General features: G+C 64.2%; 52 protein-coding genes and 4 pseudogenes (1 of these 56 cut by a window edge). 19 read left to right on the top strand and 37 right to left on the bottom strand.

Translation table 11 applies throughout. The annotated features are described in order from the left end of the window. The first annotated feature begins 55 nt into the window (after window positions 1–55). The 9 genes from NW75_RS02255 (at window position 56) to NW75_RS02215 (ending at window position 6,389) form a co-directional block, all read left to right on the top strand. Complete coding sequence (locus tag NW75_RS02255; RefSeq protein WP_033963455.1) at window positions 56–304, top strand: DUF1348 family protein; 249 nt, start codon at window positions 56–58, stop codon at window positions 302–304. Continuing rightward, window positions 279–827 carry an NADPH-dependent FMN reductase gene (locus NW75_RS02250; protein ID WP_269430251.1) on the top strand — a complete coding sequence of 183 codons (549 nt, stop codon included), beginning with the start codon at window positions 279–281 and terminating at the stop codon, window positions 825–827. The genes NW75_RS02255 and NW75_RS02250 overlap by 26 nt, the downstream gene beginning before the upstream one ends. A gap of 62 nt (window positions 828–889) precedes the next feature. After that, window positions 890–1,441, top strand: a complete 552-nt coding sequence (locus NW75_RS02245) for a cytochrome P460 family protein (RefSeq protein ID WP_033963503.1) — start codon at window positions 890–892, stop codon at window positions 1,439–1,441. 163 nt (window positions 1,442–1,604) lie between these two features. After that, the gene (locus NW75_RS02240; RefSeq protein WP_137902398.1) at window positions 1,605–2,309 is read left to right on the top strand and encodes a 3-oxoacyl-ACP synthase; all 705 of its coding nucleotides are present in this window, start codon (window positions 1,605–1,607) and stop codon (window positions 2,307–2,309) included. A gap of 50 nt (window positions 2,310–2,359) precedes the next feature. Continuing rightward, complete coding sequence (locus NW75_RS02235) at window positions 2,360–3,364, top strand: 3-oxoacyl-ACP synthase III family protein (protein ID WP_231564893.1); 1,005 nt, start codon at window positions 2,360–2,362, stop codon at window positions 3,362–3,364. Next, on the top strand, window positions 3,357–4,307 hold the full coding sequence (locus NW75_RS24885; protein ID WP_231564892.1) for an ABC transporter ATP-binding protein: 951 nt from the start codon (window positions 3,357–3,359) through the stop codon (window positions 4,305–4,307). The genes NW75_RS02235 and NW75_RS24885 overlap by 8 nt, the downstream gene beginning before the upstream one ends. Beyond that, window positions 4,190–5,185 carry an ABC transporter permease gene (locus tag NW75_RS02225; RefSeq protein WP_231564896.1) on the top strand — a complete coding sequence of 332 codons (996 nt, stop codon included), beginning with the start codon at window positions 4,190–4,192 and terminating at the stop codon, window positions 5,183–5,185. The genes NW75_RS24885 and NW75_RS02225 overlap by 118 nt, the downstream gene beginning before the upstream one ends. A gap of 76 nt (window positions 5,186–5,261) precedes the next feature. Next, window positions 5,262–5,660: a thioredoxin family protein gene (locus tag NW75_RS02220; protein WP_033963451.1), complete on the top strand. Its 399-nt coding sequence runs from the start codon at window positions 5,262–5,264 to the stop codon at window positions 5,658–5,660. A 3-nt stretch (window positions 5,661–5,663) separates the two neighbouring features. Beyond that, window positions 5,664–6,389 (top strand): cytochrome c biogenesis CcdA family protein, encoded by a 726-nt coding sequence (locus NW75_RS02215; RefSeq protein ID WP_033963449.1) that lies wholly within the window; start codon window positions 5,664–5,666, stop codon window positions 6,387–6,389. Window positions 6,390–6,674: 285 nt separating this feature from the next. Here NW75_RS02215 and NW75_RS02210 read toward each other — a convergent pair whose 3' ends face one another. From NW75_RS02210 to NW75_RS02195, 4 genes are all read right to left on the bottom strand, one after another. Then, entirely contained in the window at window positions 6,675–7,451 is a 777-nt protein-coding gene (locus NW75_RS02210) for a haloacid dehalogenase type II (RefSeq protein ID WP_033963497.1), read from the bottom strand. Between the two features lie 17 nt (window positions 7,452–7,468). Beyond that, entirely contained in the window at window positions 7,469–8,242 is a 774-nt protein-coding gene (locus NW75_RS02205; protein ID WP_033963447.1) for an SDR family oxidoreductase, read from the bottom strand. After that, on the bottom strand, window positions 8,242–8,631 hold the full coding sequence (locus NW75_RS02200) for a nuclear transport factor 2 family protein (RefSeq protein ID WP_033963446.1): 390 nt from the start codon (window positions 8,629–8,631) through the stop codon (window positions 8,242–8,244). Before NW75_RS02200 ends, NW75_RS02205 begins: the two co-directional genes overlap by 1 nt. 147 nt (window positions 8,632–8,778) lie before the next feature. Next, the gene (locus NW75_RS02195) at window positions 8,779–9,747 is read right to left on the bottom strand and encodes an alpha/beta fold hydrolase (RefSeq protein WP_033963445.1); all 969 of its coding nucleotides are present in this window, start codon (window positions 9,745–9,747) and stop codon (window positions 8,779–8,781) included. A gap of 129 nt (window positions 9,748–9,876) precedes the next feature. Between NW75_RS02195 and NW75_RS22625 the strand changes: the two genes are divergently transcribed. Beyond that, a complete protein-coding gene (locus NW75_RS22625) occupies window positions 9,877–10,473 on the top strand; it encodes a CGNR zinc finger domain-containing protein (protein ID WP_081988592.1) in 597 nt (198 codons plus the stop codon). A gap of 6 nt (window positions 10,474–10,479) precedes the next feature. On the opposite strand, the gene NW75_RS02185 is transcribed toward NW75_RS22625, so the two are convergent. Continuing rightward, window positions 10,480–11,376, bottom strand: a complete 897-nt coding sequence (locus tag NW75_RS02185) for a LysR family transcriptional regulator (protein ID WP_033963494.1) — start codon at window positions 11,374–11,376, stop codon at window positions 10,480–10,482. A gap of 120 nt (window positions 11,377–11,496) precedes the next feature. Here NW75_RS02185 and NW75_RS02180 point away from each other — a divergent pair, with 120 nt between their 5' ends. The 3 genes from NW75_RS02180 (at window position 11,497) to NW75_RS24205 (ending at window position 12,737) form a co-directional block, all read left to right on the top strand. Continuing rightward, on the top strand, window positions 11,497–12,198 hold the full coding sequence (locus NW75_RS02180) for an alpha/beta fold hydrolase (protein ID WP_231564891.1): 702 nt from the start codon (window positions 11,497–11,499) through the stop codon (window positions 12,196–12,198). Then, complete coding sequence (locus NW75_RS25725; RefSeq protein ID WP_231564890.1) at window positions 12,180–12,485, top strand: alpha/beta fold hydrolase; 306 nt, start codon at window positions 12,180–12,182, stop codon at window positions 12,483–12,485. The genes NW75_RS02180 and NW75_RS25725 overlap by 19 nt, the downstream gene beginning before the upstream one ends. A 111-nt stretch (window positions 12,486–12,596) precedes the next feature. Further along, entirely contained in the window at window positions 12,597–12,737 is a 141-nt protein-coding gene (locus tag NW75_RS24205; protein ID WP_197057689.1) for a hypothetical protein, read from the top strand. A 156-nt stretch (window positions 12,738–12,893) separates the two neighbouring features. Here the strand turns inward: NW75_RS24205 and NW75_RS02175 are convergent. The 3 genes and pseudogenes from NW75_RS02175 to NW75_RS25720 all read right to left on the bottom strand — a co-directional run. Then, window positions 12,894–13,592: pseudogene (locus tag NW75_RS02175) on the bottom strand (IS3 family transposase); the annotation flags it as partial. Beyond that, window positions 13,496–13,753, bottom strand: coding sequence for an IS3 family transposase (locus tag NW75_RS27625; protein WP_331385957.1), 258 nt, complete (start codon window positions 13,751–13,753; stop codon window positions 13,496–13,498). The gene NW75_RS27625 and the pseudogene NW75_RS02175, both read right to left, overlap by 97 nt. Beyond that, window positions 13,750–14,040 carry an IS3 family transposase gene (locus tag NW75_RS25720; RefSeq protein WP_002578487.1) on the bottom strand — a complete coding sequence of 97 codons (291 nt, stop codon included), beginning with the start codon at window positions 14,038–14,040 and terminating at the stop codon, window positions 13,750–13,752. The genes NW75_RS27625 and NW75_RS25720 overlap by 4 nt, the downstream gene beginning before the upstream one ends. Here NW75_RS25720 and ssuD point away from each other — a divergent pair. Then, window positions 14,035–15,267 carry an FMNH2-dependent alkanesulfonate monooxygenase gene (gene ssuD / locus NW75_RS02165; RefSeq protein ID WP_197057688.1) on the top strand — a complete coding sequence of 411 codons (1,233 nt, stop codon included), beginning with the start codon at window positions 14,035–14,037 and terminating at the stop codon, window positions 15,265–15,267. The two genes, NW75_RS25720 and ssuD, sit on opposite strands and share 6 nt — an antisense overlap. A gap of 21 nt (window positions 15,268–15,288) precedes the next feature. Here the strand turns inward: ssuD and NW75_RS02160 are convergent, their stop codons facing one another. From NW75_RS02160 to NW75_RS02135, 6 genes are read right to left on the bottom strand one after another with little or no spacing between them, the layout of a single operon-like run. Next, a complete protein-coding gene (locus NW75_RS02160; protein ID WP_033963441.1) occupies window positions 15,289–16,044 on the bottom strand; it encodes an ABC transporter ATP-binding protein in 756 nt (251 codons plus the stop codon). A gap of 3 nt (window positions 16,045–16,047) precedes the next feature. Then, a complete protein-coding gene (locus NW75_RS02155) occupies window positions 16,048–16,833 on the bottom strand; it encodes an ABC transporter permease subunit (protein ID WP_052192045.1) in 786 nt (261 codons plus the stop codon). After that, window positions 16,830–17,807 (bottom strand): aliphatic sulfonate ABC transporter substrate-binding protein, encoded by a 978-nt coding sequence (locus NW75_RS02150; RefSeq protein ID WP_052192036.1) that lies wholly within the window; start codon window positions 17,805–17,807, stop codon window positions 16,830–16,832. The genes NW75_RS02155 and NW75_RS02150 overlap by 4 nt, the downstream gene beginning before the upstream one ends. Then, the gene (locus NW75_RS02145; RefSeq protein WP_033963439.1) at window positions 17,804–18,742 is read right to left on the bottom strand and encodes a TauD/TfdA dioxygenase family protein; all 939 of its coding nucleotides are present in this window, start codon (window positions 18,740–18,742) and stop codon (window positions 17,804–17,806) included. Before NW75_RS02145 ends, NW75_RS02150 begins: the two co-directional genes overlap by 4 nt. A 25-nt stretch (window positions 18,743–18,767) precedes the next feature. After that, complete coding sequence (locus tag NW75_RS02140; protein WP_231564888.1) at window positions 18,768–20,090, bottom strand: LLM class flavin-dependent oxidoreductase; 1,323 nt, start codon at window positions 20,088–20,090, stop codon at window positions 18,768–18,770. A gap of 2 nt (window positions 20,091–20,092) precedes the next feature. After that, window positions 20,093–22,324 (bottom strand): TonB-dependent receptor, encoded by a 2,232-nt coding sequence (locus NW75_RS02135; protein WP_197057687.1) that lies wholly within the window; start codon window positions 22,322–22,324, stop codon window positions 20,093–20,095. Window positions 22,325–22,526: 202 nt separating this feature from the next. Between NW75_RS02135 and NW75_RS24880 the strand changes: the two genes are divergently transcribed. From NW75_RS24880 to NW75_RS02120, 4 genes are all read left to right on the top strand, one after another. After that, complete coding sequence (locus tag NW75_RS24880; protein WP_033963430.1) at window positions 22,527–22,715, top strand: hypothetical protein; 189 nt, start codon at window positions 22,527–22,529, stop codon at window positions 22,713–22,715. A 208-nt stretch (window positions 22,716–22,923) separates the two neighbouring features. Next, window positions 22,924–23,571, top strand: coding sequence for a serine O-acetyltransferase (locus tag NW75_RS25715; protein ID WP_231564887.1), 648 nt, complete (start codon window positions 22,924–22,926; stop codon window positions 23,569–23,571). Further along, complete coding sequence (locus tag NW75_RS25710; protein ID WP_231564886.1) at window positions 23,568–23,867, top strand: serine O-acetyltransferase; 300 nt, start codon at window positions 23,568–23,570, stop codon at window positions 23,865–23,867. Before NW75_RS25715 ends, NW75_RS25710 begins: the two co-directional genes overlap by 4 nt. Before the next feature lie 56 nt (window positions 23,868–23,923). Continuing rightward, on the top strand, window positions 23,924–24,433 hold the full coding sequence (locus NW75_RS02120) for a thioredoxin family protein (protein ID WP_033963487.1): 510 nt from the start codon (window positions 23,924–23,926) through the stop codon (window positions 24,431–24,433). Window positions 24,434–24,497: 64 nt separating this feature from the next. On the opposite strand, the pseudogene NW75_RS02115 reads toward NW75_RS02120, so the two are convergent. From NW75_RS02115 to NW75_RS02020, 23 genes and pseudogenes are all read right to left on the bottom strand, one after another. Next, window positions 24,498–25,754 (bottom strand): annotated as a pseudogene (locus tag NW75_RS02115) (dipeptidase). 68 nt (window positions 25,755–25,822) lie between these two features. After that, window positions 25,823–26,725: a hypothetical protein gene (locus NW75_RS02110; protein ID WP_033963428.1), complete on the bottom strand. Its 903-nt coding sequence runs from the start codon at window positions 26,723–26,725 to the stop codon at window positions 25,823–25,825. A gap of 37 nt (window positions 26,726–26,762) precedes the next feature. Beyond that, window positions 26,763–27,176, bottom strand: coding sequence for a DUF6644 family protein (locus NW75_RS02105; protein ID WP_052192033.1), 414 nt, complete (start codon window positions 27,174–27,176; stop codon window positions 26,763–26,765). 68 nt (window positions 27,177–27,244) lie between these two features. After that, the gene (locus NW75_RS02100; RefSeq protein WP_033963485.1) at window positions 27,245–27,739 is read right to left on the bottom strand and encodes a DUF6644 family protein; all 495 of its coding nucleotides are present in this window, start codon (window positions 27,737–27,739) and stop codon (window positions 27,245–27,247) included. Between the two features lie 4 nt (window positions 27,740–27,743). Further along, window positions 27,744–28,166, bottom strand: coding sequence for a DUF6152 family protein (locus tag NW75_RS02095; protein WP_052192029.1), 423 nt, complete (start codon window positions 28,164–28,166; stop codon window positions 27,744–27,746). Between the two features lie 37 nt (window positions 28,167–28,203). Continuing rightward, window positions 28,204–28,365 carry a hypothetical protein gene (locus NW75_RS24200; RefSeq protein WP_156142949.1) on the bottom strand — a complete coding sequence of 54 codons (162 nt, stop codon included), beginning with the start codon at window positions 28,363–28,365 and terminating at the stop codon, window positions 28,204–28,206. After that, on the bottom strand, window positions 28,329–28,844 hold the full coding sequence (locus NW75_RS02090; protein ID WP_033963426.1) for a hypothetical protein: 516 nt from the start codon (window positions 28,842–28,844) through the stop codon (window positions 28,329–28,331). Before NW75_RS02090 ends, NW75_RS24200 begins: the two co-directional genes overlap by 37 nt. Window positions 28,845–29,203: 359 nt before the next feature. After that, window positions 29,204–30,673 (bottom strand): TonB-dependent receptor domain-containing protein, encoded by a 1,470-nt coding sequence (locus NW75_RS24875; protein WP_197057686.1) that lies wholly within the window; start codon window positions 30,671–30,673, stop codon window positions 29,204–29,206. Next, a complete protein-coding gene (locus NW75_RS24870; protein ID WP_197057685.1) occupies window positions 30,670–30,912 on the bottom strand; it encodes a hypothetical protein in 243 nt (80 codons plus the stop codon). The genes NW75_RS24875 and NW75_RS24870 overlap by 4 nt, the downstream gene beginning before the upstream one ends. Further along, window positions 30,876–31,664: a TonB-dependent receptor plug domain-containing protein gene (locus NW75_RS24865; RefSeq protein ID WP_197057684.1), complete on the bottom strand. Its 789-nt coding sequence runs from the start codon at window positions 31,662–31,664 to the stop codon at window positions 30,876–30,878. The genes NW75_RS24870 and NW75_RS24865 overlap by 37 nt, the downstream gene beginning before the upstream one ends. Window positions 31,665–32,234: 570 nt before the next feature. After that, window positions 32,235–32,708 (bottom strand): c-type cytochrome, encoded by a 474-nt coding sequence (locus tag NW75_RS02080; protein WP_052192027.1) that lies wholly within the window; start codon window positions 32,706–32,708, stop codon window positions 32,235–32,237. Between the two features lie 73 nt (window positions 32,709–32,781). Continuing rightward, window positions 32,782–33,465, bottom strand: a complete 684-nt coding sequence (locus tag NW75_RS02075) for a cytochrome b/b6 domain-containing protein (RefSeq protein ID WP_052192024.1) — start codon at window positions 33,463–33,465, stop codon at window positions 32,782–32,784. Window positions 33,466–33,508: 43 nt separating this feature from the next. Beyond that, window positions 33,509–33,889: a c-type cytochrome gene (locus tag NW75_RS02070; protein ID WP_033963478.1), complete on the bottom strand. Its 381-nt coding sequence runs from the start codon at window positions 33,887–33,889 to the stop codon at window positions 33,509–33,511. 126 nt (window positions 33,890–34,015) lie between these two features. Then, window positions 34,016–35,374, bottom strand: coding sequence for a peroxiredoxin family protein (locus NW75_RS02065; protein ID WP_081988588.1), 1,359 nt, complete (start codon window positions 35,372–35,374; stop codon window positions 34,016–34,018). A gap of 32 nt (window positions 35,375–35,406) precedes the next feature. Then, window positions 35,407–36,786, bottom strand: a complete 1,380-nt coding sequence (locus NW75_RS02060) for a peroxiredoxin family protein (RefSeq protein ID WP_033963422.1) — start codon at window positions 36,784–36,786, stop codon at window positions 35,407–35,409. Between the two features lie 41 nt (window positions 36,787–36,827). After that, window positions 36,828–38,243 (bottom strand): hypothetical protein, encoded by a 1,416-nt coding sequence (locus NW75_RS02055; RefSeq protein ID WP_137902385.1) that lies wholly within the window; start codon window positions 38,241–38,243, stop codon window positions 36,828–36,830. A 62-nt stretch (window positions 38,244–38,305) separates the two neighbouring features. Beyond that, window positions 38,306–38,815 (bottom strand): protein-disulfide reductase DsbD domain-containing protein, encoded by a 510-nt coding sequence (locus NW75_RS23400; RefSeq protein ID WP_197057683.1) that lies wholly within the window; start codon window positions 38,813–38,815, stop codon window positions 38,306–38,308. Window positions 38,816–39,326: 511 nt separating this feature from the next. After that, window positions 39,327–41,534 (bottom strand): annotated as a pseudogene (locus NW75_RS02045) (glycosyl hydrolase 115 family protein). Window positions 41,535–42,015: 481 nt separating this feature from the next. Beyond that, window positions 42,016–42,351 carry a hypothetical protein gene (locus NW75_RS02040; protein ID WP_033963419.1) on the bottom strand — a complete coding sequence of 112 codons (336 nt, stop codon included), beginning with the start codon at window positions 42,349–42,351 and terminating at the stop codon, window positions 42,016–42,018. 67 nt (window positions 42,352–42,418) lie between these two features. Next, window positions 42,419–43,639, bottom strand: a complete 1,221-nt coding sequence (locus tag NW75_RS02035) for an SGNH/GDSL hydrolase family protein (protein ID WP_033963418.1) — start codon at window positions 43,637–43,639, stop codon at window positions 42,419–42,421. A gap of 35 nt (window positions 43,640–43,674) precedes the next feature. Continuing rightward, window positions 43,675–44,944 (bottom strand): annotated as a pseudogene (locus NW75_RS02030) (MFS transporter). Further along, window positions 44,941–46,152: a D-mannonate dehydratase ManD gene (gene manD, locus NW75_RS02025; RefSeq protein WP_033963416.1), complete on the bottom strand. Its 1,212-nt coding sequence runs from the start codon at window positions 46,150–46,152 to the stop codon at window positions 44,941–44,943. Before manD ends, NW75_RS02030 begins: the two are co-directional and overlap by 4 nt. A gap of 283 nt (window positions 46,153–46,435) precedes the next feature. Beyond that, entirely contained in the window at window positions 46,436–47,182 is a 747-nt protein-coding gene (locus NW75_RS02020) for a FadR/GntR family transcriptional regulator (protein WP_231564885.1), read from the bottom strand. Window positions 47,183–47,404: 222 nt separating this feature from the next. On the opposite strand from NW75_RS02020, the gene NW75_RS02015 reads away from it, so the two are divergent. After that, window positions 47,405–48,675, top strand: the 5' end (the start) of a protein-coding gene (locus NW75_RS02015) for a TonB-dependent receptor (RefSeq protein ID WP_033963414.1). 1,879 nt of this gene lie beyond the right edge of the window; 1,271 of the gene's 3,150 nt are visible here — the first part of the coding sequence; the start codon lies at window positions 47,405–47,407; its stop codon lies beyond the right edge, outside the window.

The following is a 48,675-nucleotide window of genomic DNA, read 5'->3' as shown; positions in this document are numbered from 1 at the left end:
GCCCGCCGACGCATCCGGTGCTGCGCGACGCGCCCGCTGCCCGTGGAGATTCTCTATGACCGTCGAGCTTCCCCGCGCGCCGCTGCCACCCTTCACCCGAGAGCCCGCGCGGCTCAAGGTTCGCGCGACGGAATATCGCCTGGTCAAGGACCGCTGGACCTTCACCGGCAAATATGATGGCCTGATGCGCCGCCGCGAGACATCTGTGAACGACATGCCGATCGCAGCGAGCGACCGCCGCTTCCTGTGGATCGCCCCGCTCCCACGGCCAGAGGGACATCCCCGCCTGGTCGGCGCGGGCTGATGGTCCGGCCAATACGCATTGTCGCCTTGTCGGGCAGCCTTCGCAGGCAGTCGGTCAACGCAGCGCTCCTTCGAGAGATCGCGGCACGCGCGCCCGTCGCGTCGCCGTCGAAATCGTGTCGCTGGAAACACTGCCGCTGTTCAATCCCGATCTGGAGTCGCCCCCACCACAGGCAGTCACGGCGTTCCGGGGCCGGGTCGCGGCAGCCGATGCGCTGATCATCGCCAGCCCCGAATATGCCCATGGGGTCAGCGGCGTCATGAAAAATGCGCTCGACTGGCTGGTTTCGTGCGAGGCTTTCGCGGCTATGCCAGTCGCGGTGTTGAACGCCGCACCGCGCGCGCACCATGCCGATGCCGCACTGCGCGAAATCCTGTCGACCATGTCGGCGCAGGTCGTCGAGAAGGCGTCGGTCACGATCCCGCTGCCGAACGCAGCGCCATGCCGCCCGACCATCAAGGAAATGCTGACAGATGCCTTGGCGGCGCTCATTGCGGCCACACGCCGGACGAACTCTCCATGACAACGCAACCGAACAGGAATCCCGCCAACCGCTCCAGCCAACGATAGAACAGGACCATGACCATGATACGCGCACTCAAGCTGCTGACACCACTGCTGCTCATTGGTGCCGCGAACGCAAGCGACGTGCCCCGCTATAACGGTGCTGGCGAGCTTGTGGTCCCGGCCGACTATCGCGACTGGATCTTCCTGACATCGGGGTTGAACATGAACTATGGTGACGAGCCGATCGCCGGGCACGATACGTTCGACAATGTCTTTGTCGACCCGGCCTCCTGGCGTGTGTTCAAGGCGACCGGACACTGGCCGCAGGGCACCATCTTCGTGAAGGAAGGCCGCCGCGGCGCGACCAACGGCTCGATCAACCGGACGGGGCAGTTCCAGACCGAACAGCGCGCCTATCTCGAGTTTCACATCCGCGACGCGAAACGTTTTCCAACCGGTTGGGGGTTCTTCGAAGCGGAGGGCGACAAGCCCGCGAAAGTGCTCCCCACCTCGGCGAGCTGCTATGTCTGTCACCAGCAGCACGCCGCAGTCGAGACGACGTTCGTCCAGTTCTACCCGACGGCCAAACCTATCGCGGTAAAAGCGGGCACCTTCGATGCCAGCAAATAGCCCTCCGCCAGTCTGACCGTCCCTGACGTCGCGCCAAGCCCGATCCCCCCGGACGGACCGCCGAGCTACCGTGACGCGGCCCTTTTCGGTTCCTGTAACCGATCAGCCGCAACGGGCGAACTAGACGGCGAGACCCAAGGTAGGTCGGGCGAAGGACCGCGATGTGAACGATACTCCGGGGAGTGGCGGCGCAAGCCGGCCGCGCTGCTTCAACGTCGCGCGTCGTCTCGAGCAACCCGCTTCTCCATCTCTGCGGGTCGCGCTCGACGCCCGCTCGGCCGCAGCCCTCGCGGCACTGCTTCCACTCCTTGGATGCGGCGAAGAAGCGGCCGGTATGGCCTTTGACGGCCTTGCCACATGCCACGCCGGGGATGATCGCGCCGCGCCCGCCCTTCGTGCCATCGCCGAGGAGGAACGCCTGCATGACATGCTGATCCGACACCTGGAGCGCGGCCTGCCCGAGGCAAGGCAGGATGCGTTCCAGATCGAAGCGGCTCGTCGATTTCATATCGGGCTGGTCCGCGGCGGCACCGCACTGCATCTCGCCCGGATCGCGGCGCTCGACGCCGCCGTCTGTACGATGTTCGGCCGACTGCTGCGAACCGGCGGGCCGATCGCTGCCGACCCCCAGGTCGCTTCGGTCCTGCGGCGCATCCACCGCGACGAAGCGCGCCATGTGCGCGTGGCGCGCAGGCTCGCGCTCGAAACGGGATCGGCTCGGGCGCTGCGAAACGCCGCCGCGGCGGCGCGCGACGGGCTGGCCGATATCCTGCTGCTCGCCCGCGACGCCTTTGCGGATATGCAAGTCGATCCCGTGTCGCTCGACCGCGACATCAGACGGCTGCCGGATGGCCTGCTCGTGGCATGACCGCGCCGACACCCCAGGATCGAACTTGGCTGTCGCGCGGAAGAGTCGCGGTGCTTGGCACAGGCCATGCCTTGCCCGACCAGGCGGTATCGACCGATCAGCTGCTCGACCGGATCGCAGCGCGGTTCGACCTTCCGCGCCGCCGCGAGGCGCTGGCGGTAGCGCGGCGCATGGGCATCAACACTCGTCATGTCTGCCGCGATTTCACTGCCGCGACCGAGGCCGCCCGCCCCGGCCAGGCCAATCCCGACCTCGCGGCTGCTGCGATCGCCCGGGCGCTGTCGGAGGCAAACCTAGCGATCGATGATATCGGGTATCTGATCGGTCATACCGCGACCCCCGTCCAGCCGCTGCCGGGCAACATCGCCTTTGTCGCGGATCGGCTGAACTATCGCGGTCCGCATCTCGAATTGCGCCAGGCCTGTACGGGCTTTGCCAACGCCCTGATGATCGCATTCGGTCTGCTGGCGGCACCAGAGGCCCGGCCGGTGGCGATCGTCGGATCGGAGACCGGCTCGCTGTTCTTCGACCCCGGCCGGGTCGCGAAAGATTCGGGGCAATTGGTCAACATGGTGCAGATGGGCGACGGTGCCGGCGCGATCATCCTTGGGCCGGCGACGAGCACCGGCGACAGCGTCGCGGCCGCATGGTTCGGCGCGCTTGGGCTCGGCCGTGCGCCGGGCCTGCAGATGCGCAGCGCGGGCGGCCGCGAGTTCGATCATGATTTCGCCGCGATCCTTTCGTCGGGCGCGCTGCTGTTCGATGCTGGCCGGGACGCTGCGGCCGCGCACGGCGTCGCGCTCGACGCCGTCGACACGATCATTCCACATCAGGTGAGCGGCCGGATTGGCGCACACAGCGCCACGCATTTCGGACTGCCCGTCGAGCGCTTCTTCGTGAACGCCGACCGGCTGGGCAATACCGGTTCGGCGGCGATCTGGCTTGCGCTCGCCGAGCTTCGCGAGGCTCGCCCTGCCAGCGGCACGCGCGCGCTGATCCTTGGGGCCGAGGCGACCAAATATATGCATGGCGGCTTTGTCTATGAGCATGGCTGAACCGCTGATCCACGTCGCCGGCCTCGCAAAAAGCTACGGGTCACGCACGGTGGTGCGCGATGTGACGCTGCGCCTGATGCCGGGCGCGATCGTCGGTCTGGTCGGTGCCAATGGCGGCGGCAAGACGACGACGCTGCGGATGTTCGCCGGACTGCTCCGGCCGGACCTTGGCAGCGGCACCATCGTCGGCGACGACATCCGGCACCCTGGCACCGCGCGCCGCGCGCGGATCGGCTATATGCCGCAACGGCTTTCGCTCTACCCCGAGCTGTCCGTCGCCGAGAACCTGCGGTTTCGGGCCGATGTCCATGGGCTGCTCGATGCGAAAGGGCACGTCGAAACGGCGGCGGCGCGCTGGGGCCTCGCCCCTGTCCTCGCAACGCGGTTCGAGCGCCTTTCCGGCGGCTGGGGCCGGCGCGTGCAATTCGCCGCGACGATGCTTCACGCACCACCGCTGTTGCTGCTCGACGAGCCAACCGCCGGTCTCGATGTCGTCACCCGCACCGATATCTGGCGCTGGCTGATCGAACTGGCCGGACGCGGCCACGGCGTCGTCATCGCGACGCACGACCTGGCCGAGGCCGAGCGCTGCCCCATGATCCTGCACTACCGGGACGGCCAGGTGGAGGGCCCGATCGCGCCGTCGGAGTTGATCGAAAAAAAGTGGAGCCGCAACGCTGGAGGCAGCGGTCGCCGCGCTCGCCCCCGGAGACGATCAGTGATCGCGCTCGGACGGATCGCGGCGGTCGCCCGTGTCGAGGTGTTGCGCTGGTGCGCTCGCGTACGACCTTCACCTTGCTGGTCCTGGTGCCGGCGCTGCAGGTGCTGCTGTTCGGCTATGCGATCCGCCCGACCGCGACGAGCGTCAGCGTCGCGATCGCTGCGCCAACGCCCGCCAATGCCGCTGACGCGGCCCGCGCGCTGCACCGCCTGCCGGGGCTGACCGTCATCACCGGGTCGTCCAGTCCCGGCTCCGCCGAAGCGGCAGTGCGCGCCGGACGGGCGCTGATCGGCATCGAAGTGCCCGCGCTCCGCTCGTTCGCCAACCCCACCCAGATCCAGCGGCCGTTGCGCATTGTCGTCGACGGAACGAATGCCGCGTTGACCAATGCTGCGGTCGCGCGGATCGAGGGCGGCTATTGGCGCGGGCTGGCCGAGCGCGCTGAGGCCGCCGATAGCGGCCCCGGTATCGCCGTCGAGCGGCTCTACAACCCCGGCGGGCGCGCCGACTGGACCTTCCTGCCCGCGCTGATTGGCGTGACGGTGATGATCGCGATGGTCATGCTCGGCAGCCTGAGCCTCGCACGCGACCGCGAATCCGGCAGCTGGGAGGGGCTGCTCGGCCTGCCGATAGGCCCCGCCCAGACCTTTCTCGGCAAGCTCCTGCCCTATGCAGCAATCGGCACGGTACAGGGCCTGCTGGTCCTGGCAGCGGGTGTCATGTTGTTCGACCTGCCGACGCGCGGCAGCGTCGCGGCGCTGGTCGTGTTGCTGCCGCTGTTCGCAGCGGCGCACGTCGCGCTCGGCTATGCGATCTCGGTCAGGGCGAGAACCCAGCTCGCGGCATTACAGGGTGCCGTCGCCTTCTATTTGCCCGCAATGCTCCTGTCGGGCTTTCTCTATCCATTCGAGACCTTGCCGCCCTGGGCACGCTGGATCGGCAATGCCTTCCCGCTCACCCATTTCATTTGCGCCGCGCGCGCGGCGTTGCTGCGCGGAGCGGGAGCGGCCGAGGTGCTGGCGCAGGGCGGGCCCATGATCCTGTTCCTGCTCGCCGCGACCGTCACCGCACTGCTCGCGCAGGCACGCCAGCTCGACTGACCTGCGCTGTAACCGGGCCGCCAGTCAAACCGAATGGGAGGTGAAGACCCTGCTGGGTCGATCCGGGAGATTCACTATGTCGTTCCTTCGCACTGCCACCATTGCCCTCGCCGCACCCGTTGCACTTTTCGCTGCCATGCCGGTCCAGGCCGCCGAGTTCGCGGATTTCGACCGTGCGGCCTTTGAAGCGGCGCAGGCGCAGGGCCGCCCAATCCTGCTGGACGTCCATGCCTGGTGGTGCCCGGTTTGCGGATCGCAGGCGCGCACGATCAAGCGCCTCGCGACGCCGGAAGCCTATCCCAAGCTGATCGTCTTTCGCATCAACTATGACACGCAGAAGGACGTCTGGCGCAGTTTCGGGGTCACCAAACAGGCGACGCTGATCGCGTTCCACGGCCGCCGCGAAACCGGTCGAATCGCCTTCATGACCGACAAGGCAAAGATCGCCGACCTCCTCGCTGCGACCGGCCGCTGACCCATGGCAAATGGCCTCAGCCCCCTGCTCGCCTTCGCAGCCGGAACACTTACGATCCTGTCACCCTGCGTGCTGCCGCTGGTGCCGATCGTGATCGGCAGCGCCGCGCAGCGCCATAAATGGGGCCCGTTCGCGCTCGCGCTCGGGCTGGTTGCCTCGTTCACGCTGGTCGGCTTCACGGTCGCGGTGCTTGGTGCCTCCTCCGGTTTCGACGGTGAGATCGTGCGCCAGGCAGGCGCTATCCTCCTGCTCCTGATCGGTGTCCTGTTGCTGGTGCCGCAGGCGCAGGACCTGCTTGCGCGTGTCGCGGCACCGCTCGCCGATTGGGCGGGGCGGCGGCAGTCAGGGCTCGAGCGCTTCGGCCTGGCCGGACAGGCCGGTATCGGCGTCTTGCTCGGGCTGGTGTGGAGCCCCTGCGTCGGGCCAACCCTGGGTGCCGCGACGGTGCTCGCCGCGCAAGGCCAGAATCTGACGGAGGTCGCGCTGGTAATGGCCGCCTTCGGGTCCGGGATTGCGACAATGCTGCTGCTGATCGCGACCGCAACGCGCGGTTTCCTGTCGCGCTGGCGCGGCCGGTTGATGAGCACCGGACAAGGCGGCAAGCGCGTGCTCGGCGGCCTGCTCGTCCTGGTCGGCCTGCTGATTTTGACTGGTGGCGACCGGATGTTCGAAGGGCTGGTGGTCAGCATCTCTCCGGATTGGCTGACCGATCTGACGACCTCCGTCTAGCCACCGGTCCAGACCTCCCTCCTCCGAACGCTTCGGAGCATGCCGATCACCTATCGCGGCACGATGGCGAGAACGCATTTCAGCAAGCGGGACTGCGCCATATCGAGCGGCGTCACCCGCCCAAGATCTGGACAGTCGGCCGCTACGATCACGACTTCGCCGCGTCCCTTTCGACGCCTTATCGCGGCGATCGCGAAGGCGCGACGCTGGCCGGGTCGGCCCGGTATGAGCCAACAGGATCGGAACCCGCAGCCAAGCTCTTTCAGCTCGATCGCGCGATTGTGGTCAGGCAATACCGGCAAGGGCCAGCACCGCTTCCATCCCGGGCGCGACGATCGCCGGGCCCGGCTCGATCGGTTCGCGCGGGACGCCGAGCCGGTTGACCCAGGCGGTCCGATAGCCGAACCAGGCGGCACCGGCAGCATCCCAGCCGCCAAAGGCAGCAAAGCCGATCCGCGACTTGGGCAGGCCGAACGCGTCAAGCGCCATGGCGTAGGCCGCCCTGGCGGGCTTGAACTGGCGGACACGGTCGGTGCTCAGCACCTGTTCGAACAGCGCGGATATGCCACCGCGCGCCATGTTGGCGCGCAGCGTCTCCTCGCTGAGGTTCGACAGAAACGCGAGCCGAACACCGGCAGCGCGCAGCTTCATCAGAGCCGGACGAACATCCGGCCAGAGATCGAGCTCGGCATAAGCGGCGACCAGTGCGCTGCGATCACGGTCGCTGAGCGTGAGGTGCAGCGCCTCCGCAGTATAGCGCAGGGACGCATCCGCGAGCGCATCGAACCCGGCATATTGCCCGGCGGAGGTGTAGAGCCAGGCATAACCGAACAGCTTGGCGTTCCATTGCTGTGCAAGCGCCTCGCCGCGATCGGGAAACAGCCGTTTCGCCAGCGCCCCCACCGGGCGCGGGTCGAAGATCGGGAAGCCATCGAAGGCGATCGCATCGACGAACGTCGTCGGTGCGGCCCGCGCGGCGGAGGGCAGAATCGCCGCGCCTAACGCCAGCGCGCCGATAGCGTCGCGGCGCGAGAGCGAAGGTGACGTCGGGCGGTCGGGCATGATTGGCTTTCTGCTGGTCACAGGGATTTGGTTTCGCCGCCGTCCATCCGCAGGCTCGATCCGGTCATCCAGCGGGCCGGCGGCGACAGCGCAAAGGCGATGAGCGCGGCAATGTCCTCGGGCTGGCCGAACCGCGATATGTTGGCTTCGCGGGCATAGACCTGCAGCGCGTCCTTGAACGCTAGGTTACGGCTTGCGGCAAAATGCTCGATCATCGCCAGGCGCCGACCGGTCATGACCGCTCCGGGCAGGATGGTGTTGACCTGCACATCGTCTGCGATGCCGCGGTCGGCAAAGGCCTTGGCCAGGCCGGAGATCGCCGCATTGATCGCGGAGACCCCGGCGAGCAGCGCTTTGGGTGCCTCGGCGGTGGCCCCCGACATGAAGATCAGCGAACCGCGCGAGGCCGCGAGATGCGGCCAGCCCGCGGTGGCAAGACGGCGCGCGCCATGGAATTTGAGCGCAAGCCCCTCCTCCCACTGCGCGTCGGTCATCGCCAGCAACTCGGCCTGCGGCACGGCACCGGCGATGTTGACGATCGCGTCGATTGTTGCCGATTGCGCGAGTGTGCCAGCGATCACGTTCGAGGCAGCATTCGGGTCCCGCAGGTCCTGCACGATCGGCAGCGCCTTTGCCCCCGCCGCGCGGATGTGCGCGGCGCTATCCTCGAGATCGGCTTCGGTGCGGGCCACCGCGACGACGAGGTCGAAATCCTGCGCCAGACGGATCGCGGTCGCACGGCCGATGCCGCGGCTCGCGCCGGTGACGATGACAGTGCGAGACGCAACCATCACCGCATCGCCCGATCGACGAGCAGCGTGTCGGTGAACTGGCGAAAGCCTGCCAGCTTGCCATCGTTAACCTCCCATAGATGGGCGAACGCGACATCGAGCGTCTTTCCGGTGCTGCGGTGAACGCCGCCATAGCGACCGGTGGCGACAACAACGTCGCCCGCGTCGAGGATGCTCGCGGGCGTCACCGTCAGATGCTCCCAGTCGGCCATCATCGGCGCGAGGATGCCTTCGGCAACCGCCTCCGGACCGCGGCCGGTCGCGCGATAGGGCCAGCCGTCCATGCCGACCCAGTTGATGTCTTCCGCCATCGTGCCCAGCGCGGCTCCGGCATCGCCGGCGGCCAGTGCCGCATAAAAGGACGCGACGGTGTCGCGATTGATGCTCATGTCTTTTTCGATCCGTCTGACGGTCCACCCGCGCCGAACGTGTGTCCGGACAATAGCTGGCGAACCGGAACAAGGGGTGCGTTGCCGGCGGGTTCCAACGGGGAGACAGAACCGCACCGGCAACGCTTTGCCGGACAGCGTTGGGTGTCAGTGCCCGGCAAAGGCGATCTTGATCTCCCTGGCGACGAGCGGCACGTTTTCCTCAAGCGCGAAATGGCCACCGTCGAGCCAGACGAGCTTGGCCTTGGGGAGGTCCTTGGTGAACGCCTCGGCACCGGCCGGGATAAAGAACGGGTCGTTCTTGCCCCACACGATCAGGGTTTTGGGCTGGTACTTCCGGAATGCGGCGTGCCAGCTGTCGTAGCGCGCGACATTGGTCTTGTAGTCGGAAAGCAGATCAAGCTGATAGGCATCGGTGCCCGGCCGATCGAGCAATGCCTGGTCATGCACCCAATTGTCCGGACTGATCGCTTCGGGGTCCTTCGCGCCGAAGCTGTACTGGAACTGTGTCGTCTCGGGCTTGAGGAAGGTCCGCGCCGCCGCCTCGGTCGTTGCGTCGCGCTTGGCCCAAAGCGGCAGGAACACCTGCTTGGGCATGTCGCCGACGCCTTCGAGATAGCCGTTGGCGTTCTGGATCACGAAACCCTTCACCCGATCAGGGTGCGCGGCGAAAATGCGGAAGCCGATCGGCCCGCCATAATCCTGCATGTAAAGCACATAGGAGGTCAGGTGCAGCTGATCGAGCAGCCCCGTGACGTGAGAGGTCAGGCTGTCGAAGCTATAGGTGAACTCGGTGTTCGACGGCGCGGCAGACTGACCGAAGCCGATATAGTCAGGCGCGATGACGTGGAACGTGTCGGCCAGCGCCGGGATCAGCTCGCGATACATGTGCGACGAGGTCGGAAAGCCGTGCAACAGCACGATGGTCGGCGCGTCGACGCGCCCCGCTTCGCGATAGAAGACCTTCAGGCCATCGACCGTCGCGGTGCGGTAGAAGGTCTGCGTCGATGCGGGTGCGGCGGGTGCCGCTTCTGCAGGAAGTGGGGTCGCGGCAAGCAGGGCGGCGGCCGAAGTTGCCAGCAGCGCGCCGGCGGTGGAACTGAGTGGCTTGGTCATGGGGGCTTTCCTTGTAACCGTTGTAATTACCATTTAACGGTGTCTCTTTAAAAGGCACCTGTCAAGAACGATTTTATCGGTTACAAGGATTGCGTCGCCGCATGGCGGCGGACACAGGATACCGAGCCGATGCACCAGAAACCGTTTTCGGGAGAATTTCGCGAAGGAATGCCCTTTCTGGGCGGCAGCCTGTGGATCGACTTCGTCAACACCACGCCCGTCATCAAGGGCACCGCGCTAGACCTGATCGGCGACGCGTCGGCGTTGGAACGCTGGGCCAGGCAGGCCAATATCGAAACTGCCCTCGCAAACGCGCCCGATGATCCGGCCGCCCTGCAGGACCTGCGCGCACAACTGGCGGACGCGTTCGACCGGCTCGCGGCGTCCAAGCCGCTTCCGGGGGACCTGATTGCGACGATAAATCACCTGATCCAGCACTCCGCGATCAGGCGTCGAATCGTTGATACCGGTGACACCATCGCGCTGAACGAGCATGTCGAGTTCGCCGGGCCGCCGGTCGCGAGCGCAGTCGCCTGGCATTTCGCGCAGTTCCTGGGCAATTACGAACATCAGCGACTGCGCCACTGCGACAACCCGGCCTGCACCATGCAGTTCTACGATGTTGGCAAGAACAACCGCAGACGCTGGTGCACCATGGCGCTGTGCGGCAATCGCGACAAGGTGGCCCAGTATCGCGGCAGGAAGGCGGTCGCTCGTGCGGACTAAGGCAAGCTAGTCCGCCAGGCGCTGCTTCAGGCGCGGCCCCGCAAAGTCGAGAAACGCCCGCAGCTTGAGCGGCACGAGCCGAGCGCTCGAATGGATCAGGCTGAGCGGCGTCGGGTCGGGTTCGAACCTGCCGAGCACGGTCACCAACCGCCCCTCTTTCTCCGCCTCGGCGACCTGATAGTGGAGCGCGCGTGCCAGGCCGGCCCCGGCAATAGCCGCCTCGATCGCCGCTTCGGCCGTTGTCGCGGCGAGGCGACGTCGGATCGGGAACGGCCTGATGACCTTGCCGATGCGAAACGACCAGCCATCGGGTGTCGACAGGAGTTTGCCGGACACGCAATCATGGCTGGCCAGATCCGCCGGATGCAGCGGAGTGCCGCGCTCGGCGAGATAGGCGGGGCTCGCGCATACGACATGCCGAATGTCCGCGATCGTGGTCGCGACCATGCTGCTGTCGGGGAGCCGGTTGATCCTGACCGCGAGATCTACCTGCTCGTCACCGAGATGTACGATCTCGTCGGTCAGCCTGAGGCTGATGGTGACCTCGGGATAAGCGCGCAGAAAGTCCACCACGATCGGCACGAGATGCATGCGCCCGAACACGATCGGCGCGGTGATGACCAGTTCGCCGCGCGGTGTGCGATACTCGCCCGACGCCGCGCGCTCGGCCTCGGCCAGCTCGTCCAGTAGGCGGCGGCATTCGGAATAATAGGACTGGCCGCTTTCGGTCAGCGATATCCCCCGCGCCGACCGGTTGACCAGGCGGACACCGAGCAGATTTTCCAAGTCGGAGACCTTTCGACTGATCGTAGCGAGCGGCATGCGGGTCCGTCGAGCGGCAGCAGAAAATCCTCCATCTTCCACCGTCGCGACGAACGCCGCCATCGACTCGAATCGGTCCATGATCTCTTCCATATTTCGGGAGGCCAGTTCTCATAAATAGTGGATAGATGGTGATATCGAAAGACCGCACATTGCGGGGATCGGCGAGATGGTGGGTGCGGTGCGACGCGCCCTGCCCCTTTGGCCTTCCCAGTCAGTGAGATCGATGATGAAGAATTTTGCTATGGCCGCAGTCGCCGCCGCCCTTCTGCCGACCGCAGCTTCGCCAACACGCCGGGCGTGGCCGCCGCCGCTACGGTCGCGACGGCACCCGGTGTCACGTATCATACTGCCAAGGTGCGCGGGCTGGACATCTTCTACCGCGAGGCCGGCCCCGTCACGGCACCAACCGTGCTGCTGCTCCATGGTTTTCCGAGTTCCTCCCATATGTTCCGCGATCTGATCCCGCTTTTGGCTACAAAATATCATGTGATCGCGCCGGATTATCCCGGTTTCGGCCATTCAAGCGCGCCATCCGCCGCGGCCTTCCGCTACGACTTCCCGACCCTTGCCAATGTCGTCGACGAGCTCACGGCGACGATCGGGCTGACGCGCTATGTCCTCTACATGCAGGATTATGGCGGCCCGGTCGGCATTCGCCTCGCCATCCTGCACCCCGAACGTGTGCGCGGCCTGGTCGTGCAGAATGCGGTCGCCAATGTGGAAGGCTGGAACCCGCAGATCGTCGGTGGCTTCGCGGCGGCCTGGAAGAACCGCACACCCGAAACCGAAAAGGTCTTTCGCGGTGCCTTCACGCCCGAGGCGACCAAGTTCCAATATGTCGAGGGCGTAACGCGTACCAACCGGATCAACCCGGACGCTGGGTGTTCGACCAGACGTTAATCGACCGTCCCGGCAACGACCGGATCCAGGTCGAATTGCTCTACCAGTACCAGCACAATGTCGAACTCTACCCCGCGTGGCAGGCGTTCCTGAAAGCCAGGCAGTTGCCGACGCTGGTCGTGTGGGGCGATAATGATCCGATCTTCACAACCAAAGGACGTGACCTTTTCCGAACGTTGGTCCCATCGACCGAGGTTCATTCCTACCCGGCTGGCCATTTCGCGCTGGAGACCCATGCCCCCGAAATTGCAGCAGCGATGCTCGGCTTTCTCGACCGCCTGCCGTAGGCATCTCCGTGCTGACCGCCGTTCACCGTGGTCGATCGGCGCTGCTCTTCGCCGATTGGAAGCAAGGCTGCGGTAAAACGGTTCAATTTTGAGCCGTCTGACACCGAGTAGATGATCGCTTTCCAGCAGAATTTGGAAATCCCCGCAGACGAACGTCTGATCCCGATCGAGGATACACCCGAGCTGCGCTTTAACCATTCCAATGCCATCGGTCTGCTTGCGTCGCGCGGTGCGCTTGGCGAAGCCGGGTGAGTACCGACGACCTGCTCGGCGCTTCGCCGTACAGGGCGACTTCGCGGGTATTCTGTGGGTTGCAACAAACGCAAAAAGCCCTGCCGCTCTAGCGACAGGGTGATTGCAAGTATCGTTGGTTGCGGGTGAGCTGCTGCCGGTCCCATGGACACCAAGTTAGGCTACATGAGCCTGCTTCTCGAAGTCCATGGGGCTGAGATAGCCCAAGGTCGAGTGCCTGCGCGTGGGATTGTAGAAGCGTTCGATGTAATCGAACACGTCCTGCCTTGCCTGATTGCGCGTGCGGTAGGTTTTGCGCGCGATCCGTTCGGTCTTCAGCGAGGAGAAGAAGCTCTCCATCGCCGCGTTGTCCCAGACGTTGCCGGACCGGCTCATCGAGCAGGTGACGCCATTGTCGGCCATCAGTCGCTGGAACTGCTCGCTGGTATATTGGCTGCCCTGGTCGGAGTGATGCAGCAGCGCATCGGGCTTGCCGCGCCGCCAGATCGCCATGACCAGCGCATCGGTGACGAGCTGCGCCGTCATCGTGTCGCTCATCGACCAGCCGACCACCCGCCGCGAGAACAGATCGATCACTGCGGCCGCGTACAGCCATCCTTCGGCGGTCCAGATGTAGGTGAAGTCGGCCACCCACTTCTGGTTCGGCGCGTCGGCGCTGAACTGCCGATCGAGCACGTTGCCCGCGATGACCGAGCGTTCGCCATGATCCTTGGGCAGACCGCGGCGCCTAGGCCGCGCCATCAGGCCGTGCATCCGCATCAGCCGTTCGACACGATGCAGGCCGCATGAAAGCCTTCGGCCAAGAGATCGTGCCAGACGCGACGCGCGCCATAGGTTCGGTAGCTGGAGATGAAGCTGGCGCGGATCTTCCCTGCATACGCTTCGTCGCTCAGCGACCGGGCGCTTGGCGCGCGTACGAGCCAGGCGTGGAAACCACTGCGCGAGACATCGAGCGCCCCGCAAAGCCACGACACCGGCCAGATCCCTCGATGCTTTGCGATGAACCCGAACTTCATATCGAGTCCCTGGCAAAGTAGGCCGCGGCTTTTTTTAGGATGTCACGTTCGGCCTTCATCCGGGCCAACTCGCGGCGTAGCCGCTCAATCTCCTGCTGCTCGGGCTTCATCTGACCGTTGCCCGGAAACGCCGACTGGGGATCAGCTTCCGCTTCGCGGACCCATTTGCGCAGCACGTTCTCGTGCAGGTCCAGATCGCGCGCGGCCTGCGCTACCGCCACGCCGCGATCTCGGACCAACTTCACCGCCTCGAGCTTGAACTCTCGGCTGAACTTCCGTCGTTGCATCTACACCCTCCGGTTCCGAAAACACCTTATCTTGGTGTCCACGAAACCGGCAGCAGCTCAATCCAAGTCGTATCGCAGCCACGCACTCCGCTTGATTTCCTGTGGTTCATCCCCTCGGGCGGCGACGCGCGCTATCTCGCCTCGCCGATCGGCGAACGCGCGCCGACGCCTGCTTATCTGCGCGAAGTGGCGGTGACCGCAGATCGGCTTGGCTTCTACGGCGTATTGATGCCGACCGGCGCGGGCTGTGCCGACGCCTGGATCACCGCCGCGTCGATCGCGCCGTTCACCGAGCGCCTGAAACTGCTGGTGGCGCTGCGCCCCGGTCTCACCGCCCCCGCCGAAGCGGTCCGCCAGGCCGCCGCGCTCGACCGACTGAGCAACGGGCGCGCCCTGCTCAACGTCGTGACCGGCGGCAGCCCGCGAATGCTGGCACAGGACGGCATCTATCTCGATCATACCGAACGCTATGAACAGACCGCCGAATTCCTCGACATCTGGCGCAAGCTGGCGCGCGGCGACACGGTCACGCAGCAAGGCAAATATCTGTCAATCACCGGCGGACAGCTCAATTTCCCGTTCGTGCAAACCCCGCACGCACCGGTGTGGTTCGGTGGATCCTCCGAGATCGCGCGGGAAATCGCCGCCGAGCATGTCGACGTCTATCTCGCCTGGGGCGAACCGCCGCAGCAACTGAAAGAAGTGATCGACGACGTCCGCGCCCGCGCCGCCAAGCGCGGGCGCACGATCCGCTTTGGCTTGCGGATCCACTTCATCGTCCGCGAAACCGATGATGCCGCCTGGGCCGCCGCGCACGATCTGATCCAGCACGTCTCCGATGCGCAGATCGAGCAGTTCCAGGCAATGCTGAGCAAGGGCTCGGACTCGGTCGGCCAGGCGCGGATGCAGGCGTTGCACAAGGGCAGCCGCGACAATCTCGAACTCGCCCCCAATTTGTGGGCCGGCATCGGGCTGGTCCGCACGGGTGCGGGCACCGCGTTGGTCGGCAGCCCCGACAGCATCGCCGAGCGCTTGCAGGAATATGCCGATATCGGGATCGATACGGTGATCGGCTCGGGCTACCCGCATATCGAGGAGGCGTACCGCGTCGCCGAGTTGCTCTTCCCCAAGCTGAACCTACCCAACCGCTCGGTTGAGGCATTGCCGCCCGTCCGCCCGCTGCTCCCCCCAATTGCGGGGCAGAGTGCCGCTGGGCGCGTTACGTGAGGGTGTAAAGCAGGGCTCCTTCTAACGCCCGAGCAAGCGATCGAGGATAAGCCCTTCAACCCGCGCGAGTTCGGCATCGCCGTGCCGACGCGGCCGCGGCACGTCGATGCGGATGTCGAGCGAGATGCGACCGCCCTCCAGCACGATCACGCGGTCGCCAAGCGCCACCGCTTCGGCGACGTCGTGCGTCACCAGCAGCGCCGAAAAGCTCTCGCTCGCCCAGACGCGTTCCAACAACCCCTGCATCTCGATCCGGGTAAGCGCATCGAGCGCGCCAAGCGGCTCGTCGAGCACCAGCAGGCGCGGTCGGCTGATGAGCGCGCGCGCCAGCGACACGCGCTGGCGCTGGCCACCCGACAGGTTGGCGGGCCAGGCATTCGCCTTGTCGGCCAGCCCGACCTCCGCCAGCCGCGCATCGATCAGGCGATCCCGCTCGGCACGGTCGGCAATGCCACGCGCACCGACGGCGACATTCTCGCGCACGCTTGCCCAGGGCAGCAGGCGCGGTTCCTGAAAGACGACGCGGGCGGCGGCGACATCGGTGTCGATCCGCCCCGCACTCGGCTTCAGCAGTCCGAGGATCGCGCGCAACAAGGTGCTTTTGCCGCACCCCGAGCGCCCGACAATCGAGATGAACTCGCCCGCCGCCAGATCGAGATCCAGCCGGTCGAGCACCCTGGTCTCGCCGAATTCGACCGTCAGGCCCCGCACCGCAACCGGCGCGCCAGTGCGCGGCCTGACGCTCGGGGCGACGACGCGGAGCTGAGGCGCACTCATCGATCAAGCCGAGGCATAAGCGGGGTTCCAGCGCAGGAGGCGACGTTCGAGCAAGCGGGTCAGGCTGTCGGCCAGCTTGCCAAGCGCGGCATAGACGAAGATTGACAGCACGATGATGTCGGTCTGGCTGAACTCGCGCGCCTGCATCGCCATATAACCGATGCCCGAATTGGCGGCGATCGTCTCGGCGACGATCAGCGTCAGCCACATGATGCCCAGCCCGAAGCGCAAGCCGACCAGGATCGAGGGCAGGGCACCGGGAAAGATCACGCGGCGGAACAATTCCCAGCGCGACATGCCGTAGATCCGCCCCATCTCGATCAACTGCGGGTCGGTCGAAACGACGCCGTGATAGGTGTTGAGGTAGATCGGAAAGAAGATGCCCCAGGCGACGAGCAGCACCTTGGCCTGCTCGCCAATGCCGAACCACAAAATGACGAGCGGCAGCAACGCCAGATGCGGAATGGTCCGCACCATCTGCAAGGTCGGGTCGAGCAACCGCCGCGCGGTTGGCGACACACCGCACAACAGCCCGAGCAGGAAACTGATCGCGCCGCCCGCCACCAGCCCGGTCAGCGCGCGCGCGGTGCTGACCGCGAGATTGGCGACGAGTTGCCCGTTGGCGATCAATTCCCCCGCCGCGACCACAACCGCCGTCGGTGCGGGCAGGATATTGGACGGCAGCACGCCAAGGCTTGAAGCCAGCTGCCAGGCAAGCAGCAATCCCACCGGCACGATCACCGGGGTGAGCGCGCTGTTCGCCAGAGTCCAGCGCCGTTCCCGGCTCATTTTGCGGGTGTCCAGCCGGTCCACGCCGCTTCCGCAGCATCGATCTTCCTCGGGATGACCTTCGCCGCCAACAGATAATCCGCCACGCGTTGCTGGGTGGCGATATCGGCGGGGGTGATCGGATCTACCGCAAACAGGAAGTCCTTGTAGCGGGCGAGCATCCCGTCGAGCACCGGCAGCGGCAGGCGCGTCGCCTTGGCGACAGCATCGCGATAGAAGGTGCGATGCGCGTTGCCCCAGGCTGCTTCGGTGCGCAGTTCGTCAAGCGTCGCCTTCAACACCTCGGCCCGATCCCGCGTGAAGGTGCCGGAGGCAACGTAGAGCGCAACAGTCCGTAGGTCGCTTGGCGGAAGGGCGATCTCACGGGCATTGCTGCGGGCGAGTGCCAGCGTGAAATACGGGTCCCAGGTCAACCACGCGTCGATCGAGCCATTGGCCAGTGCCGTCTGCGCATCGCCGGGGGCGAGGTTGACCGACACGATGTCCGCCAGCGTCAGCCCGACGCGACCGAGCGCCGAAGCGATCGCATATTCGGAAGCCGACCCCTTGGTATAGGCGACCTTCTTGCCCTTCAGATCGGCGAAGCTTTTGACCGTCGATCCCTTGGGTACCACCAGCCCGCTGCCGACCAGCCCGGGCACGCTCTGCGCCGCGACATAATAGAGATCGGTCCCCGCCGCTTGGGCGTAGACCACCGGCGTATCCCCGACCAGGCCGATGTCGACCGCCCCCGCGCGGATCGCCTCGATCAGCGGCGGGCCCGAGGGAAACTCGACCCATTTGACCGGGCCGATCCCGCGCGCCTTCAGCCTTTTTTCGAATTCCCCGCGGGCCTGTGCAAGAAACGGAACGCCGTTCTTCTGCGTGGCGAAGACGACGCCCGTGTCCGATGCATCGTGCTTCGCCCCACAGCCAACCAGCGCCAGCGCCGCGACACCGCCGCCGATCAAGCCCAGGATCTGACGACGGATCATTCTGCCGCTTCCAGCAAGGCGGCGGGTTCGGGCAGGATCTGGCGGCTTTCGCGGCCATCGACCCCGCGCGGAATTTCACCGTCGAGCGTCACGCGGCGCACCACGCGGTGCTGGTCGCCATAATCGTCGATCGCATAATGCTGTGTCGCGCGATTGTCCCAGATCACCACGTCGCCCTCGCTCCAGCGCCAGCGCACGGTGTTTTCCAGCCGCGTCACATAGCTTTGCAGGATCTCGTAGATCCGCTGCGACTCGCTCGCCGACACGCCGAGGATGCGCTTGACGAAACCGCCGAGCAGCAAGCTACGCTCGCCGCTTTCGGGATGGACGCGGACCACCGGATGCTCGACCTCGTAAACGGTCGAGGCGAAAATGTGCTTGTGCAGGTTGATTTCGCGCTCGCTCGCCTCAGGCCGCTGGGCGGCATAATCATAGGCGTTGGTGTGGATCGCGCGCAGCCGGTCGGCGAGCAGGCGCAATTCCTCGGGCAGGTTCTGATAGGCGGCCGCCGTGTTCGCCCACACGGTGTCGCCGCCCGCTGCCGGGATCGTCACCGCGCGCAGGATCGAGGCGAAGGGATAGCCGTCGACGAAGGTCACGTCGGTATGCCAATGGTTGGCGCGGCCGCCGATGTGAGAATCGAGTTCGAACAGGAAATCGCCGCCACGGCTCGGCACCGTCGGATGCGCAACCGGCTTGCCAAAGCGCTTGCCGAACGCTTCGTGGCCGGCATCGTCGAGATGCCCCTGCCCGCGAAAGAACAGCACCTTGTGCCGGACCAGCGCCGCACGCACCGCGGCGAGTGTGGTGTCGTCAAGCGCTGCGCTCAACCGCACCCCGCGAACCTCCGCGCCAATCCGGCCGCCGACTGGAAGGACGTCAAGGATACCGTCCGGGTCGGGTGCGTTGAGATAGGCATTGGCAGACGTCGTCATGGCAAGTCTCCTCCGTCGAAAGGGGTCATGCGGCCAGCCGCGCGAACGGCCGCTGCAGTCCAAGATGGTCGCGCAGCGTGCTGCCCTCATATTCGGTGCGGAACAGCCCGCGCCGCTGCAGTTCGGGGATGACCCGCCGCGCAAAGTCATCGAGCCCGGCGGGCAAGGTCGGCGGCAGAATGTTGAAGCCGTCGGCTGCCCCGGCCACGAACCACGCTTCGAGCTCGTCGGCGATGTGCGCGGGCGTGCCGATCACCACCTTGTGCCCGCGCGCGCTGGCGACGCGCGCGACAAGCTGGCGGATGCTGAGCCCTTCCGCGCGGGCGGTATCGACGAACAGCTTCTGGCGGCTCTGCCAGCCGTTGGTGGTAGGGGCTTCCGGCACCGGCCCATCGACCGGATAGCCTGACAGGTCCCACCCCATCAGCGTCGAGACAAGGCCGAGGCCAATGCGCGGATCGACCAGATCCTGCAGTTCGTCGTGCAGGGCCTGTGCCTGGTCCGTCGTCTCGGCCACGAACGGCATGATACCGGGCAGGATCACCACCGCATCGCGCGATCGGCCCGCCGCTACCGCTGCCGTGCGCACGGCATCGGCAAAGGTCAGCGCGTCGGCGAGCGATTGCTGCGCGGTGAACACGATTTCCGCCGTGGCCCCCGCCAGTTTGATCCCGTCCGCCGATGAGCCTGCCTGCGCGATGACCGGATGCCCCTGCACCGGACGCCCGGTCTGCGATGGCCCGGCGACGCGGAAATGCGCGCCGACATGGTCGATCGGGCGGACCTTTGCCGCATCGAAGAAGCGCCGTCCGCTTTGGTCGAACAGCAAGGCATCGTCGTCCCAGCTATCCCACAGCGCGCGCACGACATCGAGATATTCGTGCGCCCGCGCGTAGCGATCGGCATGGCCGAGCTGCGCGTCGAGCCCGAAATTGCGCGCCTCGCCATCGGACGCCGAGGTCACGCAATTCCATCCCGCGCGCCCGCCGCTGATCTGGTCGAGCGACGCGAATTTGCGCGCCAGATGATAGGGCGGGAAATAGGTCGCCGACACCGTCGCGACCAGGCCGATCTGCTGCGTTACCGGCGCGAGCGCCGCCAGCAGGGTCAGCGGGTCGAGATAATAAACCGGCGCGATCTGCTCAGCGAGCGGGCCGCCGCCGAAAGCCGCGACATTGTCGGCAAAGAAAAGCGCATCGAACTTCGCCGCCTCGGCGGCTTGCGCCAGTCGGGTATAATGCGCCAGCTCGGTCAAATCCTGCGGGCGTACCGACGGATGCAGCCACGCGGCGAGATGGTGCCCCACCCCCATCAGAAAGGCGCCCAATTTCATCTGCCGCTTGGCCACGCTCAGAACTTGCCCTTGAGCGTCGCGCCGAAGGTGCGCGGATCGCCGAGCACCTTGACGAAGGGGCTGACCGAATTTGCCGCCCCGATCCCGACCGCATAGCGCTTGTCGAAGATGTTGCGCGCCCAGAACAGCAGCGAGTAGCGCCCGTCCGTGCCGTGCAGGCCGATCCCCCCATTGGTCAGGCCATAGGCCCCCTGATAGCCATAAGCCGAAATCGGGTTGAGCAGGTTGGTCGCGCTGCGATAGGTCTGATTGAGATACGCAGTGAGCGCGACGCGACGGCTGATCGGTGCATCATAATTGAGGCTCGCCTGCCCCGACCATTTCGACGAGCCGATGACGCGCTTGCCCGACAGATCGACCGTGGAAACGACGTTGCTAAACTCGATCGGTGCCGGCGCATTGGTGTACGATCGATAGGTCGCGTCGTTGAACGATCCGTTGAGCGACGCGCTGAACCCACCGCCCAGCTTCGCTTCGCCTTCAATCTCGACACCGCGCAGCCGGACCCTGGCGGCATTGCCGAGGAAGTTGCCAAGCGTCGGCCGCGACAGATCGATCTGCGCGGCCTGATAATCCCGAATATCGTTCCAATAAAGGTTGCCGTTCAGCGTTGCGCGGCCACCGAACAGCTTGGTTTTCACCCCGATCTCATAATCGGTCGATTTTTCGGGGTTGATGATGAGGGGTTTGCCCGGCCCCGGCGTCGCGCTCAAATTGGGCGTCGCGCTCAGATTGGCTGCCCCCGACTTCTCGCCATAACTGACCGAGGCATAGAGCAACACAGCATCGCTGATCTTGTACGACGGGTTGACCAGCCACGACCAGCTGTCGGTCGTGCGGCTATCGGCATAGGTCGGAAAGATGCCGCCAAAGGCCGACAGGATCGCGGCGCGCGCCGGCGCGAGCGCGCCCGGCAGCGTCGCGCCGCCGAAGGTCAGGCCCGTATTGGACGCCCGCTTGGTCTCGCGCGTGAAGCGCACGCCGCCGGTAAGGCTGAGCCGGTCAGCAAGATGCCATGTTGCCTGCCCAAAGCCTGCACCGCTGGTGACGTGCAGTGTGCCATATTGATCGTACTCGACCCCGTTGAGGATCGCGGGCGACAACGCCGCCGTCGGCAGCGCGCCGGTCAGGAACCATTTGGTCGAGTCCGCCTGGAAGATCGAGCGGTTGTTGCTGACCAGATCCTCGCGCAGGAAATAGCCACCGACCTGATAGTCGAGCGCGCCGCCGGTCGGCGACGCCAACCGCACTTCCTGCGAATATTGGTCGACATCGACGTCATAGCCCGCCCGCAGAATCGAAAAGGGCGATCCGTCGCTGTCGTTGCGCGGACGAAAGCGCAGTTGCCGCCACGCCGACACCGCCGTCAGCGTATGCGCACCGAGCTTAACGGTCAGTTCGTTGGAAACGCCGGTGACACGGCTGTCGATGCGGTCCTGCGTGTTGAGATCGGCATTGCGCCCGACATCGTAGCTCGGCGTATAGCCGAACAGCCCGCGAACTTTCGTGTCCCAACTGGCAGCGCGCACTGCGCCGTTGGCAAACGTCTTGGCATCGGCGAAATTGGGATAGTAATTGTTATATTCGCTGGTCTCATAATGCTCGGCGATCAGACGGCTGGTGACCGGCCCGCTTTCGAACAGCAATTGCCCGCGCACCGCCCAGCGATTGACGTCGAGATATTTCTGCCCGTCATAGGCATTGCGCGCCCAGCCATTCGACGCGTCGCGATAATAGGTCAGGCGATAGGCCAGCGTGTCGCCAATCACCGGACCCGTCGCATTCGCCCGGATCTGGTAGCGCCCGTAATTGGCATAGCCCGCCTCGAGGTTAAGCTCGGGGGTAAAACTCGGTCGCTTGGTGGTGACGATCAGCGCGCCGATCGTGGTGTTCTTGCCGAGCAGCGTGCCCTGCGGTCCGCGCACCAGTTCGATATGGTCGAGATCGACGAAATCGAGCCAACTGAACCCGACATGGGTGAAAAACACGTTGTCGACGATCAGGCCGACGCCGCCCTCCGCGCCGTCATTGTTGGCGTTGCCGCCAAGGCCGCGCACATAAAGGCCGGATACGCGTGTATTCTGCTGGACCGCCGCGAAATTCGGCAGCTTGGCCGCATAATCGGCGACCCGGTCGAGATGCTGCGCCTGCAGCGTGTCGCCCGAAACCGCAGTAATCGCCGCCGGCACGTCCTGCAGGCGCTCACTCCGCCGCCTGGCGGTGATCAAAAATGTCCGCGGAGCCTTGATCGGCCTGGACGTCTTCGCTCGGCTCGGACCGATCGGCAGGTGCCACTCCCGCCACCCGCGTTTTGCGCATCGGCGTGTGGACTGCCTGCAAGCAGCGCCCCGATCGCGACACCAGAGTAAAATCCTGATCGTACCCAAGTCTTCATTATCGCCCCCAATTTCCCATTAGAATGATAGGAAAATGGAACGTCACAACCGCCTCCCGCCTTTCAACGGTGAAAATTTTTCTTCGCGAGCAGCGAGCCCGCTCCGCTTCGTTCAGAAAATCATCGGGTTAGCCGCAGAAGACCGGCCAAACGTCGGGCCTCGCGCCCCGATGCCTGCAAAGATCGACAAGCCGGATTTTCTCCGGGCACAGCATTTCTTCTGAATTCCCATCGCCGCGATGGTCTATTGAACGGGTGGTAAAAAATGGGACCGGCATGCGGACGTTTGCGCCACCCGGCACCTTGAACCGGGCTCGGCGCTGACCCCGACTCCCGTGCAAATGTCGAGCAGGCCGTCCCCGCTGTTCGGTCGCCGGCTCCCTTTGTTCGGGACCACCGGGGATTGTCGGCTCTCAACCAACAGGAACCACGATGACGGAAACAACCGCATTCCCGACCTCGATCGCCTTTCCGCGCGAATTGGGCATTGTCGTGGAGGGCCTGCAGCACGCCCGGCGCGACTGGCGGGCAAGCCAGGCGCGTCATGCCGAACGTGGCATCCAGTTCCCTTCGCGATTGGCGCTTCGACGGATCCTGCACGAGCTTGGCACCGCGTTGTTCCCGTTGCGGCTAGGGCCGCCCGAACTCACGATCGGCAACGAAAACGCATGGGTCGAGGCCACGCTTGAATCGCCCCTTTCACAACTCGGTGCGCAAATTGCGATTGAGCTGCGCGTTGCGCGGCCCGAGATCGACCGGGTGGCCGAAGGCCTGGAGGTCGAGCGCATTCTCGGCGCATTTACAGCAGGCCTGCCCGACATCCGGCGCGCGCTCGATGACGATGTCGACGCAGGCTACGCCAATGATCCTGCGGCGCGCAGCGTCGATGAGGTCCTGTTGTCCTATCCGTCGCTGGCGGCGATCATCCACTATCGGCTCGCCCACCGCCTGCATCGGCTGGGCGCTCCGCTGGTCGCGCGGGTCATCGCCGAGATCGCGCATGCCGAAACCGGCATCGATATCCATCCCGGCGCGCAGATCGGCCGCAGCTTTTTTATCGACCACGGCACCGGATCGTGATCGGCGAAACCGCAACGATCGGCAACCGTGTGCGGCTGTATCAAGGTGTCACGCTGGGGGGAGAGCCGTTGCCGGCCGGCGGGGCTGCGGCAGCCGTAGAGGGCGGCACGACGCGACGCCACCCCGCGATCGCCGACGATGTCGTCATTTTCGCCGGTGCCGTGTTGCTCGGCCCGATCACGATCGGCGCACGCACACGCATTGCTGGAAATGTGTGGCTGCGCGGCGATGTGCCGCCCGACAGCGTGGTCGAGGCGTCCGTTCCGGTCATCCGCCCAAAGCGGCCCGGCGAATGATGCGCGCAGCCGAGCGGCAATCGCATCGCATGGTTTTGTCAAAGGTGGAGACTTGCATGAAAACCCTGGCCGTCCTTGCTTTCGCATCCGTTTTGGTCACCGGGGCCAGCGCGGCAACGCCAGCCCCCGCTCCGCATGTAGCGGCCGCGACGATCGACGATTTGGCCAAGCCACTGCCCTTGCCCTATGACGAGAAAGCCGATGCGCATGCCGATCTCGCCGCCGCAATCAAACGCGCCAAACGCGAACGCAAACGCCTGTTGATCGACATGGGGGGCAATTGGTGCCCAGATTGTCGGGTACTGGCGGGGATCTTTGCGCTGCCTGAGGTAAGGCCTTTCCTCGATCGTCATTTCGTCATCGTCGAAGTCGATATCGGCCGCTACGACAAGAATCTCGACATCGCCGATCGCTATGGCGCGCACTATGATCGCGGCGCGCCGGCCGTTCTGATCGTCGATCCCAAAACCAACCGCCTGGTCAATGACGGGCATACGCTGGCACTGCGCGATGCCCGGCACATGACGCCGCAGGCGCTTGCGGACTGGCTCGCGCAGTGGACCTGATAGCGCGGCAGCGCGTGCTTGGGCGCTTCGACCACGCCCTCTGCGGCGCGGCGGCATCGAGGCCCTATCCCGTTACCGGCACCTTGGGGACAGCGGCGGGATCGGCCAAAGCCTGGGCCTCCCGCAGCACGCGCAGCGCATTTCCACCCCACACCTTGCCGATATCGGCCGGGCTATAGCCCGCCTTCAGCAACGCTGCGGTGACCTTTGGATAAGCGGTGACGTCGTCGAGGCCATCGACACCGCCACCCCCGTCAAAATCGCCACTGATCCCGACATGATCGATTCCGACCAGCTTTATCGCGTGCAACAGATGCGCCATGAACATGTCGAAATCGGCGCGCGGCGCGGGGAATTTCGCTTCGATCGCCTTGCGCCGGGCGACCAGCGCGCGCTTCTCGGCCACGCTCAGCGTGTCCATCCGCATGTACCCGGCCATCAGTTCCTTGGTCGCGGCGTCACGCCCGGGATTGGGGGCGGGAGGAGAAATCATATAACCGCTATAGGCGTTGACTTGGATCACTCCGCCCTTGGACGCGACGAGCAGCGCGTCCGCGTCCGACACATTGCGCGGATGATCGTGGATCGCGCGCAGGCCCGAATGCGACAGGATGATCGGTGCCCTGGACAAGGCGACGGTCTGCCGCAGCACCTCGTCCGAGGCATGCGAGACATCGATCACCACGCCGAGCCGGTTGGCCTCCGCCACGCTTCGCGCCCCAATGGGGAAAGGCCGTGCCATTGCGGCGTGTCCGTGGCGCTGTCGCCGAGCGCGTTGTTCTTGAAATGGGTAATCCCCATCATCGTAACGCCAAGCCCGCGAAAGGTCTTCATCAGCGAGAGATCACCCTCGAACGGATATCCATTCTCCATGCTCAGGAAAACAAACCGCTTGCCGCGCGCGCGCCCGGATCGCATCGTCAGCGGTCAGCGCGAGCGCGAACACGTCGGAATGTTTGGCGATCATTTCGCGAATTTGCACGGCCCGCCTGATGCCGAAGTCGCGCGCCGCCCGGTCGCCTTCGGGCGTGGCCGGTCCCGACGGGGTATAGATCGCGAAAAAACCGCCATCCACGCCGCCTTCGACCATGCGGGGATAATCCACCTGATCGCCATCGACGCCGACGCTGTGGCGATCCGTTATGCTCCATCCCGGCCGTCCGAGATTGGCAGGCGTGTCGAAATGAGTGTCGAGCACGATCAGTTTCTCATGGATCGCGCGCGCGGGGTCCGCCTTGGGTACGGCCCGTTGGCGAGCGGCGGTGAGCGTGCTGCTCGCCAGCAGGGTCAGCAACAGGCCGCCAATTGCCGCATGGCGCATTCCCGCCCCCGCTCGCGACCGTCCCTTGTCCCCGCGAGCTCGCCCTAACGCCGCTCCCCTTCGCTCCTTCATTTCTTGTGATCCTCATAAAATTCCGGCGGCGGCGGATTGTCCGGCAGCTTCTTGGGGATATCTGCACCACGATTGCCATCCGCGCCAATAGCACCCGGCCCCGGCCCGATATGCGCCGCGTCGACATTGTTCTCGGCGCAGGAATATTCGGTCAGCCCTTCACCCGGCTTGCCCAACACCCAGGTTCGACCGAAGGTGAACGGCCGCGTGTAGAATTTCTTGTCATCCACCAGCAGGTCCAGATGGATGTGATGCAAATCGGGCCGTGTCCAACGCTCGACCGCGTGCATCTCCCCGCTCGCCGGATTGGCGTTTTCGTCGATCCAGATCTTGTCATCCTTGAAGCCGATCGAATCGATGACAAGCGTGTCCCCTTCCCAGGTGCCGACTGGATTGCCGAAGAAGCGTGGCTCGGGGTCAACCTCATGCTGGCGACCGTCCGTGGGAATGAAGCGATGCGTCGAATAGAGATAGAGAAACGCCAGCCGCTTGGGCGTTTGCAGAATCTCGAAGGGCAAACCACTGGCGTCGTGCCGCGGAATACCGCCGAGGATACACAGAGCCTCGGGGTCGATCGTCTTGGTCAGATTGTGCTGCAGCGCCGCCTCGCCCGCCGCTGTCAGCGGTAGTTTGAAGCCGGGCAAATCCTTGCCGATATTGCCACCCGGCTTACCCTTTTCGGGCACCGGCTTCCAATAGCCGGTCAAATCGGGGTGCCCGGCCGCATCCCGCGGGGCCGGCTGCGGTGCGCCGGTCGGCTCCTCGCCGCGGAGCGACGCACCGTCTCCTTCGACCTCGGGCGAGGGCGCGCTGTGGCGGGGCGAATCCTGCGCCATCACGGGCGACGCCAGGCTGGCGAGCAACGCCAGATAGGGCAAGCGGCGGACAATGCGTTTCATGGAAATCCCCTCAAAAGAGCAGGCGGACGAACGGGTTTCAGAGGAAGCCAATGATGCGCCCGCACACGCCCACCCCCAGCCACAGCAACAACGAAATCGGGGCGAGCAACCGGATCAGCGCGGGCGAATGACCGGCCCGGAACGCGAGGCGCTGGACAACGAAGGACGACAGGACCGCGAGCAGCAGCAACACCATCTTCGTGCGGAACGTGTCGTCGAGATAATAGCGGTTGGGCTTGGAGGCGACGAGCAACACGCCCGACACAAGCATGCCCGCCAACGCGGCCAGAAACACCGGTCGAACGGCAGCGACGATCGCCGCGCCATCGCTGCGGCGGAACAGCACCCGGCCTGACGTCAGATTCCCCACCAGCACCGCCCCGCCAAGCACGGCGAGCCCCAGCAAATGGATCGTCTCGACGATCGCAAACCCCCAGGTGGATTCGCGCATAAAACGTCCCCAGCCCGGTCTGGCCGAGCCACAGGAAAAGCGAATGGATCATGACCCGGCCACCCCGATCAATGGAAGTAGGCGATCATGCGACCGCAGACGACGATTCCGGACCACAGCAGGAGCGAGACGGCGGCAGAGATCCTCGCGCCGCGCGGCGTGGCGGTTCCCCGGTCCCACGTCGCCACATGCCGATATGCGGTAAAATGGAAGACCACCAGGTTGGCCCCGGCCAGCAGCAACAGCACCAGCTTCAACTGGAACGCCACACTGCCGGCCAGGCGCACCGCTTCCGACGCGAACAAGGCCGCCCCGCTGAGCGCCATCACGGCAAAGCCGATCCACATCAGCGGTAACAATTGCCCCGCCACCACCGAAACCTGCTCCCGCCGCAAGGCAATGCCCAGCAATCGCAGATCGACGAGGGCGACCGTCCCCACCATCAGCGTCAATGCCAGCACATGCACGCTTTCGACGATGGGAAACGCCCAATCCGACTCGCTCAGCGCGCGCGAAATCGGCAGGTCATGCAACCACTGGCAAAAGGCGAGGACAGACGACATCGCCTCAGCCGTTGCGCGGATCGCCGTCGCCCGGACCGCCATCGCCGGGCGTCCCGCCGTAGATCGAGCGGCCGCTCGGCAGCAGCACGCGCCGCGCGTCGATCGTATGGGATCCGTCCTTGGCCAGATAGCCATCGACCACCAAAGTGTCGCCGATCTTCACGTCGCCCTTTTTCCAGCCGCGCCGCGACAACGCACCGGGGCCGCCGCCCTCGCACGCCCAGGTCGAAACGACGCCGTTGCGCCCCTTTACCTCAAGGTAAAAATAGGAGTGCGGATTGGTCCATTCGATCTTCGTGATCTTGCCGGTCAGGCGAACGGGCTTGGATCCGTCAAATTCGGCGGAAAAGGAATGGTGCGCGGTGGCGGGCACCGCGGCAAGCCCTAGGGCCGCCGCCAATACGAAGCGTGTCTTCGATAGGGTCATGATAAGCCTCCTGCAAAACGAGAAAAAGGAAGGACGATCACGGACGACCAGCGACCGCATCGAAGCGATCGACGGGGGGCAAGGACAGCGGCTTCCCGCGCGGATACCAATAGGCGGCATGGCAGGCCTCGCACGCCGCATCGATAGCCGCACCGGCAGCGATCAGGCGCTCGGGGTTGCGTGCGGTGATCGCGGCCAAGGCCTGCGACCGCCCGCCTCCAGCCGTTGGGCGGCACGGACAAACCGCGCCGGGTCGCGATCGATGTCGGCACGAATCTGGACCGCCGTGCGTGTACCCGGGACCGACGCGTCTGCGAGCGGACTATGCCCATCGCCCCCCACAGCCAGGCCCGGACGCTGAAGCTGGCGCGCGCCCGCAATCAACGTCTGCGCATGCCCCAGAAGCCTGCCCCATTCGGCGGTCGATTGGGGCGCGCGCTGCGCCGTGCCACGCTGCGTCTCGACGGTACCGACCGACGCCCACAACGCATCGGCAGATGGGTCGATCGCCGAATCCATCGTAGACTGAATGGTGATGGGTGCCGCGTTACCCGCCGACGCGCCCTCGACGGCGAGCACGCCAACCAGGAAGGCAGCGCCCGAGAGCCACACGCCAAGGGCCAGCAGGCCCAACCGCTGCCCATAGCCGGAGTGCGCTTCTTGATACTCGATCAGCACAGAATGCGCCCTCCCCTTGCACCCGCCGCCTCCTCGATTACGAATTTCAATTCCTATCTGTCGAGTATGAATTATCTTTTCCAATGCAAATGAATCCCATCCACCGATAGGAAAGGATCGCGAATGCCCGATGAGCACTCGCGTGCCGAAGCTGCGCAACATGACGGGTTGGTTGGTCGCGCTGCCCAGGGGGGACGTCGTCCAGCGGACGGTCAGCGACCTTTTGGTGGAACCTCGACCGCGTCGCCCCACGTGCGACGCGTAGATGGTGCATTGCCGATTCCATCGACAACGCACCGCAGCCGCCAGCATGCAGGGCCATTCGCCTTCTCGTCAAAGGCCCCGGCCACATCGCGGCTCTAGAGCTTGATCGTAAGCCTGCTGTAATAATACCCGCCGTTGATGCCATATGGTGACCAGCTATCGGTCGTCGCGACACCGTTGCCGCCTGCAGCCAATCCCGCCGCATAAGTTATCGGATTGATCTTCTCGGGATAGGTATTGAGCAGATTGGTCCCGCCGACCGACACCCCGATACGGTGGGTGATATCGTAGTGAATATCGAGATCGACGATACCCCGCGTGCCGAACACGTTGTTGACAAAGGCACCGGTGCTTCCACCATCGACATAGACCGATGAGCGGCCGAACAGCGTCCCGCGCAAATCGATCGTCCACTTTTCCTTGCGGAACAGCGTATCAAGCGAGAGCTTCAGCTTGGGCGACACCGTCTCGAGATAGGAAATCGCCCCCTGATCAAGATATTTCTGGCCCGATGCGGCGATCTGCGCTGAGGACGTTGCGATCTTCGTCAGCTTCGTATCGTTGTAATTACCGGTGAGCGTCCAATCGATCGTTGCGTCGCCTGCGAGCGGCGCGCCGTAGTTCACGACCAGTTCGACCCCGCGTGTGCGACTGTTGGCACCGTTGACATAGGTCGAGATCGACGTCGAGGTGACGGTGGGGTCGATTGTGTTGCCGTTCGCCGTAATCGCATCCGTCACGGCTTGCGAGCGGACAATGCGAACGCCACCGATCGTCTGTAGTCCAAAGATGCTGCCGGTGCTGACGATCCGATCCCTGATCGAAATCTGGTAGACGTCCAGCGTCGCGCTGAGCTTGCGCGCCGGATGCAACGCTATACCAGCGCTGAAGTTCGTCGATTTCTCGGGCTTGAGACCAGTGAAGCCGAGCAGGCGCGCGGCCGCGCTGTTCGCGGGCAAGCGAACGCTCGCCGTCGTCGGCGAAACGCTGGTCGCGGAATAATATTGTTCGGCCAGCGTGGGCGCGCGAAACCCGGTCGACACCGTCCCGCGCAGCGCGAACACCGGGGAGACGTCATAGCGTCCGGTCAGCTTGCCGACCAGAGTATTGCCGAAATCGTTGAAATGTTCGAAGCGACCGGCGGCGTCGAGCTGGAGTTTCTCGACCGGCTTGACGGCCAGATCGATATAGCCCGCAACGTTGTTGCGCGAATGCTTTCCGGCATCGGTCAGCGCGAATCCGGGATAGGCGGCGACGCCAACCTTGTAACGGGATGCGGGATCCCCTTCGTGAATTTCATAGGTTTCGCGCCGGAATTCCCCACCGAAAGCAATATTAAGCGGGCTGGCGAGGCCGATGTCGAAACCGCGCGCAAGGTCGAGCGTGTTGGTCCACTGGCTCCCGACGAAATCCCCAACGTGGAAATTGGTCGGGCTGGTGCCGGTATCGGCGACCAGCGAGGTGTTCACCGAATTGTTGTTGTGGATGCGGTTGATGTCCCGTCCATAGGTGGACGACAGATCCCAATGCCAATCGGACAGATCCCCCTTGATCCCGCCCGTCACCGCGTAATCGTCTTCCTCGTCGTCAGCACGGGGGTGAACCCCTGCGGCCAGATCGTCGGCGCGATGCTCGGGAAGCGGTAGTTCTGGCGCGACTGGCCGTAGCGATGACCATAGCTGCCCGATGAATAAACCTCGACAGCGCCCAGCTTCACGCCCGCATTGTAGAAGACGGTGGTCAATTTGTATTTGGCGTCGCCGTAAATCAAATTGAGATGGGGGTAGCCGGGCAGGAGCGGCAAGGCCGGATTGGCGCGATTGGTCGCCGAGAACACGCGCTGATCGGGCCGCCGCGATCGCTATAGTCGTGATAACGGTGTTCCGCCGAAACGTTCAGATAAGAGTCCTTCGACCCGATTCCGTAATTGCCGGCCACCGCAACCGTGGCCCCGTCCCCTTCGCCGTACGCGCCGCCGGATGCGACGAGTTGCCCGCCCTTATAGTTGCTCTTGAGGATGATGTTGATGACACCGGCGATCGCATCGGTGCCATATTGCGCAGCAGCCCCGTCGGTCAGGACCTCGACATGATCGATCGCTGCGGTGGGGATGAAGGCCAGATCGGCGGATGCAGCCCCGCCGAAACCACCGGTACTCCCGACCGTCAGGTTCGACGAGCCATGACGCCGCTTGCCATTGACGAGGATCAGCGCGTGATTGGGGCTTAGCCCACGCAAACGCGCCGACAGCTTCAGATTGCCCGCGTCCCCGCCGAAGGATTGCGCGGTGTAGGACGGCACCGTCGTGTTCAACGCCTGGTTGAGATCGGGTTTGCCGGTGCGCGCAAGACTGTTGGCGTCGATCACCTCGATCGGGGCGGCGCTGTCGACAGCGCGGACCCCCGTCAGGCGCGTGCCCGTGACGATGACATCCTGATCGGAATCGGTGGACTGCACGGGTGGCGGCACGGCGCTGGCCGGGTCTGCGGCATGAGCGGTAAAGGGAGAGAATGCCGACACCAAAAGAGCGGCACGCAACGCTTTGACGGATTTCATATCTGTTCCCCTTTTACTGTCTCCCAAGCTCATTCTGGCGAGCGCCTTCTGTTCGACCGTCCGTCGACAGTGGCATTCGGGATGCGACCCGTTCTTGGGAGTGCGGCACCTTCGGTCCGCAGAAGCGATAATACCCTACTACTTTGATAGGATATAAGGGAGCAAATCTTGCTTGTTCAAAATCAAAAGTTTTCAATCATTTTTTGACACAAGTTATCTATTCGACAAAATGGCGAATACATATGATCGACTTTAGGTCGATATCATTTAATTATTTAGGCAAAAAAACCATAGCTTTGCATTATCTACAAATATATATTTAGTGATTTATATTTGAAAATATCGTCAGTTTTTGACTCGTTATTACGATAGATAAGATGAATTATTATTTACAGTACCGCACCGCCTTCATCGCGACGGTCGCGTGAGTCACGCTGCTCGCTTCTCAATCGCGGAGGTCGTCGTAGCGAGCGTGCGATGGGGCGCATCAGGCGGGTGGGCTCAGAGGCCCGCCCGCCCGCGTCCGCCTTTTGTCCTTCGGCCAAGGGGTGGCCTGATCGTCTTGAACGGTCAGCTCTTGTCCTGATCGCGATACGTCTCGTGACAGCCCTTGCAGGTCTTCCCCACATTTGCCGTCGCGGTCCTGATCGCCTCTAAGTCACCCTTCGCCGCAATCGCAGCGTAGGTCGCCGATGCTTTCGCGAAATCGGCACGCTTGGCGGTGAAATCCGCCGGGTTCTGCCAGATCGCCGGTTTCGCGGCGGTCTGCAGGCCCTGACCAGATTGCGTGCCTGCCGGGAACCAGTTCTCCTTGTTCTGTTGCTGCCCGAGGCGGGTCACGATCGCAGCATTGGCCTGGATCACGGCGAGATCGGGGGTCGCAGTTTTGAGTTGGTCATTGATCGTCTTGAAGGCGCGTCCGATATCCTTGTAATGCGCCTGGCGCGCCGCGATCACATCGCTGGCGGTGGCCGCGATCGCGGCGGTCCCGACGAGCACTGTGGCAAGAGCCGGCAAGATTTGTGTGAGGCGTTTGTATCGCATTTTCTATCTCCCAAGGGCATTCAGAAACAATGTGACAAGTATTGCGGCGTTGGAGGAATAGTTTCGACCGCGTTCAGCCATTGCGCACCACTAACCAAACCAACAACGCAATGACGACCAGCGCGGAGGCGGCGTGCCACCATTTTCCGATCGGGAGCGGTGCCACCGTCTCGACGAACCGCTTCCAGCCTGTCACCATCGGCCCGATCAGATTTTCGCGCTTTGCGAACAGGTAGAACAGCACCGCGACAACATGGATTCCCACGAGGATTTGCAGCGCGGTAAACAAGCGTCCATGCCATTCGGCGAGTGTCCGGCTGGTATCGAAGCTGACCAGCCCCGAAAGCGGCCCCGATTCCAGTCCATCGACATCGGTGACGAACAGACCGAGCAGGCATTGCGCCAGCAGCAGCCCGAGCAGGAGCACAACCGAGATCGCGCCGAGCGGATTGTGGCCGACCGGCGTCGATTGCCCGCGGCCCAAAACCGTACGCCCGTAGCGGAAGATCGCAGCAGGCCCCTTGACGAAATGGGCGAAGCGCGCGGTCGTACTGCCCACAAACCCCCAATAGATGCGGAAAAGGACAAGTGTCAGGAGCGCATATCCGGCGTAGCGATGCCATTCCAGATTGGCGCGATGCGTGTACCATGACACCGCAAAGAGGACGGCGATCAGCCAGTGGACGCCGCGTACCCAGCCGTCCCATATCACCACAGTGTCCGACGAAGGACGAACCTCGTCATCGGCGGTCGCCACCTGTCTTGATTTCCATCTCACCGGAAAATTCATCGCAGACCTGCTATTTCAACGTCTTGAGATGTTCGATGATGGCGGACCGCTCCGCCGGATCGGGCGACGGAGCATCCATGTCGGCACCGGGTGCAAAGGCCTGCGGATCGGCAAGATACTGGTCCAGCACAGCCGACGTCCAGACGCCGCCCTTCGCCTTCAGCGCAGACGAATAGGGAAAGTCCGGTCGGCTTGCCGCCGGCTTGCCGACGACCCCGATCAACGACGGACCGAGTCCGCCGTCGCCATCGCCGTTCACACCATGGCAGCGCGCACAGCGATTTTCGAACAAGACCGCGCCGTGCAGGCGTGTATCGACCGGTTCCGAACCGGCCGCAGCGATCAGGAAGAGCGTCGAAGCACCAGCAAGAACGAAAACACTCCAACGCACAAACACACTCCGAATTCGACCGCCGCGCTTGCAAACGCCCACCGACGCGCCTCTTGCACCGATCTGCTCCAGCGCATGGATCGGGCGATGCGGGGGCGAAGCGCGAGGCTCCGCCCCAGGCCAGGGTTACCGGAGTGCTACCTGGCGAGCCGAAGTGCTTGCGGTCTGCGCAACGGCCGCCGGTTTCTCCGCGAGGAGCTGCTCGATCCTGCTGGTGAAATCCTGCTGCAACTGCGTGTTATATGCACCGCTCGCGGGCGATGCGAAGCCCGAATGAACCGCCTTTACCTTGCCGTCGCGGCCGATGAAGACGGTCGCAGGCCAGGTGTCGAGATGCGCGAGCTGCGGCACCTTCTCCCACATCTGTGCGGGGGAACCGGCCTCGAGATAGGTATATTTCACGCCATATTGCTTCACGAAGGCTTTTTGTCGCTTGAGCGAGTCCTGCTGCTCAGGCTCCTCGAAATTAAGCGCGACGATCGCGAGGCCCTTGTCGCGATATTTCTTGTCGAGCTGGACGAGATATTGCGCCTCGTCATGGCAATTCGGGCACCAGGTGCCGGTGACGACCGCGACGACGACCTTGTTCTTGAAGCGCGGATCGTCCTGCGTGACGATCTTGCCGTCATTGTCCGGGAAGGCGAATTTGAAGGTCTCGTTCGCATTGGCAACGGTCGTGTGCGTGTTGAAGTCGTCGGGCTGGGGAAGGCCCTTTGCGACGGCGACATCCGACCGATAGGCGGTGTAGCGCGGCGTGGCGTCATAGCCACCTTCCGAATAGCCGCTTTCATTGCCACGCAGCGCTTTCGCCAGCGCCTCATAATGCGCAACGACGTTGAGCGTACCATCGGGATTGGCGGACACTTCGATCACACCGGGCCGGTGACCATCGAAATGGCTGAGCAGCCATTTGCCGTTGGCGAAGCGGCCGCTAAACGCGCCGGTATCGCCGTCGATGCGCAGAATCGACGCGGCAAGTTCGGCACCGCGCTGCTCGACGATGAAACGAAACGCCTTTTCGCCCTTCGACGACGGCGTATCGAGCGGGATCACCCAATTGCCCGCGACCGCAGGCACATTCGTGGCGGCAGCCACGGGCGCATCGACATGCCGCACCGCACGGAAGCCGTATTTGATGCCATAGCCCGGCCCCTGCAGCGTCGTCTCTCCAACGAGCTTCCCGCCATTGAGCGTCGCGCTGATCGTGGTGAGGTAATGCTCCGATTCGAGCACAAGCTTTCCGTCACGGAAGCTCGCGCTGGTCGTGGTCTCGTACGGCCGGAAGCCGTCGTAGAAGGTCCCACGCAGCGTCGGACCTGCACCCGATATATCCAACCGGAACGGGACCTCGGGTCCGTTGTCGGTCAGCACGGCATCCCACTGGCCTGCAATGGGGGCCGTATCGGCAGCATAGGCCCCCGACGCGACGACCGCTCCACTTGCGGCCGCCAGCGCGAGTACGATTTTCCTAAGAGACGTAGTCATACGGCACCCCTTTCTTGAAGCAGTGACTCAGATTACTTGGCGGCGAGCACCGTCGGTGCCCGTGTTTCGGCGGATGCGACGGTTGCGGGGGCCTCGGCCAGCAACTGCTCGATCCGGGTGGTGAATTCCTCGTTCAACTGGGTGTGATATTCGCCGCTTGCGGGCGACGCGAAGCCCGAATGGACCGCCCGCACTTTGCCGTCACGTCCGATGAAGACGGTCGCGGGCCAGGTGTCGAGATGCGCGAGCTGCGGCACCTTTTCCCACATCTGCGCCGGCGAACCGGCTTCGAGATAGGTATATTTGACGCCATATTGCTTCACGAACGCCTTTTGACGCTTCAGCGTTTCGAGCTGTTCAGGCTCCTCGAAGTTGAGCGCGACGATCGCCAGTCCCTTGTCGCGATACTTCTTGTCGAGCTTCACCAGATATTGTGCCTCGTCATGGCAGTTCGGGCACCAGGTGCCGGTGACGACCGCGACGATGACCTTGTTCTTGAAGCGCGGATCGTCCTGCGTGACGATCTTGCCGTCATTGTCCGGGAAGGCGAACTTGAAGGTCTCGTTCGGATTGGTGACGGTCGTGTGCGTAAGGAAGCTGTCGGGCTGCGCAAAGCCCTTCGCGCGCGCTACGTCCGGGCGATAGGCGACGAGCGTCTTGGCATAGCGGCCGTCGGGCGCGGTTTCGGCGGCATAGTCGTTGCCGGCGGGCTTCGCCACGGCGGTTGCCACGGCCTTGGCCCGGGCGATCTGCTGCTGGACGTCAAGCGTCCCATCGGCCTTCGGTGTCACGACGATCACGCCGGGACGGCTGCCGTCAAAGTGGCTGAGCACCCACTTTCCGTCCTTGAATGCGCCGGTATAGGCACCGGTGTCGCCGTCGATACGAAGGATCGAGGCGGCGAGTTCGTCACCGCGCTGCTGCACGACGAAGCGGAACGCCTTTTCCCCCTTGGACGACGGCGAAGCGAGCGGAATCTCCCAAATGCCCGCAACTTGCGGCACCGACGACACTGTGGTCGTCGGCGCGTCGACGTGGCGAACCGCGTGGAAGCTGTAGTCACTGCTGGTTTCGCGATTCTGGGCAACGACCGTTCCGTTGAGCTGTCCGCCCTCGAGCTTGGCGTTGATGGTGGTGAGATAGTGATCGACGTTCAAAACGAGATTGCCATTCTGGAATGTGGCGCTGGTCGTCCCGTCATAGGGTTTGAACCCGTCATAGAAGACGCCCTTGATCGCCGATCCGTCAGCCGCAATGTCGAGGCGGAACGGGATCTCGACGCCGTCGCGCGAAAGCGTGGCGTCCCAACGACCGACGACCGCGCCGTTGCCGGTATCGGCAGCTACGGCTGTCGCCGCGACGCTGGCAAGAAAGGTGGCCGCAAATGCTGTAGCCTTAAAAGTCTTCTTCATGGCACACTCCGATCGTTGGGCTGGAAATTGAATACGCTAGGTCAGGTCGCAGGTTTTCGTCCGGGCATCGCCCTCTGCGCCACGCGCAGACGGTTGGAGCTTGCGTAGGTCCGCCACTCGGTCGGCAAGCCTGGCTTGGTTTCAAGAAGAATGGAGAGAATTTCCCGGCGATCCTGCAGGGACAGGCGCGCGAAATCTTCGCCCTGCTCCTGCCCGGTCAGGACCTCGAACAGGCGATGATAGACATACCCCTTCGCCGGCTCCGGGATCGAGTCGAAGGCCGACGAATAGATCAGGTAGCTGCACGGGTAGCGGAAGATCCGATCGTGAAGATCGAAATCTCGCAGCGACCGGCCTTTGGAATCGCGCGCGCCCTGTGCCGCGAACTCGCGCGCGAAGGCCGACGACGCGATCACCTTGCGACGGTCGAGTCCGCCGAGCGGCGTTTCACCAGCGAAGAGCAGATACCGCACCAATTGTTCGGCGGGCCGCCGAATCTTGTCCTGGGTGGCAGCGGGTAAGCCATCGAGCGATGCAGCGGTGGCCGCTCCACCGTTCTGGGCGAGCGCATAGAGCGCGATCCGCGTCTGGTAGTTGGTCAGTGTGATCAGATTGTGCATTTGCGTCTGATGCGCGAGCACCAGCAGCGCGACCTGATCGCTGGTCCGGGTGAGATAGGCGGACGCATCGAACGGTTTTTCGAGTGGAGCGAGCCTGGGCAGCGGCTTGTCAGCGCCCGGGCTGACATCGGCAGGCCCCGCAACGGTTGCGGCATTGGCCATCGTTGCCGGAGCCAGCGCGCCGGTGACGTACCAGCCGCCCCATCGCTCTTTGAGCGGGCTCTTCTGATCGGTGATATATTGCGGCGCGCGCGGAGTGAGATTGCCGGTCTGCGAGGGATAGACCGAGCGTAGCAACACGCCAGGCACGCCGCGCGTGCCGGCCGCGATATGGCATTGCGTGCAATCGAGTTCGGCGCGTTTGAAAGTCGGCTTGTCCGATTTAACGTCGTCGAGCAGATAGAAAATCGCACCCTGCATCGGATCGAACGAGACCAACTCGATGGTCTTTCCCTGATGGACCGACCCGACATAGACGTCATCGTTATAGTAAAGCGCGCGAGGATGGTCGGCCGAGATCTTCGTGAATTGAAAACTTGTCTTCGAGAAGACCAGGGTTTGCGAGCTTACTGGTATCTTGAGCAACTTCAGAACCGATGGGAGGTAGCCGCGATCCTTGTCGTAGGAGAGTTTTGCGCTGCCCTGGTCCAACGCGCGTTGCGCCGCTGCGACAGGATCGTTGACCGGGTCGCGATACCGGATCGGAGCGTCGCTATAGGGAACATATCCTTGGTTCTGGACAGCGATTTGCGCGTTGGCCGGATCGACGAAAGACCGCGTCGCAATCGTGCCGCCCAAGGCCAGCACACTGAGGCCGAGCCCCCAGGAACCCACCACATTCAACGCCGGGCCCCGCGCCGAGCGCTTGCCGGACCGATCTGGGATCGACCGAGGCATGGTCAGGACTTCGCCGCGATGGTGATCGGCACCGTCACATGGACCGTTTTGGGCGGCAGGCAAATCCGGCCATCACAGGATTGGTAGCGGATACTGACCGGAACGACCTGTCGCCCGGGCGTCAGGCGCGAACGCAACCGCACCGGAACCGTCACGCTGAAACTGCGCGCATAGTATGGCGTCACGAAGCCGAAAGCTGGATCAAGCGCGACGATGGGCGCGCTGCCGCCGACTGGCCCCGCCGCTGTCGCGACCGCGTTTTGCTCGACGGATACCACGAGCGGCGTTGGACCAGTGGCTGACTGCTTCAACCCGTAAACGTGCCAGCCCTCCCGGATCGAGCCCCGAACGGTAAGAATTGCGCGGCTGGCAGCGCTGGGCGCTACGACGGGATCAAGGCTCCATGACACAGTCTCGCTTGCCGCGTTCGGTGGCACGCCCTCGGCCTGGGCGATCGCTGCCGCAGACAGTGCCAGCGAAACCAACCCCACCCGAGGCGACCACGCCCGCACCCGGCCAGAGCCTTGGCTCGCCTTTGAAAGAACCCGTTCCACTCCCTTCACGCAAACCGCCTCCAGCCAGATCAACAGCTGCTTCGGTGTCGCCGATATCCCGGGCCCGACCGATGCTGATCTGAGCAGGCTAGAAGACGCCTTCTCGCAATGCCTGATAGAAAAACTACTAACTCCTATTATTTTGATGGGATTTGAAATCGGGACCGGTGGATCTGGTCCATCCCGGACAATCCGGCCCTTCCCGACGCCAAGCTGCTATGCGGGCGCACGGTAGTCGGCTCGGAACAGCTGTTCGTTCAGGCACCCGTCGCGCGCGCGACCGTTAAAGCTTTAGACGAAGCCGTTCTGCAGCGGCTTGCGCCACGGGTCAGCCGACCTCAGTTGCGAACGATCGCAAAGCGTCCACCTCGTCGAAATTCTCTCGGTGAAAACTTTCCGCAAGCGGGCTGCAACTTCGAGCCCACTAAGCCGCTCTAACAGGCGACAGCCACTCCCGACGCCACGAATATCATGACACAGGCCCGAGATACGAAAGTGGTTCAGTTACCGTCGCCAGGACCAGCTTCTGAACGACCATGTTATCATCGAACCGCCAGACTTTGATTGTGTGACGACCGACTCCGAGTTCCCCGAGACCAGTGGAAAGCCGCACGACATTATTGCACACTGCGTCGGCCTAACGTTTCTTCGCCTCAGAATTTTGATCGCCGCCCGTTGCTTCGAGCGATGCACGCAAAATCTGGACCGGCCGATTGTCGATCGACACCCCGATCCGCGCGCCGTGATGCCCGGCGACGTCAAGGGTCGGCACCAGATACAGCGCTAAGGTCGCGGGCCCGGCCTGTTGCACCACGATATCATATTCCAGAAAGACGCTGTCCTCCGCGTCGGTAGCGGGGTGCCCCTGCGGGAGAGCAACCATCGCACCGTCGGTACGGCCGAGATGCGCGACCGGTGTCCAACGCAAGCCCTTTCCGTCGCGCACGCGGCTGAACGCCGTGGCTTCGATCGCAACGATTCCAGGCGGCGCGGGCGCGCGCGCGATGAATTTGGGGACCGGCTGTCGACGATCTTTCGGCGTATCGGCACCGACGCGGACGATGCTTGGCATGGTCTGCTGTGTCGGGTCGTTCCAGATGACGTAGTTCATGTGAACCTGCGCCATCATGCCGTTCCACTTGCCGCCGTTGATGCTGTGGTACCGCTGCACCAGTTCGCCGTCGCGATGGAACGCGGCTTCGACTTGATCGGCGAAGTGGTTGGCGCGCGAATCATTTTTAGATCCGAGCAGACGATTCCAAGCGGTGCCGTAATACATGCGGTAGAGGTTCGCCATTGCGGCGATCGGATATTCGATAAGCTGGTAATATGCGTCGCGTTGATCGGACTGCAACCGGTCTCGCACCGCCAGCATGCGCGCTTCCAGCGCGTCCCATTCTGCAACCATCGCGCCGAATTCGCCACCGTCGAGCCCCGCCGGGGTTGCCCCGCCCAACGGAAAGCTGGTCTGGTCGATCAGTTCGGGTTTGCGGCGGGCAGTATACTGGCTGTATGCTGTTATCATCTCGCCGATCGCGCCGGCCTGCTCCGGCCCGAACGTTGCGGTGGCCCATGCGCGCGGATAGGCGGCGAGCGCCTCGGGCGTCATCGCCTCCGGGTTCCACGCCTGCGCCAGAAAGAAAGCGAGCGGGTATTCCATCGGCTTGATATCGCCGACATTGGCGATCCAGATCGTGCGGACATCGTGCCGGTAGGCAAGGTCCATCTGCTGCCAGACCTTTTCGATCTGATTGGTGTTGATCCATTTGTAATTGCGCGGGCCGCCGACATAATCGAAGTGATAATAGATGCCATAGCCGCCCGACCGCGGCGGCGCGGCTGGATCGGGCAGTCGACGGAGCTGGCCCCAATTGTCGTCGGAGAACAGCAGCGTCACGTCGTCCGGCACCTTCATGCCGTGGTCGTAATAGTCCTGCACTTCCTTGTAGAGCGCCCAGACCTGCGGTGTCGCGCTGGCTGGTTTGCCGGTAACCTCGGCGATGATCCGGCGCTGGTCGGCGACGACCTGTTCCAACAGCCCGGTCGCGGTGCCCTCGGCCATCGCCTCGTCGCCATCGCCGCGCATGCCGACGGTGACCACGGACTCATAGGCCTTGCCGCCCCCTTTCGACGTCATGCGTTCGATACCACCGCGCCAGAAGGCGCGCAGATGATCGCCGTTCTTGGTATAATCCCAGGGTCCGCCGGTGATGCCCTGGTCCTGGTGGCGGTGCCACTCCGCTTGCGCCCGCAGCATCGGCTCATGGTGCGAATTGCCCATGACCACGCCCATCGCATCGGCCAGGACCATGCTCGCGGGGTCGTCGTCCGCGAACGCCTTGCCCCACATTGCGGGCCACAGATAATTGCCCTTCATGCGCAACAGCAACTCGAACACGTGCGCATACATGGCCGCGTTCACGCCACCGAATGTCCTGATCGCCCAGCCGGACAGGCACGGGTCCTCGTCATTGATGAAGAAGCCGCGATATTTGACCTTGGGCTGATCGCGGCGACTGCCCGCGGGGATAAGGATCTCGCGCTGGCGGCGCACCGGTACATCGGCGAACCAATGCCATGGCGACACGCCGATCCGCGCGGAGAGATCGTAGGTGCCGAACACCGCGCCACGCCGGTCCGCGCCGACGATCACCAGCGCGCGCGCCACGCCGGGCATCGGGTCATCGACGACGATCTGGCGGAAGGCTTCCCACTCGCCGCGTAGATCGGCCGCTTCGATGCGGCCGGCGCGAATGAGTTGGTCGATCACTGGGCTCTGGCCGATAACGCCGATGATCACGACAGGCCCGCGAACATCCACGATCCGACCTTCGATCAGCGCCGCGCGGCTCCCGCTCACGCGCCCGAGATCGTCCGCAAAGCTGGCGGCGACACGCCGGACCGCGCTGTCGGCATCAGCATCCACGTAGACCGTCGCAGGCTTTGAATCGGCAATCAGGCGGAATGCAGTAAGCGGGTCCGGGGCCGCATCCGCCATGGGCGCTGCGAACGATGGCACCGCAAGCGCACCGAGTGCCGCCCCCCACCCTGCGCTAGCCAGCAATGTGCGGCGGGACAGCGCCGGAAGTGAATAGCCGCTCATCTTGCTCTCCGAATTTCGTCCGACGCCGCCGAGAGGCATGCCCCGCCGCTCCGCCTCATTGCACCTGTCCAACCACGATCGATCTCGCCGACAGATCGAAGGCGAGCCGCCCGCCATCCTGCGCGCCACTGAAGCGCACCGGATGCACGGCATCGGAGGCATCGAAACTGTTGTCGCCGTCCACGCCGCGCGCGGCCGAGGCGTCGACCATTGCCATGTGGTACGGCCCGCGCCGATGCCAGGCGTCTTCCCCGAACTCCGGCACCTGCCCCTTGGCCCCGTCGCGCATCGCATGATCGCAGGGCCGCGCCCGCGATCCGCATGGCACCGCGATGTCGAAGCAGGGCCTGCGGCGGTCGATCTGGAGCGCAGCAGCGAGCGGAGAGCCCATCAGGCTGCCCGCAAGCGCACTGGGGCCAGGTGGGACAGAGATTGGCCCAGCCCGCGCCCATATGGGCTCATCGGAAAAGCGCGATCGGGACCGCCTGCCCCATCCGCGCATAGCCTGCCGGGGATGGGTGCAGACCATCGCCCGAATCGAACGCCGGCGCGAGACGCTCGGGACGCGACGGATCGCGCATGACCGCATCGAAATCGACCACCGCGTCGAACACCCCGGCGCTGCGGATCCAGCGGTTGATCGCGACGCGGTCTGCCTCGCCGGGTGCGCCGGGATGATAATAAGCCGATCCGCCGAACGGCAGGATCGTCGCGCCGATCACCTTGATCCCGCGATCGTGCGCGCGTGCGACGATTTGGCGATAGCCTTGCTCGAGATCGGCGACGAGTGCTGCATGCTCGGCCTCCGGGACGGGATGGTCGCGCGTCAGCACGCCGAGATCGTTGACCCCCTCGAGTACGATCAGATAGCGCACGCCCGGCTGCGCCAGAACATCGCGGTCGAGCCGCGCGAGCGCGTTGGGCCCGAGCCCGTCGCGCAACACGCGATTGCCGCCGATGCCCTGATTTACGATCGACAGGCCCGCGCCCACTGGCAGGCGCGCGGCGAGCACGTCGGTCCAGCGATCGTCACCGTCAGTCGTGGCACCACGCCCGTCGGTGATCGAATCGCCGAGCGCGACGATCGTGCCACCACATCCGGCGACATCGACGCCCGATATGAAATACCAATGCTCGACACGTTCGCCGGTGAGCTCCGCATCCGCGGCGTGGTTGCCGGCGGCGACGTAGCTGCTCGTGCGCGAACCGGGGTGGCCGGTCACGCCGCTCGGTGCCTGCGGCAGATGGAGGCTGATCGAAAGCGTCGTGCGATCTGGCACCGGGAACGGGATCGGATCCGACACATATTCGGCACCGGCGGGGATCGTCACCTGCGCAAGCCCGCCAAACGACAGCGTGTGATCGCTGCCGGCACGGACACGCGCCGAACCGCTCGCCTCGGCCAGGGCGAGATGCACCGAGTCGATCGTCAGCGGGGCCGTGCCGACAAGGTTGGAGAGGTGGATCCGCAGCCGCGCGCCGCCGCCCGACAGGCGCACCGTCTGGCGCAGCGTCGCGTCGCGCAATTTCGTGGCAATCCCGGTATCTGCCTGATCCGGGTCCTTTTGCGACGACGCCCAACTCGCGCTCCATTGTGTCGCACAGCGCGGGCCAGGCGCTGCGCTGGCCAGCGCAGGGGTGGAGAGAGCGAGCATCGCGGCCACAGAACGGACGATCATTGGCTAGTCTCCCGATGGAATAACGGCGCGACGCATCACGCGATCTGCTCGGGCGACACCGGCGCGTAGCGCGGAACGAGCACATGGATCACGCCGAGCGCGACCAGATAGGCGCAGGATGCGACGAGGAAAATCGGCTGGTAGCTGCCGAGCGTAGCGAGAATCGTCCCCGCGAACTTCGCCATGATCATCCCGCCAAATGCACCCGTCAGCCCGCCGAGCCCGATCACCGATCCAGCACGCCCGCGCGGGAACAGGTCGCCCGGCAGCGCATAGACATTGGCCGAAAAGCCTGATGCGCCGCGCAGGCGAGACCGATCAGCAGTACTGCGGTCCACAGATTGGCGCGTGCGCGGCAAAGGCGATCGGCAGCGCGAACAGGGCACAGGCGAACATCGCGGTCTTGCGCGCGCGGCCCGTGGCCCAGCCGCGCGACAGCAGCCGCGACGACAGCCAGCCGCCGCCAATCGAACCGACATCCGCAAGCAGATACACCGCGACCAATGGCGGCCCGAAGTCGAGCATCTTCACATGGTATTGCCGGTTGAAGAAATCGGGCAGCCAGAACAGGAAAGTCCACCACACGGGATCGATCAGGAAGCGCCCGAGCATATAGGCCCAGGTCTGGCGCAGCCCGAGCAGCTTGCGCCACGCGATCGGCCGCGCCCGCTCGGCCGGCTCGCGTTCGATCCAGGCGAGTTCCTCCGCCGAGACGGAGGCATGGTCGCGCGGACGGCGATAGAAGCCAAGCCAGGCGATCAGCCACAGGATCGTCAGCGCGCCCGTGGCAATGAACGCCATCCGCCAGCCAAAGGTCACCGCGATCACCGGCACGACCAGCGGGGTAACGATCGCACCGACGTTCGACCCGGCGTTGAAGATGCCGATCGCCAGTGCGCGCTCGGATTTGGGGAACCATTCGCCCGTCGCGGCGAGGGCTGCGGGAAACGCGCCCGCCTCGCCGATCGCGAGCGGCACCCGCGCGAATGCCATGCCGAGCGTACTGGTGAACAGCACGTGCGCGACGTGGCCGATCGTCCATAAGGTCACCGCCAGCGCATAGCCGATCCGCGCGCCGACGCGGTCGACCAGGCGACCGAACAGCACATAAGCGAGGCCGTAAGCGCCCTGGAACCAGATTGCGAGATTGGCATACCCTTGCTCGCTCCAGCCATATTGTGCCTGCAAGCTAGGTTTCAGCACCGGCAGGACGAGACGATCGACGTAGCTGAGCACGACCGCGGCGAACAGCAGGCCGCAAATTACCCAGCGGACGTTACCGCGCGGTCGTGCGAGGCCGCTCACCAATTGTACATCGTGCCGTCTTCGAGACGGTTCACCGGGAGATAGGCGCGCTTATACGGGTATTGCGCGGCGAGCACTTCGTCGAGCTCGACGCCAAGGCCGGGTTTCTCGCCCGGATGCATCATCCCGCGCTCGAAGCTATAGGCATGCGGGAACACCGCATCGGTCTCGGCGGTGTGTCGCATATATTCCTGTACGCCGAAATTGGGCACCGACAGATCGAAATGGAGCGCCGCCGCCATGCACACTGGCGACAGATCGGTCGCGCCGTGGCAGCCGGTGCGGATCTGGTAAAGATCTGCCAGCGCCGCGATCCGACGCAGATGCGTGATGCCGCCGGCATGGACGACGGTCGCGCGGATATAGTCGATCAGCTGGTTCTCGATCAGATGCTTGGCGTCCCAGATCGAGTTGAAGATCTCCCCCACTGCAAGCGGCGTAGTGGTGTGCTGGCGGATCAGGCGGAACGCGTCCTGATTCTCGGCAGGCGTCGCATCCTCGAGCCAGAACGGGCGATACGGCTCGAGATCTTTGCCCAGCCGCCCCGCCTCGATCGGCGTCAGCCGGTGGTGGATGTCGTGCAGCAGATGCACGTCCCAGCCGAGCGCCGCGCGCGCCGCCTTGAACAGCTCGGGCACGACGCGCAGATATTTCTCGGTCGACCACAGATTCTCGGTCGGCAGATCGGCATCGGCAGGTTCGTAGAACATCTTGTCCTTCGACACGCCGTAAGTGGAGGGCAGCCCCGGCACGCCGCATTGCAGCCGGATCGCCTTATACCCCTGCCGCTGATAATCGCGTGCGACCTCGACTGTCTCATCGATCGAGACGCCATTGGCATGGCCATAGACCATCACGCCATCCCGGCTCGCACCACCGAGCAATTGGTAGAGCGGGAGCCCGGCGATCTTGCCCTTGATGTCCCACAAGGCGGTGTCGACCGCCGCGATCGCGCTCATCGTCACCGGGCCGCGCCGCCAATAGGCACCCTTGTAGAGATATTGCCAAATGTCCTCGATCCGATGCGCATCGCGCCCGATCAGCAAGGGAATGACATGGTCGGTCAAATAGCTCGCGACCGAAAGCTCGCGCCCGTTGAGCGTGGCGTCGCCAAGACCGTAAACGCCGTTCTCGGTCTCGATCTTGAGCGTCACAAAATTGCGGCCAGGGCAAGTGACGATCACCTTGGCATCGATAATCTGGGGCATGGGGTCTTTCCGAGCGGGTGGGGAGGAATAAGGTATGGCAGCGATCAGGTCGGCATGACCTTCGCCGCGCCGATCATGCGATCGCAGCAGGGGCGTGTCGCGCGAGGACTGGCGTGTCCGGTCATGGCATCCTTCCTGTCGGTCGCTTCGACGAAGCGATGGACGCTCTGCGGCGGCCTCTTTACGATAGCGCTACCATGATAGCCTAAGCGCCACCTTGTCAATGATGTCTGTCAGGCAGGTTTAGCGGAACCCCACACCCCCGCGCCGCCCGGACGAGAGACTATGCCAGGCCGAATCTCTGCCGCCGCGCCGTGAGACTCGCGTCCAACTCGGCAATCTCTTGGACCTCGGTCGCCTGGATCAGAGCGGCGAGCACCTTGTCGAGATGCGCCCGCATCGCCCCGCGCGCCAAATCCGGGTCGCGTGCCGCGAGCGCCTCAAAGATTGCAAAATGTTCGTCGATTCGCGGCCCGACCCCGGCGCGATGCGCCTTTTGAGACATCGCTTTCTCCTGCGGCGAACGCAGCCGGGCCTGCCACAGCGCCTCGACCGCGCCGGAAATCGCACTGTTGCGAGTGGCTCTGGCGATGCTGATGTGAAACTGGTGATCGAACGTCTCGGCTTTTTCAACATCTTCGCCCGCAGCCACCAGATTATCGAAAAGCGTTTTGAGTTCCTTGATGTCATGCGCATCGACGCGCGTGGCGGCGATCGCGCAGGCCTCGCCCTCGATAGCGCGGCGCGCCTCCAGAAGCTCGAACGGCCCCACCCCGATCGCCGAGAATTTGCCGCCGCGCGGGGTCTTCGCAGAAACGTACACCCCCGACCCCATCCGGATGTCGACGAGCCCATCCACCTCCAGCGCGATCAACGCTTCGCGAATCGTCGGCCGCGATACGTTGAACGCCTCCGAGAGCTCGCGCTCCGAGGGAAGACGTGTGCCCATCGGATAATGGTCAGCAAGAATTTGCCCGCCAATCTGCCGAGCGATGTCCGCGTAGAGACGTACGGTCTTCAATTTCCCCATCGTCCTTCCGGTTGCCCTGCGGCGCATCATATCCCCGCAACACGAGCGGTGAGCACCCTCCGCGCAGCATGCCGCAGCAATGCCCGCAGCGCAATTATCTGATCGATTGGCCTTACAGCTTGTCTTTTTTGTGTTTGACAGACACTGCCTGTCAGGCCAAATGGTAGCGCAATCATAGCGCTGGAAAACGTGGCGCGTGCATAATTAGGAAGGGGATCTGACATGAGCTTTCTCACCGGTGCCGCACGCCTGACACGGGGCGCGCTTCTTGGGGCAACCATTCTTTCAGGCCTTTGCGCCCAGGACGCGTTCGCGCAGTCCACAGCTGTTCCGCCACGCTCTGGCGAGCAGGCTTCCCCGCCTGCAGCCGTGCAATCGAGCGCTTCGCCGCAAGAAACCTTGCCCGATACAGCACCCACCGACGACATCGTAGTGACCGGCTATCGCAACAGCCTGGCGCTCTCGACGAATGCCAAGCGTGCGTCGACCGGCTTTACCGATGCGATCTTCGCCGAGGACATTGGCAAGTTCCCCGACACCAACATCGCCGAATCGTTCAATCGCATTTCCGGCGTGACGATCACGCGCGACATTACGGGCGAAGGCACCAATGTCGCCATCCGCGGGCTTGGTTCCAATTTCACCAACGTGACGTTGAACGGCGCGCCGATCGCGGTTGCGTCCTCGGGTGCGACCGACGCTCAGGGTACCGATCGCTCGGTCGACCTCAGCTTTTTCCCAACCGATCTCTTCACCAAGCTGACGGTCAACAAAAGCTATACCGCCGATCTGCTCGAAGGCGGTGCCGCAGGCAATGTCGATCTGCGTTCCGCCCGGCCGTTCGACCGCGCCAAAAATTACCTGGCGTACAATGTGCAAGGGTCGCAGCAAGGCGATGCCAACCGGATCGGCGTGCGCGGCTCGCTGATCAGCAGCTGGCACAACGACACGATCGGCATCCTCGCCGGTTTGTCCGGCCAGCGCTCATTCACCGATACACGCGGCTTTGAGACGATCGGCTATACCAATCCGGCGCTGACCGCCGCGCAGTGCGGCGCAGCGACCGGTTGCAACAGCACCGGCGGCGGCAACTGGACGATTCCCTCGGTCGTGCCGACAGGCGCGGGCGGCGGTCTGGTGGCGGGGACTGTCATCGACCAGGCCTTCCTCCTGGCGCACAATCCCGGTGCCACCATCCAGCAGATCGATAACGCGTTGCTACCGCGATTGGGGCGGACTTCCGACGAGCGCGGAACGCGCGACCGTGTCAACGCGATCGTCAGCGTGGAATGGCGCCCGAGCGACACGCTCCATTTCTATGTCGATAGCCTGTATGGCTATAAGCATAACAATCTGATCCGCGAGGATATGGCGTGGATCGTGCGCAATAGCGCCATCATTCCGCTCAACATGACGTTCGACAAGGCCGATTGCAGCGCAGGCTGCTCGGTCACCGGCGGCACCTTTGCCAACGCCCAGTTCTTCGACGAATT

The sequence above is a fragment of the Sphingomonas sp. Ant H11 genome (assembly GCF_000797515.1).
Classification (GTDB): Bacteria; Pseudomonadota; Alphaproteobacteria; order Sphingomonadales; family Sphingomonadaceae; genus Sphingomonas.
Note: the sequence above shows the minus strand (reverse complement) of the source record. Positions and strands in the feature narration are given on the sequence as shown.

Bases quoted from the DNA above. Each gene is read 5' to 3' on its own strand.
- NW75_RS24205 (WP_197057689.1), top strand. From the start codon at position 12,597: ATGATCGCTTTCCAGCAGAATTTGGAAATCCCCGCAGACGAACGTCTG.
- NW75_RS02210 (WP_033963497.1), bottom strand. From the start codon at position 7,451: ATGCCCGACCGCCCGACGTCACCTTCGCTCTCGCGCCGCGACGCTATC.
- NW75_RS02120 (WP_033963487.1), top strand. From the start codon at position 23,924: ATGAAAACCCTGGCCGTCCTTGCTTTCGCATCCGTTTTGGTCACCGGG.
- NW75_RS02035 (WP_033963418.1), bottom strand. From the start codon at position 43,639: ATGATCGTCCGTTCTGTGGCCGCGATGCTCGCTCTCTCCACCCCTGCG.
- NW75_RS02150 (WP_052192036.1), bottom strand. From the start codon at position 17,807: ATGATCCGTCGTCAGATCCTGGGCTTGATCGGCGGCGGTGTCGCGGCG.
- NW75_RS02195 (WP_033963445.1), bottom strand. From the start codon at position 9,747: ATGACCAAGCCACTCAGTTCCACCGCCGGCGCGCTGCTGGCAACTTCG.
- NW75_RS02155 (WP_052192045.1), bottom strand. From the start codon at position 16,833: ATGAGCCGGGAACGGCGCTGGACTCTGGCGAACAGCGCGCTCACCCCG.
- NW75_RS02105 (WP_052192033.1), bottom strand. From the start codon at position 27,176: ATGCGCGAATCCACCTGGGGGTTTGCGATCGTCGAGACGATCCATTTG.
- NW75_RS22625 (WP_081988592.1), top strand. From the start codon at position 9,877: ATGCACCAGAAACCGTTTTCGGGAGAATTTCGCGAAGGAATGCCCTTT.
- NW75_RS27625 (WP_331385957.1), bottom strand. From the start codon at position 13,753: ATGAAGTTCGGGTTCATCGCAAAGCATCGAGGGATCTGGCCGGTGTCG.
- manD (WP_033963416.1), bottom strand. From the start codon at position 46,152: ATGCCCCAGATTATCGATGCCAAGGTGATCGTCACTTGCCCTGGCCGC.
- NW75_RS24880 (WP_033963430.1), top strand. From the start codon at position 22,527: ATGGAACGTCACAACCGCCTCCCGCCTTTCAACGGTGAAAATTTTTCT.
- NW75_RS02040 (WP_033963419.1), bottom strand. From the start codon at position 42,351: ATGGGCTCTCCGCTCGCTGCTGCGCTCCAGATCGACCGCCGCAGGCCC.
- NW75_RS02215 (WP_033963449.1), top strand. From the start codon at position 5,664: ATGGCAAATGGCCTCAGCCCCCTGCTCGCCTTCGCAGCCGGAACACTT.
- NW75_RS02020 (WP_231564885.1), bottom strand. From the start codon at position 47,182: ATGGGGAAATTGAAGACCGTACGTCTCTACGCGGACATCGCTCGGCAG.
- NW75_RS02160 (WP_033963441.1), bottom strand. From the start codon at position 16,044: ATGAGTGCGCCTCAGCTCCGCGTCGTCGCCCCGAGCGTCAGGCCGCGC.
- NW75_RS02110 (WP_033963428.1), bottom strand. From the start codon at position 26,725: ATGAAACGCATTGTCCGCCGCTTGCCCTATCTGGCGTTGCTCGCCAGC.
- NW75_RS02080 (WP_052192027.1), bottom strand. From the start codon at position 32,708: ATGCGATACAAACGCCTCACACAAATCTTGCCGGCTCTTGCCACAGTG.
- NW75_RS02205 (WP_033963447.1), bottom strand. From the start codon at position 8,242: ATGGTTGCGTCTCGCACTGTCATCGTCACCGGCGCGAGCCGCGGCATC.
- NW75_RS24885 (WP_231564892.1), top strand. From the start codon at position 3,357: ATGGCTGAACCGCTGATCCACGTCGCCGGCCTCGCAAAAAGCTACGGG.
- NW75_RS02185 (WP_033963494.1), bottom strand. From the start codon at position 11,376: ATGGACCGATTCGAGTCGATGGCGGCGTTCGTCGCGACGGTGGAAGAT.
- NW75_RS02145 (WP_033963439.1), bottom strand. From the start codon at position 18,742: ATGACGACGTCTGCCAATGCCTATCTCAACGCACCCGACCCGGACGGT.
- NW75_RS02220 (WP_033963451.1), top strand. From the start codon at position 5,262: ATGTCGTTCCTTCGCACTGCCACCATTGCCCTCGCCGCACCCGTTGCA.
- NW75_RS02255 (WP_033963455.1), top strand. From the start codon at position 56: ATGACCGTCGAGCTTCCCCGCGCGCCGCTGCCACCCTTCACCCGAGAG.
- NW75_RS02065 (WP_081988588.1), bottom strand. From the start codon at position 35,374: ATGACTACGTCTCTTAGGAAAATCGTACTCGCGCTGGCGGCCGCAAGT.
- NW75_RS25720 (WP_002578487.1), bottom strand. From the start codon at position 14,040: ATGCAACGACGGAAGTTCAGCCGAGAGTTCAAGCTCGAGGCGGTGAAG.
- NW75_RS02100 (WP_033963485.1), bottom strand. From the start codon at position 27,739: ATGTCGTCTGTCCTCGCCTTTTGCCAGTGGTTGCATGACCTGCCGATT.
- NW75_RS02095 (WP_052192029.1), bottom strand. From the start codon at position 28,166: ATGACCCTATCGAAGACACGCTTCGTATTGGCGGCGGCCCTAGGGCTT.
- NW75_RS25715 (WP_231564887.1), top strand. From the start codon at position 22,924: ATGACGGAAACAACCGCATTCCCGACCTCGATCGCCTTTCCGCGCGAA.
- NW75_RS02245 (WP_033963503.1), top strand. From the start codon at position 890: ATGATACGCGCACTCAAGCTGCTGACACCACTGCTGCTCATTGGTGCC.
- NW75_RS02200 (WP_033963446.1), bottom strand. From the start codon at position 8,631: ATGAGCATCAATCGCGACACCGTCGCGTCCTTTTATGCGGCACTGGCC.
- NW75_RS02060 (WP_033963422.1), bottom strand. From the start codon at position 36,786: ATGAAGAAGACTTTTAAGGCTACAGCATTTGCGGCCACCTTTCTTGCC.
- NW75_RS24865 (WP_197057684.1), bottom strand. From the start codon at position 31,664: ATGAAATCCGTCAAAGCGTTGCGTGCCGCTCTTTTGGTGTCGGCATTC.